General features: G+C 41.4%; 56 protein-coding genes. 52 read left to right on the top strand and 4 right to left on the bottom strand.

Translation table 11 applies throughout. The features are described 5' to 3' along the window. Positions 1-809: 809 nt before the first annotated feature. The 49 genes from PX700_RS19695 (at position 810) to PX700_RS19455 (ending at position 39,025) form a co-directional block, all read left to right on the top strand. The gene (locus PX700_RS19695; RefSeq protein WP_479521676.1) at positions 810-977 is read left to right on the top strand and encodes a TraY domain-containing protein; all 168 of its coding nucleotides are present in this window, start codon (positions 810-812) and stop codon (positions 975-977) included. 277 nt (positions 978-1,254) lie between these two features. Next, positions 1,255-1,464 (top strand): hypothetical protein, encoded by a 210-nt coding sequence (locus tag PX700_RS19690; protein ID WP_479521675.1) that lies wholly within the window; start codon positions 1,255-1,257, stop codon positions 1,462-1,464. Between the two features lie 290 nt (positions 1,465-1,754). Further along, positions 1,755-2,339: a hypothetical protein gene (locus PX700_RS19685; protein WP_479521674.1), complete on the top strand. Its 585-nt coding sequence runs from the start codon at positions 1,755-1,757 to the stop codon at positions 2,337-2,339. Between the two features lie 11 nt (positions 2,340-2,350). Continuing rightward, positions 2,351-2,854, top strand: coding sequence for a hypothetical protein (locus PX700_RS19680; protein WP_479521673.1), 504 nt, complete (start codon positions 2,351-2,353; stop codon positions 2,852-2,854). Continuing rightward, a complete protein-coding gene (locus PX700_RS19675) occupies positions 2,838-3,107 on the top strand; it encodes a hypothetical protein (RefSeq protein ID WP_479521672.1) in 270 nt (89 codons plus the stop codon). The genes PX700_RS19680 and PX700_RS19675 overlap by 17 nt, the downstream gene beginning before the upstream one ends. A gap of 36 nt (positions 3,108-3,143) precedes the next feature. Further along, positions 3,144-3,497 carry a hypothetical protein gene (locus PX700_RS19670; protein WP_479521671.1) on the top strand — a complete coding sequence of 118 codons (354 nt, stop codon included), beginning with the start codon at positions 3,144-3,146 and terminating at the stop codon, positions 3,495-3,497. Then, entirely contained in the window at positions 3,497-4,228 is a 732-nt protein-coding gene (locus PX700_RS19665; RefSeq protein ID WP_479521670.1) for a hypothetical protein, read from the top strand. Before PX700_RS19670 ends, PX700_RS19665 begins: the two co-directional genes overlap by 1 nt. Further along, a complete protein-coding gene (locus PX700_RS19660; RefSeq protein ID WP_479521669.1) occupies positions 4,228-5,667 on the top strand; it encodes a type II secretion system protein GspD in 1,440 nt (479 codons plus the stop codon). The genes PX700_RS19665 and PX700_RS19660 overlap by 1 nt, the downstream gene beginning before the upstream one ends. A gap of 10 nt (positions 5,668-5,677) precedes the next feature. Continuing rightward, positions 5,678-6,802 (top strand): hypothetical protein, encoded by a 1,125-nt coding sequence (locus PX700_RS19655; RefSeq protein WP_479521668.1) that lies wholly within the window; start codon positions 5,678-5,680, stop codon positions 6,800-6,802. Next, complete coding sequence (locus PX700_RS19650; RefSeq protein ID WP_479521667.1) at positions 6,771-7,445, top strand: hypothetical protein; 675 nt, start codon at positions 6,771-6,773, stop codon at positions 7,443-7,445. Before PX700_RS19655 ends, PX700_RS19650 begins: the two co-directional genes overlap by 32 nt. After that, a complete protein-coding gene (locus tag PX700_RS19645; RefSeq protein WP_479521666.1) occupies positions 7,432-9,066 on the top strand; it encodes a GspE/PulE family protein in 1,635 nt (544 codons plus the stop codon). The genes PX700_RS19650 and PX700_RS19645 overlap by 14 nt, the downstream gene beginning before the upstream one ends. After that, positions 9,053-10,072: a hypothetical protein gene (locus PX700_RS19640; RefSeq protein WP_479521665.1), complete on the top strand. Its 1,020-nt coding sequence runs from the start codon at positions 9,053-9,055 to the stop codon at positions 10,070-10,072. Before PX700_RS19645 ends, PX700_RS19640 begins: the two co-directional genes overlap by 14 nt. Beyond that, positions 10,073-10,555 (top strand): hypothetical protein, encoded by a 483-nt coding sequence (locus PX700_RS19635; protein ID WP_479521664.1) that lies wholly within the window; start codon positions 10,073-10,075, stop codon positions 10,553-10,555. Between the two features lie 3 nt (positions 10,556-10,558). After that, the gene (locus PX700_RS19630; protein ID WP_479521663.1) at positions 10,559-11,041 is read left to right on the top strand and encodes a hypothetical protein; all 483 of its coding nucleotides are present in this window, start codon (positions 10,559-10,561) and stop codon (positions 11,039-11,041) included. Between the two features lie 10 nt (positions 11,042-11,051). After that, complete coding sequence (locus PX700_RS19625; RefSeq protein WP_479521662.1) at positions 11,052-12,029, top strand: hypothetical protein; 978 nt, start codon at positions 11,052-11,054, stop codon at positions 12,027-12,029. Between the two features lie 11 nt (positions 12,030-12,040). Next, positions 12,041-12,478 carry a hypothetical protein gene (locus PX700_RS19620; protein WP_479521661.1) on the top strand — a complete coding sequence of 146 codons (438 nt, stop codon included), beginning with the start codon at positions 12,041-12,043 and terminating at the stop codon, positions 12,476-12,478. 62 nt (positions 12,479-12,540) lie between these two features. Continuing rightward, positions 12,541-12,717: a hypothetical protein gene (locus PX700_RS19615; RefSeq protein WP_479521660.1), complete on the top strand. Its 177-nt coding sequence runs from the start codon at positions 12,541-12,543 to the stop codon at positions 12,715-12,717. Between the two features lie 76 nt (positions 12,718-12,793). Next, a complete protein-coding gene (locus tag PX700_RS19610) occupies positions 12,794-13,789 on the top strand; it encodes a trypsin-like serine protease (protein ID WP_479521659.1) in 996 nt (331 codons plus the stop codon). A 2-nt stretch (positions 13,790-13,791) separates the two neighbouring features. Next, positions 13,792-13,977 (top strand): hypothetical protein, encoded by a 186-nt coding sequence (locus PX700_RS19605; RefSeq protein ID WP_479521658.1) that lies wholly within the window; start codon positions 13,792-13,794, stop codon positions 13,975-13,977. Positions 13,978-14,060: 83 nt separating this feature from the next. Next, positions 14,061-14,756, top strand: a complete 696-nt coding sequence (locus PX700_RS19600) for a hypothetical protein (RefSeq protein WP_479521657.1) — start codon at positions 14,061-14,063, stop codon at positions 14,754-14,756. Between the two features lie 41 nt (positions 14,757-14,797). Then, complete coding sequence (locus tag PX700_RS19595; RefSeq protein ID WP_479521656.1) at positions 14,798-15,115, top strand: TrbC/VirB2 family protein; 318 nt, start codon at positions 14,798-14,800, stop codon at positions 15,113-15,115. An 11-nt stretch (positions 15,116-15,126) separates the two neighbouring features. Continuing rightward, a complete protein-coding gene (locus tag PX700_RS19590; protein WP_479521655.1) occupies positions 15,127-15,429 on the top strand; it encodes a VirB3 family type IV secretion system protein in 303 nt (100 codons plus the stop codon). 17 nt (positions 15,430-15,446) lie between these two features. After that, on the top strand, positions 15,447-17,876 hold the full coding sequence (locus tag PX700_RS19585) for a VirB4 family type IV secretion/conjugal transfer ATPase (RefSeq protein WP_479521654.1): 2,430 nt from the start codon (positions 15,447-15,449) through the stop codon (positions 17,874-17,876). A 101-nt stretch (positions 17,877-17,977) separates the two neighbouring features. Then, positions 17,978-18,661 (top strand): VirB8 family type IV secretion system protein, encoded by a 684-nt coding sequence (locus tag PX700_RS19580; protein WP_479521653.1) that lies wholly within the window; start codon positions 17,978-17,980, stop codon positions 18,659-18,661. A 5-nt stretch (positions 18,662-18,666) separates the two neighbouring features. After that, positions 18,667-19,575: a P-type conjugative transfer protein VirB9 gene (virB9, locus tag PX700_RS19575; protein WP_479521652.1), complete on the top strand. Its 909-nt coding sequence runs from the start codon at positions 18,667-18,669 to the stop codon at positions 19,573-19,575. After that, positions 19,572-20,786 (top strand): type IV secretion system protein VirB10, encoded by a 1,215-nt coding sequence (gene virB10, locus PX700_RS19570; protein ID WP_479521651.1) that lies wholly within the window; start codon positions 19,572-19,574, stop codon positions 20,784-20,786. The genes virB9 and virB10 overlap by 4 nt, the downstream gene beginning before the upstream one ends. Then, positions 20,786-21,799 carry a P-type DNA transfer ATPase VirB11 gene (virB11, locus tag PX700_RS19565; RefSeq protein ID WP_479521650.1) on the top strand — a complete coding sequence of 338 codons (1,014 nt, stop codon included), beginning with the start codon at positions 20,786-20,788 and terminating at the stop codon, positions 21,797-21,799. Before virB10 ends, virB11 begins: the two co-directional genes overlap by 1 nt. Positions 21,800-21,818: 19 nt before the next feature. Continuing rightward, entirely contained in the window at positions 21,819-22,067 is a 249-nt protein-coding gene (locus PX700_RS19560) for a hypothetical protein (protein WP_479521649.1), read from the top strand. Positions 22,068-22,098: 31 nt separating this feature from the next. Next, a complete protein-coding gene (locus PX700_RS19555; RefSeq protein WP_479521648.1) occupies positions 22,099-22,527 on the top strand; it encodes a hypothetical protein in 429 nt (142 codons plus the stop codon). 206 nt (positions 22,528-22,733) lie between these two features. Beyond that, positions 22,734-24,605 carry a type IV secretory system conjugative DNA transfer family protein gene (locus PX700_RS19550; RefSeq protein ID WP_479521647.1) on the top strand — a complete coding sequence of 624 codons (1,872 nt, stop codon included), beginning with the start codon at positions 22,734-22,736 and terminating at the stop codon, positions 24,603-24,605. 18 nt (positions 24,606-24,623) lie between these two features. Further along, positions 24,624-24,971 (top strand): single-stranded DNA-binding protein, encoded by a 348-nt coding sequence (ssb, locus tag PX700_RS19545; protein ID WP_479521646.1) that lies wholly within the window; start codon positions 24,624-24,626, stop codon positions 24,969-24,971. Positions 24,972-25,215: 244 nt separating this feature from the next. Beyond that, entirely contained in the window at positions 25,216-25,839 is a 624-nt protein-coding gene (locus PX700_RS19540) for a hypothetical protein (protein WP_479521645.1), read from the top strand. 24 nt (positions 25,840-25,863) lie between these two features. Further along, positions 25,864-26,037 carry a hypothetical protein gene (locus PX700_RS19535; RefSeq protein WP_479521644.1) on the top strand — a complete coding sequence of 58 codons (174 nt, stop codon included), beginning with the start codon at positions 25,864-25,866 and terminating at the stop codon, positions 26,035-26,037. 15 nt (positions 26,038-26,052) lie between these two features. Continuing rightward, positions 26,053-26,394, top strand: coding sequence for a hypothetical protein (locus tag PX700_RS19530; protein ID WP_479521643.1), 342 nt, complete (start codon positions 26,053-26,055; stop codon positions 26,392-26,394). Continuing rightward, complete coding sequence (locus tag PX700_RS19525) at positions 26,369-26,827, top strand: hypothetical protein (RefSeq protein WP_479521642.1); 459 nt, start codon at positions 26,369-26,371, stop codon at positions 26,825-26,827. The genes PX700_RS19530 and PX700_RS19525 overlap by 26 nt, the downstream gene beginning before the upstream one ends. Beyond that, a complete protein-coding gene (locus PX700_RS19520) occupies positions 26,809-27,069 on the top strand; it encodes a hypothetical protein (RefSeq protein ID WP_479521641.1) in 261 nt (86 codons plus the stop codon). The genes PX700_RS19525 and PX700_RS19520 overlap by 19 nt, the downstream gene beginning before the upstream one ends. 34 nt (positions 27,070-27,103) lie before the next feature. After that, the gene (locus PX700_RS19515) at positions 27,104-27,355 is read left to right on the top strand and encodes a hypothetical protein (protein WP_479521640.1); all 252 of its coding nucleotides are present in this window, start codon (positions 27,104-27,106) and stop codon (positions 27,353-27,355) included. Continuing rightward, positions 27,336-29,441: a DNA topoisomerase III gene (locus PX700_RS19510; protein WP_479521639.1), complete on the top strand. Its 2,106-nt coding sequence runs from the start codon at positions 27,336-27,338 to the stop codon at positions 29,439-29,441. Before PX700_RS19515 ends, PX700_RS19510 begins: the two co-directional genes overlap by 20 nt. 46 nt (positions 29,442-29,487) lie before the next feature. Further along, the gene (locus tag PX700_RS19505; protein WP_479521638.1) at positions 29,488-30,036 is read left to right on the top strand and encodes an OmpA family protein; all 549 of its coding nucleotides are present in this window, start codon (positions 29,488-29,490) and stop codon (positions 30,034-30,036) included. Between the two features lie 2 nt (positions 30,037-30,038). Beyond that, positions 30,039-30,536, top strand: a complete 498-nt coding sequence (locus PX700_RS19500) for a hypothetical protein (protein ID WP_479521637.1) — start codon at positions 30,039-30,041, stop codon at positions 30,534-30,536. Positions 30,537-30,597: 61 nt separating this feature from the next. Next, positions 30,598-30,957 carry a hypothetical protein gene (locus PX700_RS19495; RefSeq protein WP_479521636.1) on the top strand — a complete coding sequence of 120 codons (360 nt, stop codon included), beginning with the start codon at positions 30,598-30,600 and terminating at the stop codon, positions 30,955-30,957. Then, positions 30,950-31,300 (top strand): plasmid mobilization protein, encoded by a 351-nt coding sequence (locus PX700_RS19490; RefSeq protein WP_446701306.1) that lies wholly within the window; start codon positions 30,950-30,952, stop codon positions 31,298-31,300. The genes PX700_RS19495 and PX700_RS19490 overlap by 8 nt, the downstream gene beginning before the upstream one ends. After that, complete coding sequence (locus PX700_RS19485) at positions 31,290-34,571, top strand: LPD7 domain-containing protein (protein ID WP_479521635.1); 3,282 nt, start codon at positions 31,290-31,292, stop codon at positions 34,569-34,571. The genes PX700_RS19490 and PX700_RS19485 overlap by 11 nt, the downstream gene beginning before the upstream one ends. A 275-nt stretch (positions 34,572-34,846) precedes the next feature. After that, positions 34,847-35,098 carry a hypothetical protein gene (locus tag PX700_RS19480; protein ID WP_479521634.1) on the top strand — a complete coding sequence of 84 codons (252 nt, stop codon included), beginning with the start codon at positions 34,847-34,849 and terminating at the stop codon, positions 35,096-35,098. Between the two features lie 4 nt (positions 35,099-35,102). Beyond that, complete coding sequence (locus PX700_RS19475) at positions 35,103-35,621, top strand: hypothetical protein (protein WP_479521633.1); 519 nt, start codon at positions 35,103-35,105, stop codon at positions 35,619-35,621. Between the two features lie 9 nt (positions 35,622-35,630). After that, positions 35,631-36,323 carry a StbB family protein gene (gene stbB, locus PX700_RS19470; protein ID WP_479521632.1) on the top strand — a complete coding sequence of 231 codons (693 nt, stop codon included), beginning with the start codon at positions 35,631-35,633 and terminating at the stop codon, positions 36,321-36,323. Between the two features lie 79 nt (positions 36,324-36,402). After that, positions 36,403-36,948, top strand: a complete 546-nt coding sequence (locus PX700_RS19465; RefSeq protein ID WP_479521631.1) for a hypothetical protein — start codon at positions 36,403-36,405, stop codon at positions 36,946-36,948. Positions 36,949-37,242: 294 nt separating this feature from the next. Then, complete coding sequence (virB5, locus tag PX700_RS19460; protein ID WP_479521630.1) at positions 37,243-37,983, top strand: P-type DNA transfer protein VirB5; 741 nt, start codon at positions 37,243-37,245, stop codon at positions 37,981-37,983. A 1-nt stretch (position 37,984) separates the two neighbouring features. Continuing rightward, the gene (locus tag PX700_RS19455; RefSeq protein ID WP_479521629.1) at positions 37,985-39,025 is read left to right on the top strand and encodes a TrbL/VirB6 family protein; all 1,041 of its coding nucleotides are present in this window, start codon (positions 37,985-37,987) and stop codon (positions 39,023-39,025) included. A gap of 194 nt (positions 39,026-39,219) precedes the next feature. Here the strand turns inward: PX700_RS19455 and PX700_RS19450 are convergent, their stop codons facing one another. From PX700_RS19450 to PX700_RS19440, 3 genes are all read right to left on the bottom strand, one after another. Then, complete coding sequence (locus tag PX700_RS19450; RefSeq protein WP_479521628.1) at positions 39,220-39,507, bottom strand: BrxR family helix-turn-helix transcriptional regulator; 288 nt, start codon at positions 39,505-39,507, stop codon at positions 39,220-39,222. 265 nt (positions 39,508-39,772) lie between these two features. After that, positions 39,773-40,072: a hypothetical protein gene (locus tag PX700_RS19445; protein ID WP_479521627.1), complete on the bottom strand. Its 300-nt coding sequence runs from the start codon at positions 40,070-40,072 to the stop codon at positions 39,773-39,775. Positions 40,073-40,152: 80 nt separating this feature from the next. After that, positions 40,153-41,043 carry an ArdC family protein gene (locus tag PX700_RS19440; protein ID WP_479521626.1) on the bottom strand — a complete coding sequence of 297 codons (891 nt, stop codon included), beginning with the start codon at positions 41,041-41,043 and terminating at the stop codon, positions 40,153-40,155. Between the two features lie 188 nt (positions 41,044-41,231). Here PX700_RS19440 and PX700_RS19435 point away from each other — a divergent pair, with 188 nt between their 5' ends. Together PX700_RS19435 and PX700_RS19430 are read left to right on the top strand one after the other, a co-directional pair. After that, the gene (locus PX700_RS19435) at positions 41,232-42,242 is read left to right on the top strand and encodes an IS110 family RNA-guided transposase (protein WP_479521625.1); all 1,011 of its coding nucleotides are present in this window, start codon (positions 41,232-41,234) and stop codon (positions 42,240-42,242) included. Positions 42,243-43,254: 1,012 nt separating this feature from the next. Then, entirely contained in the window at positions 43,255-43,404 is a 150-nt protein-coding gene (locus PX700_RS19430) for a Hok/Gef family protein (protein WP_479521624.1), read from the top strand. Positions 43,405-43,493: 89 nt separating this feature from the next. On the opposite strand, the gene PX700_RS19425 is transcribed toward PX700_RS19430, so the two are convergent. Continuing rightward, entirely contained in the window at positions 43,494-43,748 is a 255-nt protein-coding gene (locus PX700_RS19425; RefSeq protein WP_479521623.1) for a hypothetical protein, read from the bottom strand. A gap of 136 nt (positions 43,749-43,884) precedes the next feature. Here PX700_RS19425 and PX700_RS19420 point away from each other — a divergent pair, with 136 nt between their 5' ends. Beyond that, positions 43,885-44,568: a hypothetical protein gene (locus PX700_RS19420; protein ID WP_479521622.1), complete on the top strand. Its 684-nt coding sequence runs from the start codon at positions 43,885-43,887 to the stop codon at positions 44,566-44,568. The last annotated feature ends 129 nt before the right edge of the window (positions 44,569-44,697 follow it).

Genomic DNA, 44,697 nt, shown 5'->3' with positions numbered 1-44,697 from the left:
CACCTAATGCTTCATCAGGATACCAAACAGGGGCTATCGCCCATTTCTTTGAGTGCGTGGTCGAGTTTTGTAACGAAGTGGCTAGGTTAGCTTCTAACATCAGACACACCTTCTAAACACACTCGAACACTCATCATTATATGAAGAGGGGAGGGGATGCGTCTAAAATTGGGTCTGAGTTTCACAGGCAATATGCCCGCTGGTATTAAATTGGTCATTGTATGATTCCGAAAGATTTTAGGGATGCTTGGTTGCGACGCCAAACATTGAGTAGATAATGTAGAGGAAAAGATCCAAAAGATCAACCCCCTGATTTTTAGGCACAAAAAAAGCCGTCTACTTTCGGGAAGACGGCTTATTTGCGAATGCTTTTTGGTCAGATTCGCGGTCCGACACACTCTAATTCTTTAGCAAAAATACACCATATATCACACGAGGCATTACATGGTGAGCAGAGCGCTATATGTTGCACTCTCACTTCAAGAACTATGAATAATTATAAAGAGATGCGCTAAAAACATCAAGTAATCACTGATATTTTTTTAAAATTATTTACCATAATATACATAATACGTAGTGTTATCAATAACTTAAGAGCTACCTATTGCGCTCGCTATAATCAGTGATAACTAATCACGGATTATATTCCTATACAACAAATCTATCACGCACTTTTTTTCTAATCTGCTTACACGCGCACATCAAAAATAATCAAAATAAACATTTACTCTTATTTTTCAATAAGTTACGCAAGTGCGCAACGTGTATATTATGGTAAATAGCTTTATTCATCGCTAAAAAGGCAATTCATGACAAAAAAAACAGCCTCAAAAGCCGTCGGCCTTTGGTTTGAGCTCGATAAAGAGACCAATCGTCTACTCACTCTTCAAGCAGAAAAACACGGCAGAAGTAAGCGAGCAGAAGCCCTTGAAATCGTCAAAAACAATGTTCACAAAAAGAATACTAACAGAATTTAGTGTTCTTTTTTGAATAAAGATCCAACTTTTGGATCTACCGCTCTTTAAGAATTTGGGAACCTGTCCGCTGCTGTGCAGTTAAACATGCTATCGGTAAGCCACTTTTATGAGGAGTGTAAGACTTATTAGATCACTGAAAATGCGTTGAAAACAGCAGTAAGTCTATGGAAGTGCCTGCCGTGTGAATATCCACGTTCAGAGCGCCATAGCATTTTATTAGGCAAGCTCACTTGCATAAGCGAGCTTACCTAATCATCACGGATAAAAAGGAATGGTTGTGAGAATGACCCAAAATGAAATACGCGAAGCCGCACTTAATATTTCTCTCATGCGTGAAGGCAATAAACCACGTACTGAACGTATCGATCGTGAAGCAAAACAACGCATCGATGACAAATGGTATCAATGGCAATTACGACAAATACATGAGGATGGATTGATGTTATCACCTCCGCCTTCTCTTGGGTTTACTCAACGATGCAAATAGCATCACAAGCTCACTCAGCGATAAATACTTGGTTTTAGTGTGTGGCAAACACTAAAGAAAACCCGTCTGTTAATGGTCAAACCATTCGTGAAGCCAACACGTAACAATACACACTTTTTTAATCTATTAGGGGGTATCAGTCTTGTAAGTACGTACAAACAGCAACATCCCTCAACGTGCAGTCTATTGGCAGTAGGCTAAAAAACAGCAAGCATCCCGAACAACTATATACAGTACCCAAGTATTTATCGCTGAGTGAGTGTCTTCTTATCACATAAGGTAATAACACCATGCAATACGCTTTGTTCTTAGTTGGTGAAAAAGAGCAGCACAGACCATTATTGGATACCGCTGAACTTCACGCCCTTAACGCGACGCTTTCAGACATCACCGAAAGTGATAAAGATGAGTCTCAATTTGTACAAAAACTGGTTTATGGTCGTTACAAACCTCAACCAGATTTCAAATTTCCACGCAATGAAGTAAAGCGTCATATCAATAGTGCAATTGGCTTTTGTTTGGCTCACGTATCAAATACTCACGTTACTTATTTAAGTATCGATGACATCGAAATAATCGACGTAAATTTAACCGCCAGTTGTGGGCATTGCCCAACACCACACAAAACCAATGACATTCCTTTTGCTGCCTTAATTTCTTGCCCTTCTGATTTTGAACTGAACAAGCAAGGGACAGCAAAAACCGTGTTTTTGCGTTGTCATAATGTGGATGTACAAACCGACCTACTTAATCGTATGGGGTTGTTTGCCTTTATCTGTGAAGAGCGCAGTTATTCATCGCCTGTCACTAAAGACAACTGGACATCACGTATCAATTACCAACGTGCCACCAAAAAGGCACAAGAATTAAGATAAGGATATAGAACATGAAAAAATACCGATTACTTCCAGTGATTGCTTTACTTTCGTTCACAGCTCACGCTGAGCTGTTCAATGTCTCCTACGAGTTCTCTGATAAGCATCAATATCAATCTACCTTCCAGTTACCAACCAATGAGCCGTGGTCGTTTTCTACATTAGAAACTAAAAAGTTCACTACTGGATGGGATGTGACGGGAACTGAAGAAAAAGACGATTTGGTTTACACCCCTGTCCATCAAATCGTTGAAGAGGGCGTCCGCATCACAGCAAGACCTGTTGATATTGAACGAAATACCTATGAGTTTTTTGTTCAATATTTTGCTGAGCCAATCATTACCCCTTTTAAAGTGGGCGAACTTGATGCATTTGCAGTTGAACAGGGCAACACGTCATTTAATCAAACTATGGTGTTGAAAGAAAACACGCCCGTATGTAATGACAAGAAATTCTGCATCACTTTGCTTTCTGACTCCACTGAACAGGAAACCGAAAGTGACGAGCTTTTTTGAAGATGATGACGAAGTCATCATTACTGACTACGAGTACAACGGTCGATTTAAGGTCGTTTCTTCTCGCAATATTGTTCAATCCCCTGACAAAGATGGTACGTGTATTTTCGTAACCATCATTGAACCTCTCGATGTTGACGCTTTTGGGGCGTTCTTGTTCAAAACCACAGGCATTGAAGCCTATGGCGACCAAGAACCCATACACGTCTCCATTGAACCACACCGATTGCAACTCGCAGAGTCCTTATCATAAGGACTCTTTTTTTTACCTATAAAACAGGATTTCACCATGAAACGATGGTTATTTGCCTTGAGTATGACACTGGCTCTGAATGCCAATGCTGACTCTATGGCCGTCAACATAGACGCTTTACAAGTGCCCGTTCGCACTATTTTTCCAACTCACATTACCCACGTAGAGCAAGCGGTAACGTGGCTGATTGAACCGATGGGGTATCGTATCCTCACCGATTACCCTGCACCTGAAAGTGCAAAACTGCTTTTAAACAGACCCATTCCACCGTCTGCAAAATTGCACAGAACAATGGCGTTAGTCGATGCCATTCAATTACTTATCGGGGAAGAAAACACCATTATCCTTGATAACGAGCATCAACTTATTACGTTCTCACGAGGTAACTAATGCGTAAACCACACCTACTAGCAACCTCATTGTTGGTGATTTTATCAGGGTGCGCCTCTGAGCCTGAATATCAGGGCGAGGGCGAATACTTTGAATTGACCAATCGCCATGTGATTGAACGTGATTTATCCGTCTTTCGCTCAACCACGGTGATTGATACCAATAAAGCCGTGGTTCAGGCTCCTTTTGTTCCTGTGGCTGACTATTACGAAGCGGTAGTCAATAAAGACGAGCCTTATAACTCCGCCATCAAACGATGGCTTAAAGCCGAAGGCTACAGCAACATTGCATGGTCACTGACTGATACGAATAGAGCCTTGCTCTCTTCTCCATCTGGTGCTGCGTTGTCGTTCAGCGGCAGCCTAAAGCAAGCCCTTGTTGAACTCTCTGAACAATTGCATATGCCGCTTAATCTAATATTGGATGATAAAGCGCGTGTGGCTGGGATTTATGATTTTAACGATGATGTGCGACTCACTCACGTACAAGGCGATTCGCTGCGTTTAGTGACTAAACGCCTTATCGAAAACTACGGCTTACGTTGGAACGACACCGAAGACAGCGCACGTAGCTGGCTTGTTGAAACCAATTACGCCTTCAGTGCCGATTACTTCATCATCACTCAATACGATGACATCACCACCGCCTTAGAAACGGTACTTGATGGTTATCCTGTGTACTCAAGCATTCTTGAATCCACAGGCCAAGTGTTCATTCAGGAAGAATTATAATGCGTAAATTACTCTGTAGCTCTCTGGTCGTCGCTATCTTGTCAGGCTGCGCCTCTCAAGAATTTAAAGACAGTGTGGCCTTTAACGAATCAGTACATCAAAACATCACTGAGCTGTCTAGCCCAAATCAATATAAAAAAGTGGGCTTTATTACCAAGCCTCCAATGGTATTAAGCCCAATCGTTGAAAGTGCAAACACCGATTGGCTCAAAGAGCCAAGCGGCATTAATGCGGTTGATTTGCCGCTGTCCGTGGTGCTTGAAAGCATCATGAGTGACGTCAATATCCCTGTCCATTTTTCAAAAGACGTTCAACCTAGCAAACTCGTCACCTTAAACTTCTCGTCCACACGTCAAGGCGTGTTGAACTCACTCTCAAAAGAGTCAGGCTATGGTATTGAGTTTAAAAACGACCGTCTGGAGATTTCAAAATACATCACTCGTGTCTTTACCCTGAATATTCCATCAGGAAATATGTCAGGGCAATTAGGCTCACAAGGCACGACCTCTGGTGAAGACAGTGCGCGTATTGAAGGGCAATTTCTGAACGTTGAATATAAGGAAATGAAATACGTAGAAGAAATTGCGGCCAGTTTAGAAAAAGTATTGGGGGGCGGTGAGTTAGCCAAACAATCCATTGCGGTATCTCCTGCGCTTTCTAGTGTTACGGTTAAAGCAACGATTGACCAAATGCAAGACATTGAACAGGTCATTAATCATTATCAGAAAGAGCTATCTAAGCAAGTGACACTGGACATTCAAATGATTGAGTTTCGTTCAAACTTAGGGACTGAGCGTGGCATTGATTGGAATATCGTTAAAGACACCGGCAATGGATTACTGCAATTTTTTGTTCCTGGTACGTCAACCATTTCAGAAGGAGCTGGCTACGGTCTTGCGTTTACTGGCACAGGAAAATGGACGGGCACAGAATCCTTCATCAAGGTACTTGAAAAGCAAGGGAGCGTATCAACTCAAACGCCTATCACTGCAATGATGTTAAACAATCAACCAGCCAAAATCACACAACAGAACAAAACCCCTTATATCTATGAAGCCTCAAGCGAAAGCAGTGAAGGGGTGGTCAGTGCCAGTGTGACCCGTAAAATGGAAGTGGAAGGCGTGGATATGATGGTGAACACCATTGTTCAGGATGAATACGTTTCGTTACGTATTTCAGGGCAACTGCAAAAAATCACTAATCGTTCAACGGAAAGTGTCGGTGACATTAACCTTGGTATGTTGAGCACTCAAGAATCTGAAATCACCTTTGCCAACAAATTACGTTACGGCCAAACCTACGTTATTGCGTCAGTAAAACAAACCTCGACCACAGCAGAGCAAACGAAAAGCTTTTGGCTTGAACTGTTTGGTGGCTCAGGAACGCGCAACGACACAATTGAGACCCTAGTGTTATTAACGCCTCGTAAAGTTCAATAAGGTATTGATAATGAAATTAGCCAATCTTGCTGTCTTCTCTTCCAAAAAAGAGCTAAAGCGGCATCAGAAACAATTCCCCTGTCAGTATGAACACATCATTGAAGAGGGAGACACATTTCGACGTTATCACTCAATGGAGCCAGCGGCTCTTTATGGTGAGTGGATAAAAATAACGAATCAATTACACAGCGGCCTTGGTCGCTGTGTTTATATTGAACGTTTGAATGAAAACGCATGGTATGGCGCAGCCTTTGATAACGGTCAATTGCTGTATGAGCACATCGAGCCGTTCGATTCGCTCATACAAACCTTCGCCTACGATTGTCATCGTGTTGAGTCAATATTAAGTCCTACGGACGCTAACGCTTTTTTATCGTATGCAGAAAAAGTAGTGAGCGTTGAGCCTGTAGAGATGGCGTGGATGGATAGCTATCAGCTTGCGAAAATTGATAATTATCTACCAGTAAAAATCATGGGCGGTGTGGCGGCTCTGATTGTTGGGTTGTGCGTGTTGGCGTATCTGTTTATGCCAATGCAGAAACCTGAGCCAAAAGACACCACCTCAGTCACCGTGACTGAATTTCTTCAATCCTACTCAACCAAAAAAGTATCAGCCTCTAACGCCCTAACTAATGCGCTCTATCTGTTAGCCGAAACGTCGTTTTTACCGCCACCCACAAAAGGTGACGTTGTGACGTTAATTGAAGGTGAAAAGCGGCTGCAAGTGATTGTGAGTAAAAATAACGTGCGAGAAACGCTGTGGACACAGTGGCTCAATGCTAACGCAACGCTGTCCCCACTGTATGACCCAAGCTCGTCATCGTTTGTATTCCCACTGGAATACAAGCCCTCACTAAGCCCTGTAGCAGTAGATAGTTATCTCGCCTCGTTATTAGATGCGTTCTATGTGCTGAACATCACCGTGGATAAATCCCCAATAATACCAATAGGCAATATTGATATTCACCCATTAAAACTGTCCATGACAGGAAGCATCAGTCATCTAAATGTGCTTAGGGAGTTAATTGATTCACCTATCATTACCGCAACAGAATTGACGCTCACTCGCTTAGAAACGAATGAGTTCACCTTAACGCTCACTATTGATATACACGGAATTTCTAATGGAAACTAAGAAAAAAATAGCAGTTGGCATTGGTGGCCTACTGATTGTTGGTATGGCTTCATCCATTGCCATCGATACGCTCGGCTCTCCAACCTCTAGAGCAAGTACCGCCCCTGTGGTGTTTGAAGAGCCACAAACAATGCAATATAAATCGGTTTATTATAAAGCAGACAAAGACGACTCAGTTCCATCGGTCGTTATTCCCCTTTCATATAACGCAACCGATATGATTAATGCGTTAGAAACGGTACTTCTTAGCACTGTCAAAACTCAAGCCATTAACGCAGAAATCATCGAGCTAGAAGGGCAACAAAAGCTCGATGAACTCAAAGAGAATGCGTTGTATGGAAATATCGACCCTGAGCCAGTCGTGGTTGTTCAACAAAAACAAGCTAAGCCTAGCCCTAGTGTGATTGAGCGTTTGCAGATTAAAAGCATTATCTCAAACCCAAATAACATGATCGCCTTTATTGATATTGCTGGACAACTTATTCCAGTGAAAAAAGGTGAGTCGGTAGAAGATGCGAAAGTGCATGACATCACTCGTAATACCGTGGTGTTTAAGCGTGGTAATAAACTCATTACCAAGTACATCAAGGCCGCACCGATTAAGGTTGTGATTGAGAAGGAATCAGGGAATGTTAGTCAGTAATAACATCGTCCAATCCGCAGATTTAAAATCCATCTACTTTCTCCATCGAGACGCTGCACTGACCAATGATGGCGTGATTTATACCTGTGATTTTGAAAGTCCAGCCATTGATAAAATCTTTGCGTTAATTAAAAAGCACCCTGAAACCTTGCCTGAACATCATGCTGCGGTATCGGTTAAGAAAATTGAACGTACCGCTGTTAATCTCATTATTGACCAAATCTCCCGAACCAATAATGACCCCGTCACCATCATTGATACTGATAAGCTCAATGAAACCGCAAAACGTGCCGTGAACATACTGCAAGATGCGGTATTGCGCGGTGTGTCCGATATTCACATCGAACTTTACGCGCATGAAACCCGAATAGAGGGGCGCATTGATGGAAGAATGCAATCATTGCAACCGTCTATCCCTGAGCATGAATACGGAAAACTGTTATTCGGGTATTTGTTTAACGAATTGGCCGTTGATAAAGATTCTGATTTTTATCAAAGCAAAATCAATAACGGTCGCATTGAAATTGAGCTAAACACAAACAGTGGTCGTCGTGATACTGAGTGGCGTATTGCGTATCTGCCAGCCAAAGATAACGGGGGACAAGTCACCCTTCGATGGACAAATGAAAAAGAATCCATCACCCCTATTGATGAAATAGGGTGGGAAAAAGGACACGTGAGTATTGTGCGTAACTTTGCGTACAGTGCCTCTGGCATTTGTTTACTTGCTGGGCAAACAGGCTCAGGGAAAAGTAGCTCCATCATCGGCATACTCAATGAGCTGAAAGGGAAAGGGCGTGCCATGAACACCCTAGAAGACCCCGTTGAAAGTGATTTAGGTGTCATTCAATCCTCAGTCGTAAATCAGAACGATGATGAAGATTTAATGTTTACCTATGCAAAAGCCTTACTTCGTCACGATGCAGATATTGAATTTCATGGTGAAGTTCGTGATACCAGAGGGGCAATGAACGTGTGTCGCAAAGGGGAAACAGGGCAAATAATGTTTTCAACGCTGCATACGTCCTCCGCTTTAGGTATCGCGCATACGCTCAACGAGCAAATGCACGTACCAAGTGCGTTAATCGCGGCGCCCAATCTCATGAAGTTGTGGATTTATCAAACGCTGGTACGCACTTTATGCCCTCATTGCTGCATTTCATTTAATGAAGCACAAGCGCACTTAAATGATGAGCAACGCCAAAAAGTCACTCGCTGGCTCTCGGACAATGGCGGCTCAAACATGAAAGCCTCGATGCGATTCAAGAACCCTGACGGCTGTGAGCATTGCAATGAAGGCGAGAAAGGCCGTACCGCTTTGGTTGAAATGATTGTGCTTGATGATGAAGACCGTCTCTTTATCACAAACAAAGATTATATCGGTTGGAGTAAAGCGTTGTTAGCGAAAGGATTTAAGCCTATCAGCAGTCACGCCACGCTAAAAATCAAACGTGGTCACATTGATATATTCACAGCCAATGAGCGCGTCAACGGGCTATTAAGCAAAACGTCCGTTGATGAATACGAGCAACTTCGTTGGGAAGAAATAGAGCAAGACGTCGAGCTTACTCAATCGCTGCCAGCCACAAACAAAAGGAGCCGACGTCGTGGCAAAAAATAACATCAAGAAAGACAAACAAATTGCCTTACTTGAAAAAATAGCCCAACTCTCTAGCTCTGGTATCAAACAACGAGACATAGCCTCTCAACTGAATTTATATGGTCACGGTCTTGAAAAGGCCGTAGGGCAATCGTGCTTGGATGCCATAGGACAAGGACTATCGTTCTCTCACGGATTAAAACAATGGTTGAGTATCAGTGCTTACCAAAGTGTATCCAGTGGCGAAAACGTGGGGCAATTTGTAGAAGGCATTCGTGAAGCCATTGGAACACTACACGTAAATGAAGCCAGTACAGGGGCGTTATTGCGCGTGTTGGTGATACCAACACTTGGCCTGACGGGTATATTTACGGTGAGTGCGCTGTTATCAAGCTATGCCTATCCGTCGCTGATAAAACAATTAACCATTCATCGATGGGGCGGATTATCGCAGTTTTCCTATCACTTTGGTCTGTTTTGGGCAAATTACGGATTAGGCATTCTTGTACTCGCGCTTGCGCTCATTGTGTTTGTTATCGTCACACTCCCCATAAGTGGTACGTATCGAGCAAAACTCGATAACTTGCCTTTTTATCGTCAATACCGACTGATACAAAGCGCAAACTTACTCGCCTCAATTGCCCATCAAACCTTGGTAGGCAATAGCTTAAAAGAGTCCTTGCAGCATTACCAAACCTCAAGCTCTGCGTATTTAGCTGAACACATCCAAACCATGCTAAAGACGCTAGGAGGAGGGGAAAGTAACGTTGGGGATATTTTTAACTCAGGGTTGCTGCTTGATGAAGAGCACAGCACCTTAGTTCTGCTTGGTGGAATAGGCAAAACACCAGAAACGCTACACAAAAGCGCACAGATACATCGTGCAAAATTATTGACTGACGTTAATCGTCTTAAACAATGGGGCAATTCAGGACTCAAAATTGGTGCAGCATTAACCGCTTTCATCACTTTTGGTGGTCTGATTAGTCTTATTTTCAACATTGCTATGGCTCAAGGAGCATTTTAAATGAGAAACAAATACGCAAAATCAAAACAACAAGGGGCAATGAGTTTAGAGGCCGTAATGATAATCAGTGGTGTGGTCGTCGCTTTACTGTTCGTTATGTCAAAAGCCCCAACCATTATGTACAAAATGAACACCATGATGTTTATGTCACAAGCTGCTGAAATTGCTCAAGCCACACAAGGGCGACCATCTCCAGCATCATTAACCATCCCTAAACTGTGTGAGCGCAGCGCACTTAGTGAAAAAATCTGTGGCGCAGCAAAGAATGGACTTGGTACTAACCCGTTCGGTGGTGACTGGGTATTAAGAGGCAACGCAAGCTCTGTAGCGTTAGTGGATTTAACCGCAACGCTACCAAACGATGGCGACCGTGTGTTGGACTTGGCTGATTTGATGGCTCCATCAACTCGCGCTGGTTGTGAAAGTGCAGACAGTTGTTCAACCATTAAAACAAGTGCAACGTCGATTACCATGACCTACTAAGCCATGCGACACGCTCAACGTGGCTCCATCAGCGTTGAATATCTGCTTTATCTCTCGTTCTCCCTCATTGCTTTGGTGTTTGTCACCAGCTCCTTACTCAATGCCTTGGCCGATTATCGTTTATCAACAAGGATAAATCACACCGTTCAAGAAATTCAACACAACAGCGCACTGCATTACGCTGAGCAAGTATCGCTCAGTCGATGCTTACCACAAGTTGAATTGACGATGGCACTGATTGACACACCAAGCAATGACGGGATAGCGACCTATGAGGTTCGGTATCTTCAACGAGCGCAACCCAACAGCGCACCATCAGGGATAGAAATTAGCGTCACGCCAAACGATGCAGAAATCATCGACAAAATGACGCAATTTTTATCGCCTACCAAATTAACCAACACCTCGCTGATTTTTCATTACCCGTTAAATAATGTCTTGACCGATTGGCAAAACTTGAACGTGGCGACGGGGTGCATCAAATAGGAAAGTTCCATTGAAAAAACAATGTAAAACCAAAGGTAAACAGCGCGGCCTTGCTTCCGTTGTTGCCTTAGCTATCGTCGCGGCTGCCCTTACTTTGGGAATTAGAGAATGGTCAGCCATGCTAACCCAAAAGCAAATACAAGATAACAGTCAGTCGTTTTACAACCGAATTGTGTATTTACAAACTCAATTCCATGCCTACATGAGTGATCAATATCTTTCAGGCTCAGGCATTAACACCCAATTCATTTTCCCTATGAAGCTCAGTGATTTAGAGGGGGATTACATACCCTTGTGCTCAGACGAGGACAACAAAAAAGGGCTTTGTTTTAAATACAATCAAACCCCGTGGGGAGAAATAACAGCGCACGATTACCGATTAGTCCCTCTTCCAAGCGTGGTTAATCCTACGCACTGGCGAGCTGAATTAGATATGGAATTACCTCCCAAAAATGATGAAGCCTTGAAGTATGAAAGAGAAATGACGCTTCAAATGTTCGCCAAAATGCCAAACATCATTATTGATGATGAAAAGGACAAAATTACGTTACGTATCGACCGTCCTGATAAAGCGTTTGCGTATGAATCACTCGTCAAGCGCAGTGGGGATGATTCAACGTTGCTGGGGGATTGGGATGTAGGCGGTAATCATGCGATCACAAACGCAAAGGATTACACCATAAAAAACAGTGATGGAACGCAACAATCTGTAGCAATAGGACTCACTCACATTTACACCGTAGAGCATGGTCAATGGCTACAAAAGCCCTCATGCCCACAAGGAACAACGTTAGAGTCAACCTTCACCATCAGTGAAATTAATCCACAACGCAATTACTTGCTCACAGGATTACAACGCGCTTACCTTCAGGCTGAAACCCCAACTCATGTTCAAGTCGGCTTGGACGTAGGCGCAAAAAATAAAGTAACAAACCGCGCTGCTACGCTCCATTTTGGGAAAGTAACGGCACTTTTACAATGCAAATAAAAGGTACAACCATGACTATGAACAAAAAAACACTCTATTTAGGGTTACTGCTCACTATCGCCAGTGGTAACGCGCTGGCTAAAGTCACTTATGAAGCGGCATTAGAAAATGCGCGTAATTTAGCGGCTGCAAACCCACATAATCCCTCAACTAAAGGATTTACTCAAAGTGACGTTGATGCAGCGGTCGGTACACAAAGCCCCCCGATTGTGTACAACGGGTATTCAACAAGCCCTTGTACGAATGTGTATCCGCCAGAAGGATCAAATATAACCACTCACAACATTAACATTGTAGGCACATATAAAGACCAAAACGACCATGCTCGAAATCACTCTATCGGGGTCGCTCAAAAACTAACAACTAATAATGCAACCAGAATATGCGCAGACTGGCAACGAGCCTCTTCGTATCATTTTCGTTATCAAATTACAGCTCATAAGAAATAACTTGATATAACCCCTCCCCCTTGTATGATTAATCATAATTAACCACACAAGGGGCGACAATCATGACAAACGAAGAATTTAAACACGAATACACAAAAAAAGGATGGACACCGACAACCCTTGCAAAACGGTGGGGATACACCGCACCAACACGCATTCATCAACTGGCGAACAACACACAAAAGAACCCTTACATCATCGATGCTGTACGTGGTTTACCTTACATCATAAAAGGATAATATAATTAATTATTTATCTTGCGGTAGGTAGGGCTTTTTAGTAAAATAGATCGATCAAAACAATGGAATTATAAAAATGAAAAAAGCCCTTTTGTTACTTACATTATGTTCATCATCGGCATTGGCTATCGTTGATGGAAAACCACTAGAACGTTCAGACTACACCAACATGGCAACAATGGATTGCACAAGCACCATTATTGGCGGCAAATACTTACTGACTGCTGGGCACTGTTTCGGTACTCCTGTTGTTGGGTTTTCTAATCGAGATTTTATTAACGTTCTTGCTCACACAGTATACCCTCTTGATGATACAAACCGATTTTCATCAGACATTGCGATTTGGGAATTAGAGCGTGCGCACGACACGAAAGACATTCGCTACGTCGCAAACTTAAACAGCGATCCAATTGCTGTTGGAGATACCGTAACCATGTATGGCTTCGGTGGTACAGCCCAACTGAAAAAAGGTCGTTCACAAATAGTTAATGACGCGAGTGACGCAGGGTTTAATTTTAGGTATTTATACGAAAGTGTTGATACTGGAAATGGTTATTTGCAAGGGGGCGACTCAGGTGGTCCGTGGACAAATTCTGCTGGTGATATTGTAGGTGTATCAAGCACCGTTCGTGAAAATCACAGCATGACTGCGACTCGCCTTGCTCCTATCAAAGATTGGTTTTTAAGTGAGATCAACGCATGGCACTACCCATCATTAGCTTACGTTAATGGTACGGCAACCATCACCATTCAATCATTACACAGCAATACTGACGGTGTGAACTTTAGCTTAGAATCAAACGTAACAGATGACGCTTTTATTGTTCGAGACCAAAGTACTTGTTTCACAAAAGAGAAAATTCTTCCTTTTGAAAAATGTACTATCGTCGTAGAAAGTAACGGTGGAGAAGGCGCAATCCAGCTATCAAATAATGAGTTTATTAAATTAAATAAACCAGAGCCATTACCTGAAGTGATGCCAACGCCAGACTCAGGCGGTGACAGCGGTGGTAGCCTTGGGTTCTTATCAATCATCGGCTTACTTGGCCTTGGATTTATCAGAAGAAAATAAATATGGTAACGAAAAGAGGTAAACAACTACGACTGACTGCATTCAAGTTAAATGCAAAACATGAAAAACATGGGTTTACCTCATTAGAAACCTTAGCGTCATGGAACAAAGACGTAAACAAAAACAAAGAGTCAGACTTCATCTGTAAAAAAGAAGCAGTGTTGGTTGATATATACAACAAAGAATAAAAATAACCATCACCCTTAATCTACCCAAAAAAGCAGACCAGCAGGTTTGCTTTTTTTATTCCTGTCATTTACGCGAGACTTATATGACCCCTTTTTCATTACTCGTTGAACTGATTGGCAGCACCATCATGTTCATCGGTATTCTCTACCTTAGCTACCTAATCCAAACCGCACACTCCACCATTCACGATACTCACCATCGTATTCAAAAAACAGGCGCAATAGGGGCTATGTTAATTGGCCTATTACCTGAATTTACTTTGCTGTGGTTTATGATGGTCTTCGGGTTCTTGATTTTTCATTACGGTTACGGCTTTTCAATGCGTTCACGATTTACGGATTCACTGGTAATAGTGCCTTCCGTGTTTGATAGGCATCGTGTCCAACTTCATTTAGCGACCCTGTCACAACCATTAACCCGTGACGTTTACAACGACTTATTCTTAGTTCTTGATGAATTACGCTCGACTGGTGTTCATACCGTAATATTAGAATCACCGTTATTCTCTAAAGAGAATGGATTACGAAATACCTTATATTTTGGGCGCGTGTTGAATAAAAAAGGCATCGTTTTAGAAAGTTCAACCACTGTGTTCTACACAAAACCGTGGTCATGCTTATTACTGGCAATCCAAAAATACATACTACGTGTACCTAGCATCCAATCACTGCCATTAACTCACTGGCATCGATACACACTGCTTTTACCTAACACGCCAATTTCCGATTATCAGAATGATAATTGGGAATTGGGGTGCAACAAAGCGAAGCGACGTTAGTTCTCTTCACTCTTTTCACTTAAATAAAGGAAACACCTTATATGAACAGTCCTGTTTCATACGTACCGTCACGCCCGTTAGTTAGCCCTCTCTTTTGGGTTTTCTGTTTATTAGCTTTAGGTTTAGCTCTCTTTCCTGAACTGGCTCACGCTGGCGGTTTAAAGAAATTCGATGATTTTATGAATAACCTCGTTAATATTTTACGTGGTGCATCCATTGCAACCGTGACCTTGGCCGTCATGTGGGTAGGTTACAAAGTTCTCTTCACTGATTGGGATGTTAAAGAAGTGGGGAAAATTCTAGCGGGTTCGTTGTTAATCGGTGGCGCGGCTGAGATTGCCCGTTACTTTGCGTCGTAGGAGTCATCGTTATGTCTGAGCCTATTTTTAAAGCCTGTACACGCCCTGCCATGCTGTTTTCAGTACCAATGGTTCCATTAATGCTGTCCAACACACTTATCTTTTTGATGGGTATGTATGCGGTGTATTTTGGCTTTGGATTGTGGCTCATGGCGTTAGTGATACCGAACTACCTTGCTCTGCGGCTTATCACCAAACTGGATGATGCGAATCTCAGTCTTTATGGGCTGAGATTCAAATGCCGTCGAACACACCGTAACCACGCTTTCTATGGGAAAGCAATCTACAGCCCTCTGTCATTTAAAAAGAGATAACAAGGTATTTATCATTTATGAACGCCTCAAAATACGCCAACGCCATCAACAAAGAAGTTACTCTCGCATCGTTCGTCCCTTACTCCAGTCACCTAACCGATTCCATTCTGATTACGACCGATGGAGCATTACTTCAAACCTATCGCCTCGATGGGATTGCCTTTGAGACAAAAGATGAAGATGAATTAGAGTTATTGCATCAACGCTTAAACACCTTGTACAAAGGCTTATCAGAATCAAACGTGAGTGTATGGACTCACATTATTCGTAAAAAAGTCACGCACACCATCAATGGTGAGTTTACCCAAGAATTTAGTGCTCACATTGATTCACTTTATAACGCCCAATTTGGGGATGAAGTCATGGTCAATGAGTTATACGTCACGGTCATTCAACGTGCCGATAAGCTCAATAAACTGAGTCGTGATTTGGATGTGATTAAAGCGCGACTGGTTGAGCGCATGGATGGGTTTAATCAGGTGGGTAACTTGATTAAAAACACCTTAAACAACTACGGGGCAACCACACTTGGTTGCCACACCAATGCCAACGGGGTTGTATTGTCTGAGCCTTTAACGTTGCTGAATTACCTATTGACCCATGAATGGGTCAATGTTCGTAAGCCCAATGGGGAAATTAAACACGCCATTGGTAACGCATGGATAAAAGTTGGCTCTGACACGATTGAGTTAGAGTCGATTTCAGGCACTCGTTATGCGCAAGGGCTAGACATTAAAGAATACGGCTCGTCGTCTTACAACGGAATGCTTAATGGCTTGCTCTACAGTGACTTTGAATTTGTTCTCACTCAATCCTTTAGCTTCTTTACTCGTAAAGTGGCCGCCAAGTTCATCAAAACCCAAAAGCAACGGGGTAAAAGCTCAGGGGATGGGGCAATCACTCAAATTCAAGACCTAGACCAAGCCTCAAACGACGTTCATGACGGGCATTTTGCTATGGGGGAGTATCACTTCTCGTTACTGCTATTTGGTAAGTCGATTGATGCGGTTCGCAAGCATCGAAGTGACGCGCAAACGCAATTAAGTAATGCTGAGTTGCTGTGTGTGCCGATTAAAATCGCCACAGACGCGGCTTTCTTTGCTCAACTGCCAGCGAACTGGAAATACCGCCCTCGCGTGGTTGGCCTAACGAGCCGCAACTTTGCCAGTTTGGTTCCGTTTCATAATTTCTTAATCGGTAAAAAAGAAGGGAATCCGTGGGGGGATGCGCTGACTCGTTTGATTACGCTCTCAAACCACCCGTTCTATTTTAACTTTCACTCCACCTTACTTGATGAAAACAACTTTACCGACAAGGCCGTGGGTAATACGCGCATCATAGGTCAAACAGGGACAGGGAAAACCGTTGCGCTTGCTTTACTCTATTGCCAAGCCCAAAAGTACGCCAAAAACAGCCCGTTCAGTACGGTCTTTTTTGATAAAGACCGTGGTGCAGAGGTCATGATACGCGCCCTTGGTGGTAACTACCTTCGCATTCAAAACGGAACGCCTACGGGACTCAATCCGCTTCAAATGGAGCCTACCGCGCAAAATATCTCGTTTATTAAGCGTTGGGTTAGGTCATTGATTGAAACCAAACAACAGCCTCTCACGCCCTTTGATGAGCGCAGTATCAGTCAAGCGGTTGATACCGTCATGGCAATGGATAAGCCCTTGCGTCGATTGAGTGTAATTAATCAAAACATTGCGGTTGGCACGTCAAATGAAGAGTTAAAAAACAGCATCAAGATACGATTGAATAAGTGGTGTCAGGGCGGTGAATTTGAATGGGTCTTTGATAACCCTACGGATTTGTTGGATTTTAATAGCGCAACCAACATCGGTATTGATGGCACTGAGTTCTTAGATAATCTTGATATTCGCACCCCAATTAGTCTTTATCTCTTACATCGAATGGATGAAGTCATTGATGGTCGTCGATTCTTTTATGTCATGGATGAAGCGTGGAAGTGGGTGAATGATGAAGCCTTCTCTGAGTTTGTGGGAAACAAGCAACTGACAATTCGTAAACAGAATGGCTTTGGGGTATTTGCGACGCAATTACCCTCGTCCTTATTGGGTTCACCTCAAGGCTCCGCCTTGATTGAATCGTGCGCCACTGAAATCTATCTACCCAACCCGAAAGCTAAGCGAGACGAATACATCACGGGGCTTGGATTGAGTGACAAAGAGTTTTCAATACTCAAATCGTTTGGGGAAAAGAGTCGCTTATGCCTTATCAAGCAAGGGGGACAATCCGCTATCTGCTCACTCTCCATGCCAAACATGAAAGACGAGCTAACGCTGCTCTCTGCCAGCTTAGAAGAGTTGCCATTTTTAGATGAAGCTCTGGAAGAAGTAGGGGAAAAACCTAGTGATTGGATACCTCTCTTTCTTCAAAAAGTACAAGCCGATAAAGAACGTAAACAAGGAATTATTCATGAATAACTTCATTTATCTGTGCCTTGGTGCATTGCTGCTAAGCGGTTGCAGCTCACCAACGCCTAACGCTCAACCCTCTTATGAACGCGCTGCCATTGAGGTGATTAATGGAACTGATTAAAAAAGAGCAAGACAAGCTATTTACAGAAACGGATGCACTGGACTTTGAAGCCTCAAAATCCTTAATGATAGCCAACTCTGAGCATCGAGCATGGAACATCACCAAAGGAGCCTGTGCATTAACGGGGCTTTCTTGGGTTGCTCTGGTGCTGCTTATGCCACTGAAAACCGAAGTGCCTTATGTCGCAATGGTGAATGAAGTGACAGGGTATACCCAACTGCTGACCACGCTCAGTGAAGAAACCATCAGTAAGCAAGACGCACTGGATGCGTTTTGGGTAGGTAATTACGTTCGTAATCGTGAAGTCTATGACTGGTACACCATTCAAGACAGTTACGATACGACGTTATTAATGTCTAGCCCTGACGTTGGTCGTGATTATGCCCTGAATTACGAAGGCGACGACGCCCTTGATAGTGTCTGGGGTAAACGTTTTAAAGCTCAGGTTCGCTTACTCAGCAAGCCTATCATCAAAAACAACATTGCCACGGTGCGATTTGAACAAACCCTCAGCTCGGTTGAAGACTCGCGCAAAGGGCAATCAACCACATGGATTGCAACCCTTGGCTTTAAGTACAAAACCGACGCACAAAGCGACGAACAACGCCTTAAAAACCCGTTAGGGTTTGAGGTGGTCAGTTATCGACTCGACCCTGAATTAATGGAATAACAACGATGAAAATCTCATTCTGGTGGTTAAGCAGTTTTGTGTTAACACCGTGTTTTGCTCTTGATATACCCGTTCAATCCCCCCTCGATTCCAATATTCAATACTCAGATTATCAAGCCAACAACGTAGTCGAAATCACCGCCTACATCGGAATGGCAACACACATCGTGTTTGATAAAGATGAAGTCATTCAATATGAACACTCTGGGTTTTCAGAAGGGTGGGAGTTCGTAAAACAGAAAAATCATTTATTCATTAAAGCAAGGTCAATCACAGGGACGGAAACCGTGATTGACCGAAGCGGCCAAGAAGTCACGCAAGAGATTTCCATACCACCAACGAAGGAGTGGGAAACTAACTTGATTATTGTCACCAACAAGCGCAATTACAGTTTTCTTCTCAGCCTAGCTGGTGGGGACAAAGGCCGCAGACAGAATACCTATCGTTTGTCGTTTCAGTACCCAACTGAAAAAGTGGTTCAAGATAAGGTTGCTGCCACAAAAGCCCTCGAAAAAGAAAAACTGGTGAAAGCCAAAGTCGCGGCCGTCTCTGCCATTGAGACAAAGAACTGGAAGTACGTTCAGCAGGTTGGGAAAAACTCAAGAAACATCGCCCCGTATCGTGCATGGGATAATGGCCGCTTCACCTACTTGTCATTCAAAAAGAACAGCGAGATACCGGCTATTTTTATGGTGTCCGAAACAGGACAAGAAACACTGGTTAATATCAACATTGATATTAACCATCCTGATACGGTCATTATCCAACGTATCGCTAAACAATTTGTGCTGCGTCTTGATGATTCCGTGGTTGGTATCACCAACCAAGGATTTAATACATTAAGCGTAGATAACTCCACAGGAACCACCATCAACAACGTAGTTCGTGAAGTCAAAGGAGCTGATACCCCATGAGCCAAGAAGAGCACCTAGAGGGCGAAACTGACGCCCTCCCAAGCACTAACAAAAAAAAACACAGCACTCAGAAAATCGCAGGATTTGCGGTGTTTTGTGTCGTACTGTTTCTCGTTATGTTATGGGTGGTATTTGCTCCCAACGATGAACCCGTAAAGGAAACCAGTTCATCACAAACCAATCTCAATACCTCAACCCACAAACCCTCTGACTCAACTTCTCAGTTGAGAAAAACGTTTTCATACCTAAGCGATAAAATATCAGACGTCAAAGAAGATGAACCAACGCCAGAGGATACAGGGGAAGAATACAAGGAAAAGGAAGAAACAAGCGATAAGGTCGATGCACCAGCCGCTAAGGTCGCACCACCCGATAATGCCTACGATGGGACTAATGGCTATGCCACTAAACGGATTGTCTCTCAGATAGACAAAAGTAAATCGTCACTCTCTGCCAGTCAAAGCAATGGAAGTGGAGGAGGGTTACAGCTCACGCCAACGTACCCGACCTACCCAACGGCTCCCAATGGTAATTCATCATCAAATTCCTACTTTGATACTCAAGAGGATGAAGGCAACAACCAAGGGATAGCGTCGATGCTTAATACCAACAAAACACAGAACTCTGTGGCTGCGGTGTTGTTTAATCGAGATTACTTACTGCCAAAGGGAGCGTTCATTGATTGTGTGTTAAACACAAGCATGAACTCGACTTTAGCAGGGATGACAAAATGCACATTAACCCGTCACATTTACAGCGATAACGGCAATACGTTATTGCTAGAGCGCGGCTCTGAAGTGACAGGGGAATATCGCGCTAACGTCGCACAAGGGCAAGCAAGATTGTTTGTGCTGTGGGACAGAGTAAAAACCCCTCACGGTGTGGTTGTTGATTTAGCATCACCTGCCACCGACAGCTTAGGCTCTGGGGGCGTGGATGGCTACGTGGATACCCATTTCTGGGCACGATTCGGTGGGGCAATGATGTTATCACTGGTCGATGATTTAGCAGGCTATGTGGCAACCAGTGGCGGTAAGAGCGTCAATAACTTTGAAAGCTCGTCCGACGCTGCGCAAAACATGGCAGCAGAAGCACTTAAAAACACCATCAATATTCCACCGACGTTTCACAAGAACCAAGGTGAGCGTATCGGCATTTTCATTGCCCGTGATATTGATTTCTCCAAAGTCTACCAATTAAAGGCACGATAATGAACACCATCGGAAAAGACACCTCAATCAATCACTTGTTTGCGCCCCTCAAGCACTGGCTTGAGGACGAAGACATCACCGAAATCGCCATCAACAAGCCTTTCGAGGTCTGGATTGAAAAACACAACGAATGGACGAGCCATTCTTGTGACGCGCTTTCATTTACTTATCTTAATTCGATGGCGACCGCGGTCGCATCGTATTGTGATACAAAGATTGCGATTAACCAGCCGATATTATCGGCCACGCTACCCAAGGGGGAGCGTATTCAGTGTGTCATGCCACCAGCCTGTAGCCCTGACACGTTAAGTATCACTATCCGAAAACCCAACATGACCCAACGAACATTAAGTGATTATATTCAGGATGGGTTTTTCAATCATGTAATACCACCAAACCAAGAACTATCTCCTATCGATGAAACACTGCTGGCATTGAAAGACTCCGATTTACCTGAGTTTTTAAAACTGGCAATCCTAGCTCAAAAAAACATTGTGATAGCAGGGGGGACAGGCTCAGGTAAAACCACCTTCATGAAGATGCTTGTCGATTTAATTCCACAACATCAGCGCATCATCACCATTGAAGATGTTCATGAGCTGTTTTTGCTAAACACCCCTAACAAGGTGCATTTGTTTTACCCAAGTGAAGCGACTCAAAACGACCCTATCACCTCTGGGAAACTGCTAAAAAGCTGTTTACGCATGAAGCCTGACCGCATCTTACTTGCAGAATTACGTGGTGCAGAAACCTTTGATTTTGTGAATATTGCGGCCTCTGGTCATGGGGGAAGTATCACCAGTTGTCATGCTGGCAGTGCAGCACTGACCTTTGAGCGATTAGTCGCAATGGCAATGAAAAACCCTGAAGCCGTCTCATTGCCTTATGAAATCATCATGAAACTGCTTCATCAGGTGATTGATATTGTCATTCACATTGACAATGACGTTCATTCGGACAATCCAATTGGTCGCCATATAACGGAAGTGTGGTTTAAGCCAAAGAAAGAGTAGATCACGTTAAGGAAAAAATATGTTTAAAAAAACACTGTGCATGATGTTATTCATCATTTCACCATACAGTCATGCAACTGTACTGACACCGATGGCCGTACCCATACTTGGATCTATCCTTGAGTATCAAGAACAGCAATATGCAGATTGTCTCAACGCTCAAAAAGAGTCAATTGCACCAGACGAGATTGGTGATTGTGAGGAGATAGCAAAAGAAATTCACGCACGAAAAGCCAAGGTTAAGGGAGTCACTCCGAATGATAAGTAATTTTAAATCCCTGTTGCATGAATGGTTCATCATGCCAAAGCAACAAAAAAACCAACCTTACAGCACAGTCGATCCAAGAATAGCTGACTTAGTGGAAGCATTTAATGCCATTGAGGGCGTCACGACCGTCGCCTCATGCCAAGGTCATTGCAGTGGCCGCGATCATCATCCGTATGTGTACTTTTCAGCACCGATAGAATTTGCAGCGTGGTTATCAGAGCAATGCAGAGAGTCACGAAAAGATAAACGGCATTACACACAGTGGGAAGTTGAAGGTGTATTTAATGGGGAGAACGAACTTATGTTTAGTCTGTATTCCCCATTATACCGCCAAGATTACTTACGCAAAGGTTGGTGGTATTTAGGCTGGCATCGACAACGGGTCGATCATGAATTAGAACTACTGAAGGATATAGTTAAGCCATCCAAATTCATTCATGTAGTAAATAAAACTAACTAAACCAATCGTAAAGATAATAGCTCCAAATATTCGGCTATATATTTCTTTACGCTTCTTAATCTCAAAGGGATCTGTGGAATGGCAATTAGAGCACGTTTCAGCACTCTTCGATAATTCCTTACCGCATTCAACACACTCTACTAACATAAAATTTAAACTCATATAAATGTAAATGAGCTTATCAATTATCACCAAAAGGTTTAAATATGAACAAAAAAATGCTCTTTTTTGCCTGTGGAAGTCCTTTATTTATCGGACTTGGGCTTTATATCTCAGGAATTACTTATTTCATGCTCTTTGGGGCAAACATCGATGCCGTGACGCCCTATACCATCATTGAGCAATGGCGTGATTATCATGACGATAGCCGCTATCAAAAATCACTCACGTTTTCTCTGCTTGTTGGGTTTGGAATAGCCGTGGTCGCACCACTTGTCGTGCTTCTGTTTGCCAAACATGACAAAGAAGAACTTCACGGCTCGGCACGATGGGCGAAACTCTCTGAAATAACAAACAGCTACGCGCTCACCAAAAAAAAGAATGTCGATGATGGAAAAGGGATATTAATCGGACGCTCTGGAAAACGTTTCTTATATTACATGGGTTCTGCTTTTGTCTTCTTAGCCGCTGCCAGCCGAACAGGTAAAGGCATTGGGGTTATCATCCCCAATCTCTTACGATGGTTTGGTAGCTGCGTCGTCACCGACTTTAAAAAAGAAAACTTCGCTATCACCTCAAAGTTTAGAAAAGTGGTACTAAAACAAGACGTGTACTTGTTTAACCCCTTTGATGAACAAGGCGAAACGCATCGATACAATCCGCTGAGTGTGGTTCGTGATGGGCACTTAACCGTTCCTGACTTATTAACGATTGCTGAAATGCTTTTTCCTACCGATGGCGATGCTACCTCGAAATATTTTGCCTCTAGTGCGCAGAACTTATTTATCGGGCTTGCGCTATACGTAAAACAAACCCCGATACTGCCTTTTACGATAGGTGAAATACTCAGGCAATCCAAAGGGAAGGGCAAAACCCTGAAAGAGCATCTTGAGGGGATTTTGTCCTCTCGTTCAGATTTAAGTAACGATTGTTGTGAAGCCCTTCAGGACTTTCTGGCTCTTGATGAAGACAAAGGGCAATCAGGCGTAATGAACACCATGAAAGCGGCTCTCATTGACTGGAATAACCCCGTGTTTGATGCGGCCACCAGTGACAGTGATTTTAGTTTTCATGATCTTCGTAGAAAACGCATGACCATCTATGTAGGTATTACCCCTGACTACATTCCTGTGGCTGGCCGTATTTTGAATCTGTTCTTTAGTCAATTAATCAACATCAACACAAAAGAATTGCCTGAGCAAAATAAGGAATTGAAATACAAAGTCTTGCTACTTATGGATGAGTTCACCGCGATGGGTCGCTCTGGGATAATCGCCAAATCAAACAACTACTTTGCAGGGTATGGCTTACAACTGCTGACCATCGTTCAAAATCCAGCACAGGTTGAAGCCAAAGAGCCAGAGGGATACGGTAAAGAAACCGCAAGAACGTTTATCGGGAACCATGAAGCTCACCTATTTTTTACGCCTGAAAATGAAGATGCAGAAGATATTTCAACGTTTTTGGGTAACAAAACGGTCAAGGTAAAAAGCGTTCAAGTCAGTCAAGGAAAGCGAAGTATTACAACCAGTGAGGGCAAACGCGCCCTTATGCTCCCTCAAGAATTGCAAGAAATGCCGTTTAATAAAGTGATCATAATGCTGCGCGGTAAAAAACCAATTTACTGCGACAAAATCCATTACTTTCAAGAATCGCCTTTTATTGACCACCTAAAGGCAATGTCGCCTACATTAGGAAAAATCAAAGGCATTCCTACAAAAACTCAACTCGATAATGTGATTTCAGATAGGGAGCTACAGATAGATATTCCACGGTTAGAGTTTATTCAACCTAAACCATCACAACCGTTGTTTGAATCACCATTAGATCAACCATTGCCAGTAGAAGAAGTGGAAGTACATTACGATGCGTCTCAGCTAGAGACGAATTATGACAATAACGATTTACCTGATTTTTAAACAATAAGGAAACACATTATGGCTGCAAAAGGCGTTAATAAAGTCACATTATTGGGTCACATTGGACAAGATCCAGAAATTCGCTACAACAACTCAGGCAAACCCATTGCGACCTTTACCACGGCCACAGGGGAATACTGGCGCGATAAAGAAACAGGGGAGCAACGCGAAAGCACCGAATGGCACAAAGTTGTGGTGTTTGGAAAGCTCGCTGAAATCATTAAAGATAAAGCGAAAAAAGGCACTCAGATTTATCTAGAGGGCAAGAACAAAACCACCAAATGGCAAGATGAAAATGGTAAAGATCATTACACAACCGAAGTGGTTGTAGAGGGATTTCAAGGGGTCATTCAAATCCTAAAATAAAGTGTGATCTTAAAATAAAGAACACAATTATATCGTTGTGGTTTTTCTGGTTTCTTTTACTCTGCAACCGTGGCTTATCATCAATAGAGAAGTTCATGACAAATAACAAAACGCAGAAAAAGAAAGTTCCAAAAGAAGAACCACCATTAAAAATGCCTGAGCAAGATTTTAGTAAGTACAAGCACTTGCTCTAGGCAACACTTCAAACCCTCTTTTACAGAGGGTTTTTTATTGGTGGTACAAAATGAAAATCAACAAGCAATTCAACCACGTCACCTTAAACACCATAAGAAAACTATACAGAAAAGAGTTAAAGCCATTTATTGAGCGCGCCTCTATCGAAGAAATCAATCAATTATCAAATAACATACATCACGGGGTTTCTAAAAAAGGATGTGGCGTCTGGTCAGACAAATTAAAAACATTTACGTCTTGTGATAATGAAAACTGCCGAATGCTTTCTAGTTGCTTAGGGGAGCAGAAAGTAATAAAGATGGCTTCACCATATTACGAAGCGTTCTCCTTACAAAATCAAGAACCATTAGAAACTCCCTGTGCAAATGCCTTTAATCAATTAGTGTCATTAATCAACGAGAAATTCAATCACATCACATTAATTGGTCATATAAAGCAAAAGCCTGAAATCACCGTCACCGATACACTAATCATCACCTTTGCGCTTATCGAAAGCACAAAACTACATCGTATGGTTTTGATTGGGAAATTAGCTGAACTCTATCGAGAGCTACTAGAAAAAGTTGATTTAGTATCCTTACCGCAAGGCAAGTTTTCACGCGGTCATACTGCCATACTAGATGACTATTTATCGTATTTATACACGTTGAAGAATAGCAACGAGTGTTTATAACTCCTATTTTGTAGAGACTTATTTATGGCGCAACGAACAAAAAAATCACTCTATGTATTAGCCATCATTTTGATGATCACTCTCCATATCATCTATTACCAATGGCTACAATCATGCCCCGAACCCAACCAATTACATATTCTACCGTCACAAAGTATTGCATTTTTTGAACGTGTAATGATTTGTTTAGAACAATAAGAACGGGGACGCAATATGAACAATTTCAAACTGAAACTTTTCACTCTCTTGCAAAAGTTCAAACTATTACCTGATAACGTAATTCTTACTGGATCGCTAGATTTGCATCGTGGGGGAATAGAAAAGCAACTTGATGAATATCGAGAGTTGCTAGGAAACATTGAACTCGCAACAGGGTATTTCTCCTCACCACAAGGCGAGTTCTCATGCTGTCACGCAACCACATTAGATAATTATTTATCGTATTTATACACATTGAGGCATGGCGTCAAACCCAACGAAGAAAAACCAATCACTTACTTACGGCAAAAACCTGAATGGATGAAATCATATGAATACAATTCTATTAAAAAATAGCGTTCTTATTGTTGGTGCTTATCTTATTCCAATGATAGTAACGAGTGCTTATGACGTATCTTTAATCATGAGTTATGCCATCTTTTACCCCCTTTTGTCTTATTCTATTTATGTCGCAGCAATAGGAACAAAAGACAAAATACCATTGGCCTATCAATGGCTAAACGATAAAAACAAACCAACCGATTTTATTTTCAAAAATCTCGCAAGTTTTTTAAAAGTGTCATTCGTGTTGTTCCCTCTGCTCTATCTCTTACTGTTCTTACTTGGTTATGAACAAAATAACGCAAACAAAGACTCACTACTTGAAGTAATAGTCAGTCTTTCCCCTGTGATTTGGATCTATTGGTTAATCGTTAATATATTTTTCACCTATAGATTAACGTCATTAAAAATGACCAAAGGAGGCACACAATGCCACAACGATGTGTAGATTGTAACAACGTTACATTGCCTAACGATGATACCGAAGAGTCAGCGAAGCAATGTGAACATTGCTTATCAACTAACCTAGAGTGCGATCATCCTAGTGCTCATTATTGTACTGAAAATCGATGTTTCGTTTGTAATATATGCGGCTATGAAAGTTGCCACGGACTAAAAGAGTTACGAAAACTCGCACATAACAACCGCTCTCTTTCTGGCTTAAAAGAACTATTGGCCTTAGATAGCTAATCGCATCCTCTCCTAAATAAAAAAGAAGAACCTAATGAAATACATTCCATTATTCGCTCTTGTGCTTATCACGGCTGGCTGTTCAAGTCAGAGTGATGTCGCTGAAATTAAACAAAACCAAATCAAAAGCATGGCTCTACAACATCAGTTAATTCAGGAGCAAAAAATCACCAATGAATTACTAAAAATGGAATATGGCCAAACAGGGGCGCTTACCGAACCCAAAGGGAATTTTGGTGGGCTTATGCAATCAGTAATGGAGGATATTGAATACGCCACCGATTAATGATGTCTCAATCCGTTTCATTCTACCCATTCAACGTTTTACCCCCTCAGTGTTAATTCTCTTAATTACTTTTAAAAATAAGGAAATACCCATGCGTCTATTTATCGCAGAAAAACCGTCTTTAGGTCGTGCTATTGCTGCCTCTCTTGGCGTCGTAAAAGAAGAAACAGGCTACATTACCTGTGAAAACAGTGACGTTGTCACTTGGTGTTACGGTCATATGCTCGAACTCGCTGAGCCAGAAGCCTATGACGAAAAATACAAATCATGGTCATTCGATACCTTGCCTATCTTCCCGAAAGACTGGATCTTAATTCCAACGGATTCATCAAAAAAACAACTTGATGTGGTTATCGAACAGATCAAAAAAGCCACCGTTCTTGTCAATGCTGGAGATCCAGATAGAGAAGGGGATTTACTGGTCAATGAAGTCATTGAATACGCGAACGTATCCAATGATATTAAAGAGAATGCGTTGCGTGTACTGATTAATGACTTGAACCCTAAAGCCATTGAAACCGCCATCAACAACTTAGAGCCAAACAGCAAACGTCTACCTATCTCGAATGCGGCTCTATGCCGTTCAAGGGCTGACTGGTTACTTGGTATGAATCTGACACGCGCCTGTTCCGTTCTGGCACGACGTAAAGGCCATGACAATGTGCTTCACGTTGGACGAGTTCAAACCCCAACGATTCAATTAGTGGTTAAGCGTGATATTGAAATCGCTAATTTCAAGCCTGTAGACTTCTTTGAAGTGGAAGCTCAATTTACTCATGCTGATATGCCGTTCAAGGCCAAATTACAAAATGAGGCGCGTATTGAGAAAAAAGAGAGTGCCGAAAGCATGATCACCAATCTTGCTGGTCAATCCGCTGTCGTGACGTTATGCGAAACCAAACGAGCGAAATCTCAACCACCGTTGCCCTTCTCATTGCGAACCTTGCAAGAAGCGATGTCCTCTAAGTATGGTTATGGCGCAAAAGATACCCTAGATATTGCGCAAGCCTTGTATGAGAAATATAAGATCACTTCTTACCCACGAACGGATAAGAACTACTTATCCACGAACAAAGAAGATGAGATCCAATTAATCATTGATAACCTTGAAGGGCTTAACGATACGCCTTTAGCACAATGGGCAAGTGATGCTGATATAAGCCTACGTAGTCCGTGTTGGAATGATAAGAAACTCGAAGGCGCAGCACACACGGCCATCATTCCGACCACTCGCGCACCTGACTTAGAAGAACTCAGTGAAGCTGAGCACAATGTCTATACCGCCATTGCCAGCCGCTACCTTGCTCAGTTCTACCCAACAGCCGAAGACGACAACACGACGATTAAAATTCAATCGGGTGAGCATGAGTTCAAAACCACGGGCAAGATTGAGATCACAAAGGGATGGCGTGTCGTTCTTGGTAAAGAGAAAAATGAGGGTGAAGATCAATCATTACCAGAATTAACCAAAGACCAAGCCATTGATTGCACCTCGGCCGATGTTCTCAGTAAAAAGACCTCTGCCCCGAAACCTTACACCGAAGGTACGTTACTCTCGGCAATGTGTAACATTGGTAAAGACGTAACCGATCCAGCCCTTAAAGCGAAATTGAAAGAAACCGCAGGGCTAGGAACCGAAGCAACACGCGCTGGTATTATCGAAAAAGCCAAAGAGCGTGAATACCTCACGACCAAAGGCAAAAACATTGTCAGTACGCCACTGGCAAAAATGCTCATTATGGCACTGCCGAATCGAGTTCGTGATCCAGCCATTACCGCGATTTGGGAGCAACAGCTCGATGTGGTTGAGCGTGGCGAATGCAGCGTTGACACCTTCATGGCCGCCATTGAAAAAACCGTACAAGGCTTAATTGATGATTTGAAATCAGGAAAAGAGCCGTTCACGTTATCAAAATCAACCGCGCCAGCGTGTCCACAACCAAACTGTACAGGGTTTGCCTTACCGTTTGAGGGCAAAAAAGGCAACGCTCACCAATGTCATGTGTGTGGCGTTAAATTCAAAGATGATAAAGGCAAGGTCGGTAAAGCCATTATCAAGATCAAAAAACTCGATGTGAAAAAGTAACTAGCTTTTTTATTTCCTCCTCTTTTTAAATAACAAGGATTTACTCATGAAACACAGCAAACTTCTTTTTGTTGGGACGCTGGCCGTCTTAGTATCGGCTTGCTCTAACACGCCACCTGATATTCACGGCCAAGCAAACCAAATTAACGACTTACAGCAAGAAACCATTAACGCGCAATCCAAACAAATTGCCTCGTTAAATTACAAAGTTCAGCAATTGGTTGAGAATAACTTTCCGTCACCAATGATAAACGTGACGCCTCGACTCTATCAGGTTTACTACCCTTACAACGTATCGAAACTCACGGTCACGCCTGAGCTGAGATACAGTATTTTAAAAGACGCAAAACAAGCAACGCGCATTAATCTACTCGGTCGAACCGATGGGGTAAGACCAACAGACAGCGATAAGAAAGTCGCTATGGCTCGTGCCATGTTCTTACGTGATTACTTTGTTCATAACGGCATTGACCCAACGCTGATTTACGTCAATTACGCCTCTGCAACGGATTATGCAGATAATAATTGGTCACGCATTGGCCGTAAAAACAATCGTCGTGTTGAGATTGAAATTTACCCACACGAAGAGGATTAGCCATGACGTCACGGCTTGTTAAAGGCGTGATGATGGGGGTGATGGTGTTCGCCTCAGCCCCAACGTTCGCCCTCAGTGAAGATGAATGCAATATCTGGATGTGCGCCCCAACAGGGTTTATTGACTCGGAATGCAAGGGCGCAAAATCTGCGTTAAAAAAACGACTCAAGAAACATAAGCCCCCTCTTCCTGATTTTGCTCGTTGCATGGTTCACAAAGACCAAATTCCCGAAGGTACACACATCAGCGAAATGACGTACATCGATGGCGTATCGGCGATTATTCGAGAAACCCAAGTCTGTACAGAATGGGGAGGCTCCAACAGCAATAACCGTTACTGCTCCTCATGGAAAACCATTCCTGAACACTTAATTAAGAACAGAAGATGTCAATGGGACAAAGACAGGCGAGAAAGTCCTAAAGACTGCATCGGCACGATTAAGTGGATTGAAACCTACATGGATGGTCAGTTATTGGGAGATATTTTTTATTACCGCTAAACGTTAGGGGCTACGGCTTACTGCTGTAGCTCCTAATCATCAACTTGATAGAGGCACTTAAATGACCACATCAAATGAAACGCTCAATTTTGAACACGCTTACATCGAAATGAGAAATCTTCTGGCTTACACATTAAACGTGATTGCTGGTGAAATAGGTGATGGGGTAACGCCTATTGATGATGGCGTAGAAAGACGACAACAGGCTTACGATATTGTTTGTACTCAAACCCATGCGTTGCACAAATCGGTTCATCCAACAACCTTAGATCAACATGACGAGTTAATTAAAAAGTTTGAGCATTACCTCACGTTCGTTAGTTGTCATCCAGACCTAGGATTTACTGATAAACATCCTGAATTGAATGAGGTTAGATACCGTGACTTCTATAACGATTTAGATAATGAAGCCTATGAGTAAAAAGTCCTTAACCACTACTTATATCGGCTTTCGATTACTCAATGAAGAGTATGACAAATTCAAAAAGAAAGCCGAAAAAGCCAACATGACCCTTATCGAGTTCTTACGTGAAGGGGTATTAAAAAACAAAAGCTTTGTCGTTAGAAAAGAAAAACGCTCTATCGATAAACAACAACTGATTTTTCTTTACAAGAAAAGCTCCAACAACCTTAACCAAATCGCTAAGCAAATTCACATCAGCAACAAGGCTGGGATCATCACTAAAAGTGAAATGAAGTCAGCCATTAAACACATTGAATCCATCATGGAATTACTTGAGAAAGGGATAAACGATGTTAGTTAGAGTGGGCGGTGGTAACGCTGGTATTGGTGATTACTTGCGTAATGGCATCAAAAACGGTCGTGAGCATACACGGGATGAACTCGACCACAGGATCATTTTAGAAGGCAATTTAAACGCAACTGAACTCATTATTAATGGTGTGGACACCGACGCTGAACGATATTTGCATATCACCCTCTCTTTCAAAGAAGATCACGTAGATAACGACGTAATGAATAGCATTGTTACTGAGTTCAAAACCTTTGCTATGAAAGCCTACAGCGAGGATGAATACGACTTTTACGCAGAAGCGCACGTTCCTAAAATTAAAAGCCTAGTCGATAAAAAAACAAAAGATCTTATCGAACGCAAGCCCCATATTCATATAGTTATACCTAAAACGAATCTTCAAACGAATAAACGACTCGACCCTTTTGAGATCGTTGAACATAACCAAGCTTACATTGACGCTTTTCAAGAAGTCGTGAATGAAAAATACGGCCTTGCCAGTCCTAAAATGAACATCCGCAGTAATTTTACTAGCGAAAGTACAGTGATAGAGCGCAGTAAAGGCGACACCTTCAAAGGGGCAAATAAAGCGATTAAGGAAGAGGTATTAAAGCACGTTTTGACCATGCCTTCATCGAGCCTAAGTGACTTATCAGCGCATTTAATTGAGAAAGGTTATGAGGTAAAGGAGAGAAACAAAGGCAAAGAAAATAATTACCTCAACATCAAAGAAGAAGGCAAATCAAAAGGAATAAACCTGAATGATACCGTGTTTACTGAGCGTTTTTTATCACTGCCAACCAATCAGAAACAACAAAACCTAAGCGGTTCTTCATCCCATGATTACATCAGCCCTGAGCAGGGAAACTATCAAGCCACCGAAAAACATCATGCAGATTTAGCGCATTGGAATGAACATCGCTCACATGAAGTCAGGCACGTTAAATTTAGAAATCGAGCCGCTTACAAGGCCATGAGCACCCAAGAAAAAACCGAATTTATTCAACAAAAGAAAAAGGCATTTTTAAATGACGACATTATCCCAACAAGAACACAACGAGATTGTGTTGCAGACATTAACCGAAATCTCGACGCAGCAAAACGACATTTGTCTCATGCTCAACGAGATTGTGGGAACATTGAACCAGGAGCAAGAAATATCGCTCATCGACGAGATCTCCGCGCTCTTAGATCCGCTGTACAGAGAGTTACAGGACATCAAGAACCAGCTAAACCCGTCCACGAACGACTCACAGGACACAGCAGAGTAACCCAACAAATTCAATCGGACATCATGGAAGGCGAGTTAGAAAAACAACTATTACCCGACATTGCCCACATCAAAAAGCAACTCAACGCCACGGAATTACTCCGTGATTTATCACAATCACACGGCCTTATCACTCAAAAATACGTAATTACCCAAGGTAAAGACGGAAGTGATCGCATTGTCTGTGGCACAAGGCAACTCAACGTCGCGGATTTTCTAACAAAAGAAATGGGCTTGTCATGGAAAGAAGCTAAGCAACAGCTAGAGCATTCCTTCGCAAGACAACGTGATCCTAATGCTCAAAAAAGCACTGAGCACGACAGAGAAGACTTTTCTCAACGATGGCAACCTAGCCACAAAAAAGAGCGAAAACAAGCGTGGAAAGCTCAATACGATAACGAAAAAGCCTATCGTTTTGCCATAAGGAAAACGTTCAGCACTGAAAAAAACGCCATCTATGCCGACGATTCACTTTCTAAATCTGATCGCAAAATTGCCCTATCCATTTCAAGAATGAACAAAGTCATTGCAGATATGGAATTTATCGAGCAACGAGAATGGGACAGAAACCAACTCAAGCAGAACTATCCGAATTTAATCACTGCTCAATACCAACGGTTTGAGCAACGTCATACCTCAACAGAGAGTCTACTTATGAATAACAGCATTAACGGAACCATTGAAGAACACGGCACAGCCCCTTATGAGTTTAATAAGGACAACAAACAAAGCTACTACATCAAGGTAAAACTGCCTAACAATCAGGTTAAAACGGTATGGGGAGTCGCTTTACAATCCGCAATTGAAGAGAATAAAGTCAGTGTAGGTGACTCCATTTCATTAACGAACGCAGGTAAAAAAGAGGTCGAAGTCCCTGTAGATATTAAAGATGACAATGGCAAAGTGATAGGCACAGAGACGATTAATACGCATCGTAATCATTGGGATATTGTAAAAACACCCGATATTAACCATGACGTTAATCATGAAATGAATAAGGAAAGAGATCTGCCTCATCAAGCCTCAGACGTGGAAAATAAAACCACTAAAGATCACGTTGATAATAAGCAAGCTGAAAAAGAAAACCCTCAACCAACACCAGTAAATAAACCTGAAACCATAACTAAAGCCGTTCTGGATAAAAAACTGGAAGCCAGTCGATTATTAATCATGTATCCAAAATTAAAAGAGTTGGGTATTAACGCTGAGCATATTTCTAAAACAGAAAAAGGGGATCGCATTCAATTTAATGACAAGTCACTAACGGTGACTGAATTAATGAAAGAAACGCATCAATTAAAACCAAAACAAATTATGGATGAATTAACGCCTATTTATTCGGGGCAAGAAAGAGATAAACAACGTGTGATTGATTTTGCAAATCGTTATATAAACGACCCGTCAAATAAAATAGATGCAGCAAAAGAAAAGGCAATGGATTTAACCATTCGTTCAGGTCAACCAGAGCGTGAAAATAACAAAGAAAGAGACGTTGATAATATCAACGAGCCGAACAAACCAAAACAAGAGCAACATAACGAGCCAGAAAAAGCCCCACATTCTGAGCCTGAAAATACACGCAATAAACAAGCTCCGCTTCCGCCTCAAGACTACGAAAACATCACACACCAAACCAACGAAAAAGGTCACGTTACCTACTTCATGGATAAAGAAGTTATCGTCGTTGATCGCGGTGAAAATGTTCACATTGCTCAGAACTCGGATAAGGCCATTGAAATAGGCTTACGCCTTTCAATGGAAAAATTCGGTAATACGCTCGATATTCGAGGGACAGAAGAGTACAAGGAAAAGCTGGTTGAAGTGGCGGTTAAGAACAACCTAAGCATTCAATTCTCTGATCCAAAACTGAACGAAATGATGAAAGAAAAAGCGCAACAATTTAGGGATGGTGAGAACATCATTCAAAAAGCAGAGCGCGATTACAAACAAGAAAATGAGCCACAAAAAGCCCCTACCATTGATAAGAAACAGACCCACAGTTTCGATCGATAAGAAGTTGAAAATGCTGCGTCCGCAGTGAAGGGTTTCAAAGGGTTTACCCTTTGGCACAGGGCATGTTTTTACCAAATACGTAGTAGAGGGTGAAAACGTGCCTGTCGTGCCTATCTCTAGTTTTGTCAACATCATTAGAACATCGTTAAGACACAGATAAGACGGCTTAGAACTTATTTGAAACGGCAATTGAACGGATTTAGTACGAAAGTAAGACTTCTTAAGCCACCAATGAGACCGATTTAGTACGATATTGCTAAGATTACGGAGTGAATATGAATAATGAACGACCATCAGGGGAAGATCTTCTTTCCTACACAAGAAAACACCAAGTCAAATCAACATCAAAAACCGCGATAATTACTGAACTATATGACGACATAAATATTGCGCTAAACGAAGGGGCTTCTATAGATAATATCGTTGATTTTTTAAATACAAAAAATATCGTTTTATCAAACGATCATTTAAGAAGCATTCTTTATCGGATTAAGAAAAAAAAGCAAAAACTAACCGATTCAGAGTAAGTCAATGATGACTTTCGCCATCGAAGAACTAAAAGAAGGGATAAAACAGCTCGTTGAAATTCACGGAAGAACATCAAAAATGATGATAATCCGTCAATTGTTTACCCCCTTAACCGAAGCAATGAAAGAGGGCGTAAAACTCGAACTGATTAATAACTATCTTAATGAGCAAGGGCTAGAACTGACGCTATCCTCATTGCGAACGATGATTTATCGCATCCGAAAAGAAAGAGGGATTTCACCTCAAAAAAGATCGACACAAGATCTGAATATTCAACCTCAGAACCAACATCAAAAAACCACGAGCAATAGCTCGCTTGTGGCTCCTGAAAACAACGCTGACAAAAAAGCGTTATACGAGGCGGCAATGGAAAAACACGCTGCCGCTACCAATCTCTCTGAAAGATTCCTTGCTCTTGGTGGGGAGCCTAGCGACATCGTTGATAAACCTGATTCTCAAATCCGTCACATTTACACAAAGCATAAAATAAAGTTCAACCGACTTTATGAAGAATTTCTATAAGGAAAAAATATGAAAATTGTTGTTATGAATTTCTCTGGTAACGTTGGCAAAAGTATTATTGCTCAACACTTATTACAACCACGAGTTGAAAACGCGAAATTAATCTCAGTTGAATCCATTAATTCCAATGGAATTAATGGCGAAACAATGAGAGGCGAAAAGTTCACGCAAATTATGGAATCAGCCGACGAACACGGAAACGTTATTATTGATGTAGGCGCATCGAACGTCGAAGATTTTATGAATCAAATGCGAAATAATATTGGGAGTCATGAAGATTTTGATTTCTTTGTTATTCCAGTTACCAGTAAAGCAAAACAAATATCAGACAGTATATCGACCCTTGATGCACTATCTGAATTAGGTGTACCTAAAGAGCAAATTAAAATCGTCATGAATATGGTCGATTGTAATGACGTTATTAGTTACGAATTTAAAGATATTATTCAATCCGCAAAAGGCATAGCCGACTTTAATCCCAATGCCGTTATTTTTGAAAATGAATTATTCAATCGATTGAATGATGAAGAGCGAAGTATTCATGACATCGTAAACGATGACACGAATTACAGAGAGCTAATCCAAGGCACAGAAGACAGAGCGCAACGTCGATTATATTCTCATGCCCTCGCCACAAAGCGATTAGCAACAGGCGTTCAAATGACGTTAGATAACGTGTTTAAAACTATCAATATAGCGTAATAAACATGACGCTATCGCAAAAAAAAGGAACCTTTCGGTTCCTTTTTTCATACCTCACATTCAATAATGAGAGCCAATTATGACGACTCCAATCGATAATTCCGTAAATTACCAAGAAGCCTATATCCGTGAAATTCTCAGTGAAGTAATTTTACTGCAAAAGAAACTCACTGAGATAGGCGGTGAATCTCAAATGCGTATCGGTATTACGCAAGACATCATCAATACGCACTTAAACCATGCAGCTAAAGCCCTTGATAATTACACTCAAGCGGCCAACGCGCATTTCTCTGTCACAAAGCAAGAACTCAAAGACATTGCCGATAATGAAGTCAAAACCAGTATCACAAAATCATTACTCGATGCTCACCATAAGTTATTGCTTGCTAATCCGCCTAGGATAGCGTTACAGGCGGTTTTAATGATGACGGTGGTCGCTGCTATGGTAGGCGGCATTATCGGCTTGAGTGGCGGTTATATTGCGTATCATGCGCAAAATACCAATCGTTTGAGCGTGAATGAAATTCAATTGATTGAAAAAGGACGATTGCTACAGCAATCGTTCTCAACCCTTAGCCCTGCAACCAAACAAGAACTGGAACAAGCTGCCATTAATTTTCAATAAGTCTTTCCTTGTTTCTGTTTACCCACAATCGGCTCACGAGTGGGGGTGAATATCTCTTACCGCCTCATGTTGGATAAACAGAAAAATAATCTCATCGTCATGATGGGGCTTTCTACTCCTCCCCTAAATAAATTACATCGAAAAGAAAAAGAGCAACGGCCACGTTGTGAGTTTTTCTGGGTTCCTATTTATCCACAATCGGCTCACGAGAGGGGGTGAATATCTCTTGCCGCCTCATGATGGATAAATAGGAATTGAACCGTGTTTTTTTAGGGGACTTTTTAAGGATTTACCATGCAATTAAAAACAACCATGAAAGCGATAGTGTTAGGGCTATCACTTTCCCTACCCTCCGCACACGCTGGCTTTCCAACGTCTGTGTTGATTGATATTCCAGCCACCTTGCACCAATTCCAGAATATGTCTCAAATGCTCAAAGAGTACGCGACGATGTTAGACCAGCTCAATGAAGCGCAACGACAGTTGAAACAAATGGAGCGCGAATACAATTCAATGACGGGAACGCGGGGGCTAGGCAATATTTTAAATAATCCTGCGTTCTCAAAGCATTTACCCGATAACTGGCAAAACGTGCTAAGCAATATCCGTTATAACGGATATGAAGGCTTATCGGGCGCAGCCAAAGCCTTACGAGACGCAAGCAAGGTTATTGATGCGTGTGAATACATCGAGGACAGAACTGAGCAACGAAACTGTGAAGCCCTTGCGGTAAAACCTGCGCAAGACCAGGAATACGCCAGTAATGCTTATGAAACGTCTAATTCACGCACTGAGCAAATTAAATTATTGATGGATAAAATTAACCAAACTCGTGACCCCAAGGCTATATCTGAATTGAGTGCGCGTATTCAAGCAGAGCAAGCCCTTATTCAAAATGACAACAACAAATTAGCCATGTATCAAGCAACCACTGAGGCTGAATATCGTTTGTTGCAACAGCAACAACGAGAAATCAGTGCGAAAACATGGGGAAGTAAAAAATACGGTGTCGAAGTCGCACCTCTGGAGTTTTAAAATGGACATTACCGCATTCAGTTACATTGGCAACACGATTGATAATTTCACCTCTGATTTTATTGTGTCAGGTATTAGTGGATTAATTGGGGCTATCAGCCCCTTAATTATGATGGGCGTAACCCTTTTCTTAATGTTCAAAGGGTATTTACAGATATTTGGAAAAACCGACGACTTAGCGCGTGATACGGTGATATTGGGTATTCAGGTAATCACCATCACGACATTGGTATTGAACGTGGATAATTACACGTTTTATATCATTGATGGGGTAAATTCATTATCGAGTGGCATATCCAGTGCCATCAGTAAAAATGAAAGTGGTAACGACATTTACCAAACCTTAGATGGCTTGCTAATGCAAGCCCTTGAGCACGCAGTCTACTGCATCAAAAAAGTAAGTTGGGGGGATTATGTGTGGTTACTCGTTGCTGTGGTTATTCTGGCTGTGGTTTGTGTGTTGACCATTATTTCGGCCATCATCATTATCGGAACCAAATTTTTATTAACCATGTTGTTTGTAATTGGACCACTATTCATTGCTTTTGCGCTATTCCCAATCACTCGCAAGTTCTTTGATTCATGGGTAACTAAAATCGTAGAAAATGTATTGGTGCAAATATTCGGGGTTATCATCATTTCAATGGCAATAGAAATCATCAGTACCTTTATCGGTAAGAACAACCCAACTGTTGAAGGCATTAACCCGACAGGGGTAATGGTTCAAATCTCCGTTGTAGCGGCCATACTAACGTGGGTAGTCAAACAAATCCCGAATCTATCAGGCTCACTGGCTGGTGGTTTTGCGTCTGGCTCTTTAACGTTTAAAGAGGCTATGGCTCCTGCCGCTGCTGCCATGAAGTTGCTAAGTGGCCCACAAAAAAGTAAGAAAGAATATAACAAAGAAACTCCACAACGGGATTCATGGGCTGACCAGCAAGCGAATCAGGTAAGCAAAGGCAATGCGCAAGCCTCGCCACAGCAAACCAAAGGAAGCCAAGCGATTAATGACAAAATCGCTGAGCATAACCGAAAATCATAACCTGAAAATAATGATACCCAAGTCACATAAGTTGAAATACAATCAACGTAACGACTGTTTACTAGCCTAAATAGTCGTTGTGTATTGTTTGCAGTGAATTACTACACTCTTATTGTGCTACCACTTAGGTACACACGCTTTATTTTCAGGTTCATGTTACTTTTGCCGAGCACCCCTAAATGCTCGGCTTTTTTTTAACTGGAATAAATCACATCAATCGCGTTCAGATACGATAATGAGCGTTCATTCATTAAAAATACCTTCTCAAAGGTATAGCCCTTCACGTACTTCTTTTTTCTCAAATCATAGATTAAATTACTTGGTTTTTTCTTCTTATATTTTGTGACAATGGCACTCGCGGTTGCTCGGTGAATACGAAACGTATCAGCGATAAACGGGACGTTAAACTCACCGTACAAATCTACGTGCGCATCAATAAACCTAAGTACAATCAGCTCTAAGTGCTCTTTTTGTGACAACATTTTCGATTTACCCTTTCAAAAATAATATGCAGTAATTTACTACACAGTAGTATATTGCATCACTTAAAATAACTGTAGTAAAAAACGACACTACAGTAAAAAACAACAGATAAAATCACCGTAAAAGTGCGGACTCTTTTCCACATATCCACATGAGGCGGTAAGAGACATTCACCCCCTCTCGTGAGCCGATTGTGGGTATGTGGAAAAGATTTTTTCAAAAAATCCCCTTACTCAAAAGTAAGGGGATTTAACTATCTATTAATCAATATTCACTCGATAATAAAACCGTAGTTGCACTACGATCCCATTCGGTAATGATCCAAATTTGAATATCATCATAATTATATTGCGACATAATGCGATCGCCGTTATGCGTCGCCTCATTATTAAGTAAACTGTCTTCCTCGCACGTTGTCCCCCAATCACACGAGTAATGACGATCTAAAAATGGTTTAAGTTTTTCATGATCTCCCTGAATTAACTGGTTAATGCCTTGTGTTAACACGACTTTTCCTAGCTCAAACGGGATCGGTAAAATTTCACATTGACAAATATCAGTCATGATTTTATATTCCTTATGTTAGTTAAGTGGTTTAGGCTTAAAGTTGCTTGTAATGGGGGGACTTTAAGCCTTTTCTTTTTTTATCGCTTAATTAGCCATTGATGCGCTTTACTTGCTTGACTGGCGGCTTTAAAAATAAACTTCTTATCGCCATTCAAACGCTCTAGCCAGCTTGCGATATAACTTTCATGTTGAACCTCACCCACAATCCCCAAATCAGCACAGCAGAACTCTGCGCCTAACTCTGCGATCAATTCTTCAAACGCATAATCTTTAGAGCCAAAGCTATTTTTTAAATTACGATCTAAACGGGTTTTGTGGCCTGTTGCATGAACCAACTCATGCCATGTGGTCGCGTAATAGTCATAAGAAGAATTAAAACGATCAACCATCGGCAATGTAATTTCATCATGTGCAGACGAATAAAACGCACGAATACCACAATGATTGATTTTAATTCCTGTTGCATTAATGGCCTCGACTACATGATCTAACGTTACAAATTCGTTTTTCTCTCTTACTTCTGCCACAACAACCGCTGGCTTTTCGATGCCTTCCACTTGGTCAAGATTAAACACAGTAAAGGTTTTTAACATTGGGATAATTTCAGTTTTTCCGTCGTCGTTTTCTTTTTCCCAATTTTTATAATAGATAATTGCGGTTCCTTTTTGGCCTTTGATAACGTTACCGCCTAGCTCAACGGCTTGGTTATAGGTCAACCAGTAAGGGCTTGAGAAACCTTTCATTACCGTTTCACTCCAAAGCAATAGAATATTTACCCCTGAATAATTCGCTTTTGTTTTAAAGTTCATTGGTAACATTGAACATTCATTGGTTCTATCCCACGGACACGCCCACGGTTTAACCCCACTTTCTAGTGCTGCAATAATGCGATCCGTCACCATTTGATAAATGTCTTTAGATACTTTAACGACTGCGCGTTTTTTTGTTGTTTTACGCTTTTTAACCATTTCAGATTTGAGAGAGCCTGCTTTTGCTTTAGTCGCTTCTGTTTCTTTAGTGATTGTTGAGTTGATAGTGGTTGAAATGATATGAACGCATCCCCCTTAACTTAGGTGGAAATAATCAAACAAACTCACAATATCTAATGCTGCATTATGATTAAATATTGTTCACGACAAGCACTGGAGTACCTAATATGCAATCATCTATATTTGGCGTTGATCTCGCAAAACAAGTTTTTCAAATTCATTGGGTTGATACTGAAACTGGAGAAACCCACTCAAAACAAGTAAAGCGAGCAAAATTCTTACAACAATTTGCAAATATAAACCCTTGTGTAATAGGTATGGAGGCATGCGGAGGGGCACATCATTGGTCACGTCAATTAGCAAGTATGGGACACAGCATAAGATTACTCCCAGCATGTAAAGTTAAACCATTTGTTGTGGGTAATAAGAATGATATCGCAGATGCTCGCGCTATTTGGACAGCCATGCAACAACCAGATATGAAATTCGTAGCTATAAAAACAGAAGAGCAACAAGCTATATTGGCTATACATAGAATGAGAGAGCAATTAGTCACGTTCCGTACAGCACAAATTAATGGATTAAGAGGTCTACTTACTGAATTTGGTGAGGTTTTACCTCTAGGGCGAGCCGCTTTAAAAGATAAACTCCCTGCCTGTTTAGCTCGACTGGATGAGCGTTTACCTAAAATGTTAATGGACAGTTTTCATAATCAATGGCAACGGATTTGTAATATTGATGACGAGGTTAAATTTATAGAGCAACAATTAAAAGCTTGGTTTAATCAAGATGCAGCCTGCCAGAGAGCAGCTCAAGTACCCGGAATTGGAGTGTTAACAGCGACTGCATTAGTTGCCTCAATGGGAGATCCAAAGAGTTTTAAGTCTGGACGCGAATTTTCAGCTTGGTTAGGTATAGTACCAAGGCAAACAGGTACGGGCGGACGAATTAATTTACACGGAATAAGTAAACGAGGAGATGGATATCTCCGAAAATTACTTGTTCATGGAGCAAGATCTGTTATGAGTCACAGCAAAGACAAAAATAATTGGCTTATAAAATTAGCCTCACGACGACCAAAAAATGTAGCAATCATTGCTCAAGCAAATAAAACAGCACGAATTGTTTGGGCATTATTAGCTCACGAAAGAGATTATGAACCAGCATTACAAAATTAAGTTTTAATTAAGAAAGAATTTGTATAGACGCATAAGTAATGATGACAAAATGGTAAGCCCGAGCTTTGTTAAACCTGAATGACTTATTGGATTATAAAATCCGAGGTTGAAATGAGGAGCAAAGCAGCGGAAATCATCAGGGTCGGCAGCATAAGTCTGCCATATAGACCGAATATAAAACTGCCGTCTCACCTAATTTGTCAAAATTTACAATTATGCTCTATCAAATAGGGATGCGTTCATATAAATGTGTCATGGCTGTTTTTCCTATGTTTAAGTGATTTTTCATCTTCGTCGTCGCCTGACTGTCCGATCTCCTAACATGGTTCTGCCTTGCAAAAGCGCAACGCGGCGAAGCGAACTATTGCAAGGGAGGTTCTGATAGGAGACGGTCAACAGGAAGTAGCTAGACGAAATGAAAAAGCACACATAGGGAAAACAATGACGCAATGAAACCACTATCAGCGATTACAAGCACTTAGAAAGAGAAGTGAAAGCTCTTGATTTTGGCTCTGGCTTTTGCGTTGGGGAGAATGACGACAGGAACCCCCTAGCCGTTGAAACTTGTTTCTTACGGATAGGGGTTATCGGAGGACGAGCGCAGCGAGGAAATGACCCTTTTTCGATAGAAAAAAACGCCCTACATAAAAAATAGAAGCTCTAACATTGGGAATAAAAACCAATTATAGCCCTGAAATATCTATAACAAATTACAACACTGTAGGAAAATACTACATATATTTTCACAGAAAAAACGGTAGTTATAAGGCATAAACTGAGCTAGAAATGACGATATTTAAAGATAAGTAAATGAAAAACTAGGATAATAGAAAGTGTTTAATGTAGAATATCGGTGGGTGCTTTTGGCTATCAACCGAAAGCATAACGCAAGTTTTGTAGACGGTAGATAAACAAAAACCCCGAAAGTTTAATTTTCATTAACTAACGAGGTTTAAGTGATGTATCTTCGCAGAACTGATCTTAGCCTCTATTTTGATAAGGGGCAAGTAAAATGCCGAAAAAATCCGCCTTAACGGGCTTGATTGTTATTTGTTTAACGATCCTGTGTTTCACATGGATGGTAAGAGGGTCACTTTGTGAGCTTCAAATCAAAAATGGGAGCGCGGTAATACTGGCAACACTTGCCTACGAAGCAGAGTAGAGCTGGACGGGTAGCAGAGTAAAGCTGCTACCCGATTTCAGACTGTGAGGTATAGGCCACAAGCACCCATGTTTTACTTTTTCTCTATTTTATTTAGAAAAATAGACTTCTATTGACTTAAATCCTAATGATTTAACAGACGCACTTAACATATCTAATCGCCACGTTCTTAGCTCATCAACACGGCCATGACGAACAGCATAACCAAGTTGATTTTTTTCATCGATACCAAATAGTGAAAACTTATTGTGTTCATTATTCGACTCTTGAGCAATAAGAGTGGTTATCGTTTTAGTCTCAACTAGACGCTTAAACTCACCTTCTTTGACACGACTAAATTTCATTATTCCTTACCAATTAAACATATCCCCATAATGTATTATACATATTGACGATATGTATACTGGCTTAAATATGATTTATGGTGCAATAATCAAGATTATAAGGTATAATCAACTCATATAAATAAAGGGGTTAATTATGGAATTTTCAATTGATTTTTATAAGCATTATATAAATGTGTATGAGAAAAACATTACCACGTTTGAATACATTTTAACTGATAGTGATTTGACTGATAGGTTGTATTATGAAAAAACTTATTATGAAATATTATCTAAGCTATATATGTCTGAAAATGATGATATGTATGATTCTGCGCAGAATTTTATCTCTGAAATGAATAAAGACATACCAGACGATAAATGTAAGGACTTTCCATATCTACTTGGTCTGTTGAATGGATATTACAAAATTTTCTTGATTAAAATAAAATCAGAAGAAAAAGATATTTATATTAATGAAGCCATTGAATTATTGCATGGTTACGCTATTAAACTGAATGATTTATATGATGAATTAGCAACGAGCAAAGAAGATTTTGATGTTATTCCGTATTCTTTAAGTACGAAAATTCACGATGAAATGGACATTCTTTATCAATCAATAAATCCAATTACTGACAACTTGAAATCTTATTTTCTAACTTCTCAACATGGTGGTGTACGCCTAAACGCAGGAAGGAAGAAAGAAGAGCCAACACGTCAAATGAGGATCCCTGAATCTTTATACACTTTGATTAACGATCTTAAAATTGCCTATAAAGATTTAACTGATGAAGATAAAGAAACTTGTCGTTCTTCACTTAAAGACATTTTTAAATAGATCAATCAACAAATAGATGACATTAGGGTCTGCCTTAATGTCACATGACAATGAAGTTATGACTCGTTTTAGCTATATTTGAATTAAAACGTGATCACCAGCTAAGAAAAAGGTCGCCAAATTTGACGA

It is taken from the genome of Pseudoalteromonas sp. TP27 (genome assembly GCF_056470645.1).
The sequence above is the reverse complement of the archived record's forward strand: the minus strand, read 5'-3'. Positions and strand labels throughout refer to the sequence as shown.

What these genes read in the sequence shown, in the direction of transcription:
- PX700_RS19695 (WP_479521676.1), top strand. Translation starts at nt 810, where the DNA reads ATGACAAAAAAAACAGCCTCAAAAGCCGTCGGCCTTTGGTTTGAGCTC.
- PX700_RS19685 (WP_479521674.1), top strand. Translation starts at nt 1,755, where the DNA reads ATGCAATACGCTTTGTTCTTAGTTGGTGAAAAAGAGCAGCACAGACCA.
- PX700_RS19680 (WP_479521673.1), top strand. Translation starts at nt 2,351, where the DNA reads ATGAAAAAATACCGATTACTTCCAGTGATTGCTTTACTTTCGTTCACA.
- PX700_RS19670 (WP_479521671.1), top strand. Translation starts at nt 3,144, where the DNA reads ATGAAACGATGGTTATTTGCCTTGAGTATGACACTGGCTCTGAATGCC.
- PX700_RS19665 (WP_479521670.1), top strand. Translation starts at nt 3,497, where the DNA reads ATGCGTAAACCACACCTACTAGCAACCTCATTGTTGGTGATTTTATCA.
- PX700_RS19660 (WP_479521669.1), top strand. Translation starts at nt 4,228, where the DNA reads ATGCGTAAATTACTCTGTAGCTCTCTGGTCGTCGCTATCTTGTCAGGC.
- PX700_RS19655 (WP_479521668.1), top strand. Translation starts at nt 5,678, where the DNA reads ATGAAATTAGCCAATCTTGCTGTCTTCTCTTCCAAAAAAGAGCTAAAG.
- PX700_RS19645 (WP_479521666.1), top strand. Translation starts at nt 7,432, where the DNA reads ATGTTAGTCAGTAATAACATCGTCCAATCCGCAGATTTAAAATCCATC.
- PX700_RS19635 (WP_479521664.1), top strand. Translation starts at nt 10,073, where the DNA reads ATGAGAAACAAATACGCAAAATCAAAACAACAAGGGGCAATGAGTTTA.
- PX700_RS19630 (WP_479521663.1), top strand. Translation starts at nt 10,559, where the DNA reads ATGCGACACGCTCAACGTGGCTCCATCAGCGTTGAATATCTGCTTTAT.
- PX700_RS19620 (WP_479521661.1), top strand. Translation starts at nt 12,041, where the DNA reads ATGACTATGAACAAAAAAACACTCTATTTAGGGTTACTGCTCACTATC.
- PX700_RS19615 (WP_479521660.1), top strand. Translation starts at nt 12,541, where the DNA reads ATGACAAACGAAGAATTTAAACACGAATACACAAAAAAAGGATGGACA.
- PX700_RS19610 (WP_479521659.1), top strand. Translation starts at nt 12,794, where the DNA reads ATGAAAAAAGCCCTTTTGTTACTTACATTATGTTCATCATCGGCATTG.
- PX700_RS19605 (WP_479521658.1), top strand. Translation starts at nt 13,792, where the DNA reads ATGGTAACGAAAAGAGGTAAACAACTACGACTGACTGCATTCAAGTTA.
- PX700_RS19600 (WP_479521657.1), top strand. Translation starts at nt 14,061, where the DNA reads ATGACCCCTTTTTCATTACTCGTTGAACTGATTGGCAGCACCATCATG.
- PX700_RS19595 (WP_479521656.1), top strand. Translation starts at nt 14,798, where the DNA reads ATGAACAGTCCTGTTTCATACGTACCGTCACGCCCGTTAGTTAGCCCT.
- PX700_RS19590 (WP_479521655.1), top strand. Translation starts at nt 15,127, where the DNA reads ATGTCTGAGCCTATTTTTAAAGCCTGTACACGCCCTGCCATGCTGTTT.
- PX700_RS19585 (WP_479521654.1), top strand. Translation starts at nt 15,447, where the DNA reads ATGAACGCCTCAAAATACGCCAACGCCATCAACAAAGAAGTTACTCTC.
- PX700_RS19580 (WP_479521653.1), top strand. Translation starts at nt 17,978, where the DNA reads ATGGAACTGATTAAAAAAGAGCAAGACAAGCTATTTACAGAAACGGAT.
- virB9 (WP_479521652.1), top strand. Translation starts at nt 18,667, where the DNA reads ATGAAAATCTCATTCTGGTGGTTAAGCAGTTTTGTGTTAACACCGTGT.
- virB10 (WP_479521651.1), top strand. Translation starts at nt 19,572, where the DNA reads ATGAGCCAAGAAGAGCACCTAGAGGGCGAAACTGACGCCCTCCCAAGC.
- virB11 (WP_479521650.1), top strand. Translation starts at nt 20,786, where the DNA reads ATGAACACCATCGGAAAAGACACCTCAATCAATCACTTGTTTGCGCCC.
- PX700_RS19560 (WP_479521649.1), top strand. Translation starts at nt 21,819, where the DNA reads ATGTTTAAAAAAACACTGTGCATGATGTTATTCATCATTTCACCATAC.
- PX700_RS19555 (WP_479521648.1), top strand. Translation starts at nt 22,099, where the DNA reads ATGCCAAAGCAACAAAAAAACCAACCTTACAGCACAGTCGATCCAAGA.
- PX700_RS19550 (WP_479521647.1), top strand. Translation starts at nt 22,734, where the DNA reads ATGAACAAAAAAATGCTCTTTTTTGCCTGTGGAAGTCCTTTATTTATC.
- ssb (WP_479521646.1), top strand. Translation starts at nt 24,624, where the DNA reads ATGGCTGCAAAAGGCGTTAATAAAGTCACATTATTGGGTCACATTGGA.
- PX700_RS19540 (WP_479521645.1), top strand. Translation starts at nt 25,216, where the DNA reads ATGAAAATCAACAAGCAATTCAACCACGTCACCTTAAACACCATAAGA.
- PX700_RS19535 (WP_479521644.1), top strand. Translation starts at nt 25,864, where the DNA reads ATGGCGCAACGAACAAAAAAATCACTCTATGTATTAGCCATCATTTTG.
- PX700_RS19530 (WP_479521643.1), top strand. Translation starts at nt 26,053, where the DNA reads ATGAACAATTTCAAACTGAAACTTTTCACTCTCTTGCAAAAGTTCAAA.
- PX700_RS19525 (WP_479521642.1), top strand. Translation starts at nt 26,369, where the DNA reads ATGAATACAATTCTATTAAAAAATAGCGTTCTTATTGTTGGTGCTTAT.
- PX700_RS19520 (WP_479521641.1), top strand. Translation starts at nt 26,809, where the DNA reads ATGCCACAACGATGTGTAGATTGTAACAACGTTACATTGCCTAACGAT.
- PX700_RS19515 (WP_479521640.1), top strand. Translation starts at nt 27,104, where the DNA reads ATGAAATACATTCCATTATTCGCTCTTGTGCTTATCACGGCTGGCTGT.
- PX700_RS19505 (WP_479521638.1), top strand. Translation starts at nt 29,488, where the DNA reads ATGAAACACAGCAAACTTCTTTTTGTTGGGACGCTGGCCGTCTTAGTA.
- PX700_RS19500 (WP_479521637.1), top strand. Translation starts at nt 30,039, where the DNA reads ATGACGTCACGGCTTGTTAAAGGCGTGATGATGGGGGTGATGGTGTTC.
- PX700_RS19495 (WP_479521636.1), top strand. Translation starts at nt 30,598, where the DNA reads ATGACCACATCAAATGAAACGCTCAATTTTGAACACGCTTACATCGAA.
- PX700_RS19490 (WP_446701306.1), top strand. Translation starts at nt 30,950, where the DNA reads ATGAGTAAAAAGTCCTTAACCACTACTTATATCGGCTTTCGATTACTC.
- PX700_RS19485 (WP_479521635.1), top strand. Translation starts at nt 31,290, where the DNA reads ATGTTAGTTAGAGTGGGCGGTGGTAACGCTGGTATTGGTGATTACTTG.
- PX700_RS19480 (WP_479521634.1), top strand. Translation starts at nt 34,847, where the DNA reads ATGAATAATGAACGACCATCAGGGGAAGATCTTCTTTCCTACACAAGA.
- PX700_RS19475 (WP_479521633.1), top strand. Translation starts at nt 35,103, where the DNA reads ATGATGACTTTCGCCATCGAAGAACTAAAAGAAGGGATAAAACAGCTC.
- stbB (WP_479521632.1), top strand. Translation starts at nt 35,631, where the DNA reads ATGAAAATTGTTGTTATGAATTTCTCTGGTAACGTTGGCAAAAGTATT.
- PX700_RS19465 (WP_479521631.1), top strand. Translation starts at nt 36,403, where the DNA reads ATGACGACTCCAATCGATAATTCCGTAAATTACCAAGAAGCCTATATC.
- virB5 (WP_479521630.1), top strand. Translation starts at nt 37,243, where the DNA reads ATGCAATTAAAAACAACCATGAAAGCGATAGTGTTAGGGCTATCACTT.
- PX700_RS19455 (WP_479521629.1), top strand. Translation starts at nt 37,985, where the DNA reads ATGGACATTACCGCATTCAGTTACATTGGCAACACGATTGATAATTTC.
- PX700_RS19450 (WP_479521628.1), bottom strand. Translation starts at nt 39,507, where the DNA reads ATGTTGTCACAAAAAGAGCACTTAGAGCTGATTGTACTTAGGTTTATT.
- PX700_RS19445 (WP_479521627.1), bottom strand. Translation starts at nt 40,072, where the DNA reads ATGACTGATATTTGTCAATGTGAAATTTTACCGATCCCGTTTGAGCTA.
- PX700_RS19440 (WP_479521626.1), bottom strand. Translation starts at nt 41,043, where the DNA reads ATGGTTAAAAAGCGTAAAACAACAAAAAAACGCGCAGTCGTTAAAGTA.
- PX700_RS19435 (WP_479521625.1), top strand. Translation starts at nt 41,232, where the DNA reads ATGCAATCATCTATATTTGGCGTTGATCTCGCAAAACAAGTTTTTCAA.
- PX700_RS19430 (WP_479521624.1), top strand. Translation starts at nt 43,255, where the DNA reads ATGCCGAAAAAATCCGCCTTAACGGGCTTGATTGTTATTTGTTTAACG.
- PX700_RS19425 (WP_479521623.1), bottom strand. Translation starts at nt 43,748, where the DNA reads ATGAAATTTAGTCGTGTCAAAGAAGGTGAGTTTAAGCGTCTAGTTGAG.
- PX700_RS19420 (WP_479521622.1), top strand. Translation starts at nt 43,885, where the DNA reads ATGGAATTTTCAATTGATTTTTATAAGCATTATATAAATGTGTATGAG.